This is a genomic window from Leyella stercorea (genome assembly GCF_021531655.1).
On sequence record NZ_JADYUF010000003.1, the window covers coordinates 1 to 57,671 of the forward strand.

Genomic DNA, 57,671 nt, shown 5'->3' on the forward strand with positions numbered 1-57,671 from the left:
CCCCAGTAGGGAGGGGAGTGGTATGAAAGGCTAATCAAAAAACCTAAAGCCCTACCCCGGCCCCTCCCCAGTAAGGAGGGGAGGGGTATGAAAGGCTAATCAAGAAAACTAAAGCCCTACCCCCAGCCCCTCCCCAGTAGGGAGGGGAGTGGTATGAAAGGCTAATCATGAGGATTCAATATAAAATAAAACGAGAATATAAAATTAAATAAAAACAAGCAAATAGAGCACATCTCTCCCCTCCCTACGGGGGAGGGGCTGGGGGTGGGGCTTCTTACTACATCATTATGAACAACAACATCAAATTCTCCTATCCTTCTTCAGAGAAGGTGTACATGAAGGGAGAAATCTACAAGGACCTGCGTGTAGGCATGCGCATGGTTCATCTGAAACCTACAGTGAAGATTGTAGGCGGCGAGCGCATTGAGACACCCAACGCTCCCGTCTACATTTACGACACAAGTGGTCCGTACAGCGACCCTAACATCGAGATCGACCTGAAGCGCGGACTGCCTCACTTGCGTCAGGCTTGGATCGACTCACGCAAGGAGGGCGATACACAGATGTCGCTTGCACGCCAGGGCGTGATAACGCAGGAGATGGAGTACGTAGCGATTCGTGAGAACATGAACTGCCGCGAACTTGGCATCGAGACCCGTATCACACCGGAGTTTGTACGCGACGAAGTGGCAGCAGGACGCGCCGTCATACCCGCAAACAAGAAGCATCCGGAGTCAGAACCGATGATTATCGGCACCAACTTCCTCGTGAAAATCAATACAAACATAGGCAACTCAGCCATCACTTCGGGCATTGACGAGGAGGTGGAGAAGGCCGTGTGGAGCTGCAAGTGGGGTGGCGACACTCTGATGGACCTCTCTACGGGCGACAACATACACGAGACACGCGAGTGGATTCTGCGCAACTGCCCCGTACCAGTAGGCACCGTGCCTATGTATCAGGCTTTTGAGAAGGTGAACGGCAAGGCCGAGGACCTGACATGGGAGGTATTCCGCGACACACTCATCGAGCAATGCGAGCAGGGCGTAGACTACTTCACCATCCACTGCGGCATCCGTCTGAAGAATATCAACCTCGCCGACACACGTCTGACGGGCATCGTGAGCCGTGGCGGCAGCATCATCTCTAAGTGGTGCAAGGTGCATCAGGAGGAGAGTTTCCTCTATGCTCACTTCGACGACATCTGCGACATCTGCGCCAAGTATGACGTTGCCATTTCGTTGGGCGACGGATTGCGCCCCGGTTCTACCTACGACGCCAACGACGCAGCACAGTTTGCCGAACTCGACACAATGGGCGAGCTTGTAGAACGTGCTTGGGCTAAGGGCGTGCAGGCATTCATCGAGGGTCCGGGACACGTGCCAATGCACAAGATAAAGGAGAATATGGAGCGCCAGATAGAGAAGTGCCACGGTGCACCCTTCTACACACTTGGCCCGCTCGTAACCGACATTGCTCCTGCCTACGACCACATCACATCTGCCATCGGTGCCGCTATGATAGGATGGTACGGCACAGCCATGCTCTGCTACGTAACTCCGAAGGAACACCTGGCACTGCCCAATAAGGACGATGTGCGCACTGGCGTAGTGACATACAAGATTGCTGCCCATGCAGCCGACCTTGCCAAGGGTCATCCGGGTGCCACAATACGCGACAACGCTCTGTCGAAGGCACGCTACGACTTCCGCTGGAAGGACCAGTTCAACCTCTCGCTCGACCCAGAGCGCGCCGAGGAGTACTATCGCACAACCAACAAGGTGGACGCCAACTACTGCACCATGTGCGGACCTAACTTCTGCGCAGCACGTATCAGCCACACACTTTGCGACGAAACCAAGTAATAAAATCAACAATTAACAATATAAAGCAATGATTGAAACACAAGTATCAAAAGGTATTATCACTACCTATTTTGACAAACTCCAGAACAACCTCGACCTCGACGTCGCTATCGTTGGCGGCGGTCCGTCAGGTATCGTAGCAGCCTACTATCTTGCCAAGGCAGGACTGAAAGTAGCACAGTTCGACCGCAAGCTGTCGCCTGGTGGCGGTATGTGGGGTGGTGCAATGATGTTCAACCAGATTGTTATTCAGGAAGAGGCAATGGACATCGTTAACGACTTCGAAATCAACTACCATCCGTTTGAAGACGGACTCTACACCATCGACTCTGTAGAGAGCACATCATCGCTGCTGTATCACGCAGTACACGCCGGTGCAACCATCTTCAACTGCTACTCTGTAGAGGACGTTGTGTTCAAGGAAAACAAGGTGAGCGGTGTTGTAGTAAACTGGACTCCGGTATTGCGCGAGGGTCTGCACGTCGATCCGCTTAACATCATGGCCAAGTGCGTTATCGACGGTACAGGTCACGACTCAGAGATGTGCAAGGTTGTAGCACGCAAGAACGGCATCCGTCTTGAGACAACAACAGGCGGCGTTATCGGCGAGCGTTCACTCGATGTAGAGGAAGGCGAGCGTCAGGTAGTAGAGGGCACACGCGAGATTTATCCGGGTCTGTACGTTTGCGGTATGGCATCTTCAGCCGTAGCCGGCACTCCACGTATGGGACCTATCTTCGGCGGTATGCTCATGTCAGGCAAGAAGGTTGCCGAACTGATTATCGAGAAACTTAATAAGTAGTTCTTTATATAGTTGAGAATTGAGAGGTGAAAGTTGAGAGTTATGATATGCTTTTCTATTTATGCATTATAAATAATGTTGATATATGTAATCATAACTCTAAACTTTCAACTCTCAACTATAAACTTATCATAACTCTCAACTTATCATAATTCTCAACTAATGAAAACCATCGCCATCACCCTATCCCATTTTTTCACAGACGAAGCCTCAGCCATCAACCGCCTGTTTGAGAACGGCATCGACTTGCTGCATCTTCGCAAGCCCGACTCGCAAGCTGAAGAATGCCGACAATTGCTTGAGGCAGTAAACAAGCGATGGCTGCAACGTATCGTCGTACACGATCATTTTGAATTGTGCAAGGAATTTCAGTTGCACGGCATCCACCTCAACCGCCGCAACGATACCGTTCCAGCCGACCATCATGGCAGTCTGTCGTGCTCATGCCACTCATTAGAGGAAGTAATAGAGCGCAAGCCTAAGATGGACTACGTATTCCTTAGTCCTATATACGACAGCATATCCAAGCAAGGCTACCATTCGGCATTCTGCGACGAGGTCCTGCGCCAAGCATCGGCACAAGGCATTATCGACCACAAAGTAGTGGCATTGGGAGGCGTCACACGCCAGCGTATTCCACAATTGGAGGAATACGGATTCGGAGGCGCAGCCATGTTGGGCGATATGTGGAAGGACCTGCCATAATAATTACAAAGAAAGGGTTGAGCATCTCGTTTTTTATTTGTACTTTTGCCATGTTATTTATCGACTAAAAAACATGGAACAAACAGGATTGAAGAAAGCATTCATACAACTACACTTGAGTGTAATGCTTGCAGGTTTTACAGGATTATTCGGCAAGCTCGTTACACTCAATGAGACAACTCTTACATGGTATAGACTCGTATTCACAACGATGATTCTGCTCGTATTTACGGGTCTGCCACGTGTTGAATTCAAGAAATTTCTGAAAATAGCCGGTTGCGGCACATTGCTCGGTTTGCATTGGATATTATTCTATGCGTCCATCAAAGCGAGTAATGTATCAATCGGTGTTGTGAGTTTTGCCAGCATCTGCTTCTTCACATCCATATTCGAGCCGATGATACTACGCAAGCGATTTTCGATTGTTGATATGCTATTGGCACTTATCACCATTGTAGGACTGGCTTGCATATTCTCGTTCGACACCCGCTACCGAACAGGTATCATCATCGGCGTACTATCGGCAGCCGTGTGCTCGCTATATGCCATAACCAACAAGACGGCTTGCCAGAACATCAAGTCGCGCACCGCACTATTGTATCTGATGGTGGGCGGACTGATAGGTGTGAGCATCATCATACCGTTCTATCTGATGATTTATCCTTCGTCACAACCCGTTATGGTAATACCCGAAGGCGATAACTTATGGTGGCTTCTGTGTCTTGCATTGTTCTGCACGGCAGGTCTGTATCTCCTGCAAATCATTGTGCTAAAGAAACTCTCGGCATTCACCGTCAACCTCACCTACAACCTTGAGCCATGCTACACCATTCTCATAGCTTTCGCTGCATTCGGTGAGGGTCGTGAGCTGAACGTTTCATTCTATGTAGGCATCACAATGGTGATACTGAGCGTGGTATTGCAGAATCTTATGGCTTCAAGACGAAAAGAGAATACGAAGAAATAACCTCAAAACGACTAATCACATTACAATAATATATGATAGTATACATTATTTTAGGCATAGCTGCTGTAGTCATGGCAGCGGTAGGATATCTGTTGGGAAGCAAGAGCCAGACCGAACAAATCAAGACGCTGACATCCGAACGCGACGTACAGAAAGCTTATGCCGACAACTATAAAGCATCGCTCGAAACCGAAACTGAGCGCAACAGACAGAAAGAAGCCGAACTGAAAGAATCGTTCGACCGACAACTGGCAGACTTCAAGGAGGCGTACGACAAGCAGCTTGCAGAGCTGAAGGACTATCACGACAAGCAACTTGCACAAACAAAGGACAATGCCGACAAGCAGATTGAGACGTTGAAACAGATGAACAAGGAGCAGGTTGACAATCAGCTCCAGCTCATTCGCGAGCAGATGCAGACCACGTCGGAGGAAATTCTGAAGCGCCGTCAGGAAGAACTGGGTGAGCGAAACAAGGAGCAGGTATCGAAGATTATTGACCCTCTGCAACAAAGTCTGAAGGATATGCAGGAGGCTTTCGACAAATCGAAGGAACAGCAGAGCGAAGCTCTAACCCGTCTTGACGAAACCATTAAGATTAATATGCAGAAGAGTGTGGCATTAGGCGAGACCGCCGACCGACTGACCCGTGCACTAACCGGCGAGGTGAAGGTGCAGGGCAACTTCGGCGAGTTGAAACTGAAGCAGCTGCTCGAAGACCTCGAACTGAAGGAGGGCGAACAGTTTGACACACAAGAGACCCTTAAAGACAAGGCAGGAAAGACGGCTAAGGGCGACGACGGAAAGGGACTGATACCCGACTTCATACTACACTTCCCCAACAATCGCCACGTCGTGGTTGACTCCAAAATGTCGCTGACCGACTACGAGCGATACATGAACGCCGATGACGGAACGCCAGAGAAGAGCGAATATCTGAAGTCGCACATCGCAAGCGTAAGAGCGCAGGTGAAGCGACTGGCAAAGAAGGAATACACCAAGTATCTGCCAAGCGGATACAACAAACTCAACTTCGCCATAATGTACGTGCCTATTGAGGGTGCGCTCAATCTCGCATTGCTCAACGACAGTACACTGTGGCGCGAGGCTTACGACGAAGGAGTGATGATACTTGGTCCGCAGACTATGTACATGAACCTGCGCGTGTTGGAAATGATGTGGACCCAAGTGCGACAGCTCAAAAACCAGCAAGCCATGATTGATGCCGCCAACACCGTTATCGATCGTGTGCAGGACTTCGGTATGCGATTTGGCGATGTTGAGACAAGCATGAACGACACCATAAAGAAAATCGCTAAACTGAAAATAACAACCGCCGACAGTGGCGCAAGCATCATCACTGCCGCCCGCAACCTGCTCAAGGCTGGTGCAAAAGAAAACAAGAAGAAGAAGTCGCTTGCCGAAATGGATGATTCAATGTTTATCGAAGCAGATGCATCAGCTGTTTTATAAATATTATATTCAAGTTTAGCAAGTTCAGAAGTTATAGAAGTTAAAGAAGTTATAGGAGTTATAGAAGTTATAGAATTTAAAGCCGTATGCCTTACAGCTGAATATTCAGCAAAAAGAGTAATGGCTATAGCTCGGCTTTGCCGCTTGCCTTAGCAAGAATTTCTAGCGACTGAAGGGAGCGCAGCTTCCTTCAGCTTTGTGAAAAACTTCTTTAACTTCTGAAATCTATGAACTTGCTAAAATTCAGTATTATATTATTTGGGAAAAACTTTATTTCTGTTTTTCTCCAGAAATATATTCTATTATTATTGTCCGGTAAACAATTAGCACCATTATATTGCTTTATTGTTCAGTATTTTATTGCAATATTTTCCAAATGGAACTTGCTATATACCATGCTGGCTGAGCCATATTATCAGTTTTACCAGACAGCAATAATTAAATGTATCTTACAGGTCATCATTAACATTTTGAAAGCGGAATAATGAATACGTTATCGTTGGCAGATGAATACGTTATCGTTGGCAGATGAATACGTTATCATTGGCAGATGAATACGTATTCGTATTAGGAGACAGATGAATTCAAATCATTCTTTACAACATCAAACACCATATCGCCATCAATATCAAAATATCCATGAGCTATATGATTACGAATACCAATAACATCCTTCCAAGGAAAATGTTAATGATTTTGCGAATTGACAAAGAAAACACATCAATTATTTTATTGCAATATCTATACAGTAGTTGAATAGTTCAACTCTTTGCTAAAAAAACTACTATAATCTGCCTATATGTGCGAGAAAATCTGTAAGTTTGCAACATAATATCAATTTATCGGAAAATGACTTATACTATTGAAAAAGTAACAACGCTCATAGGAGCCCATCGCTTCGGCAATGCCGACGCCAACATAGGGTTTCTGCTAACAGACAGCCGCTCGTTGTGCTTCGCCGAGGAGACATTGTTCTTCGCCCTGAAGTCGGGACGTGGTGACGGTCATAATTATATTTCCGACCTCTACAGACGCGGAGTGCGCAACTTCGTGGTGGAACATGTGCCATTGGACTATGCCACTACCTATGCCGACGCCAACTTCCTGCGTGTGGAGAACTCGCTTGTAGCATTGCAACGACTTGCCGAACGCCACCGCGACGAATACAACATTCCAATCGTAGGCATCACTGGTTCGAACGGCAAGACCATTGTTAAGGAATGGCTCTACCAACTCCTGTCACCCGAAATCAACGTGACACGCTCGCCACGCAGCTACAACTCGCAGATTGGAGTGCCTCTGTCGGTATGGCTCCTAAACGAGCAGAGCCAGGTGGGAATATTCGAGGCTGGTATCAGCGAACCGGGAGAGATGCTCGCACTGCGCGACATCATACAGCCTGATATAGCCGTACTGACATTCATCGGTGATGCACATCAGAAGAATTTCGAATCGCTTGAAGAGAAGTGTCGTGAGAAAATTCTGCTCTTCCACGATGCCAAGACCATTGTATACTGCAAGGACGACACTCTTGTTGACAACGTAGTGAAGAGCTTCGACTATCGTGGCGACAACCTCGCATGGTCAATGAAAGACCCCAAGGCTGCTCTTTTCGTAAAGAAAGTGGAGAAGAAGGACTTCACATCTACTATACATTATATATATAATGGTGAAGAAAGCGAATACGATCTGCCGTTCATCGATGAGGCTTCAGTGCGCAACTCTGTAACAACTGCTGTCGTGGCACTGCACCTCGGACTCTCGCGCGAGCTTCTGGCAGAGCGCATGAAGAATCTGGAACCGATAGCTATGCGCCTGGAGGTGAAAGAAGGACAGCACGGATGCACGCTCATCAACGACTCGTACAACTCTGACATCAACTCGCTCGACATTGCTCTCGACTTCATGAACCGCCGCCCCGACCATAAGGGACGCAAGCGCACACTCATTCTGAGCGACATATACCAGACGGGCGAACCGCTTGAGCAACTCTACAAGGAGGTGTCGAAACTCAGCGTGCAGCGTGGTGTGAACAAGATTATAGGTATCGGTCCGCAGATTATGGATTATGCCGACATTATAAAGGTGCCCGAAAAGTTCTTCTTCCATGACGTTACATCGTTCATCCACAGCACTGTGTTTGAGACATTGCGCGACGAGGTGATTCTGATTAAGGGCGCACGCCGCTTCGGATTTGACAATATCACCGAACTGCTTGTGCAGAAGGTACACGAGACTATTCTCGAAGTGAACCTCTCGAACGTTGTCAAGAACCTCAACTTCTACCGCTCGTTCATGAAACCCGAGACCAAACTCGTGTGCATGATAAAGGCAGATGCCTACGGAGCCGGTGCAGTGGAGATAGCCAAGACTCTGCAAGACCACCGCGTAGATTATCTGGCTGTGGCAGTGGCAGATGAGGGCGTGACACTGCGCAAGAACGGTATCACATCGAACATAATGATTATGAACCCCGAAATGTCGGCGTTCAAGACCATGTTCGACTACGATCTTGAACCAGAAGTGTACTCGTTCCGACTGCTTGACGCTCTTGTGCGCGAGGCTCAGAAGAACGGCATCAACAACTTCCCCGTACACATCAAGCTCGATACGGGTATGCACCGCCTCGGTTTCGACCCATTGAAAGATATGCCTGAGCTTATCGACCGTCTGCAACATCAGTCGGCTTTGATACCACGCTCTGTATTCTCACACTTCGTAGGCAGCGACAGCGACTCGTTTGACGAGTTCTCAGCCCATCAGTTTGAATTGTTCGAGAAGGGCAGCAAGCAACTCTGCGCCGCATTCCCGCACAAGATACTGCGCCACATAGACAATTCGGCAGGCATAGAGCACTTCCCCAAACGCCAGCTTGACATGTGCCGACTCGGACTTGGACTCTACGGCTACGACTCACGCGACAATTCGATGATCAACAACGTGACTACGCTGAAGACCACAATACTGCAGATACACGACATTCCTGCAAACGAAACAATCGGTTATAGCCGTCGTGGAACACTGACACGCGATTCACGCATTGCAGCAATACCTATTGGTTATGCCGACGGACTGAACCGCCACTTAGGCAATCGCCACTGCTACTGCCTCGTTAACGGCAAGAAGGCTGAATATGTAGGCAATATCTGCATGGATGTGGCAATGATAGACGTGACCGACATCGACTGCAAAGAAGGCGACCAGGTGATAATCTTCGGTGAAGAATTGCCCGTGACAGTATTGTCAGATACTATTGACACTATTCCATACGAAGTGCTGACCGGTATCAGCAACCGAGTCAAGAGAGTGTACTATCAGGACTAAAGTACTGAGCGTCGAAAACATAAAAATAAAAAACATCCAACAACAATACAACAACCGAAAGAACATTACGCAGTACAAACGTAAGCAGAACGACATTGTACTTGTTGTTAAATGAAAAGCGGTTGCATGCAGTCCCTTGCTGGGACTTCATGCAACCGCTTTCGCGTAAATATATATGAATTGAAAGTTTGTACTAATTGAAGTAGCAAATTACTTTGTAAGGAACATATTGTCGTTTACAACGAATGCCTGAGCAACTGAAACAACGCATGCCAATACTATCAAACTTATAATCATCATAATTCTGTTATCCTTTCTCTATTTTTTGTTGTTTATCACTGTGTTATCCTTCTCCCGTGTTTTTCTTAAATGTGTGTCTAGACGTTCTTCATGTGCAACTCTGCGAGAGAGTTACTTCATGGCGTTCATCTTGTTGTTTACAACTACTGCCTCAACTACGGCTGCGCAGCAAATTGCAAAGATAAATCCGAAAATCATCATAATACTAATCCTTTCTTTAATTTTGTTATCCTAATCCTTTTACCTATTATAGGCATAATGCCTATTGAAGTGAAGCCTTTTTGTAGCCCTTTCGTTTTTACATGTGCAAAGTTAATGCCTTTTGTGTTCGCGCACAAGCGTTTTAGCAATTAATTGCGCGCTTGTCTTATATTTATTGATGTGCGTCAACGGTTGTCGTAAATTTGCAATAAAATAGCAATTGTTTTGCCAAATTTGGCAGAAAACAGGCTCCAAAAACCATGACAGGCAGACAATAAAGATGTATTATAGCAACATAATATACGTATCATGGCAGCAGATTTAGAGCATTCAGATGGTCATTGTATTAAAGTTTTTAGTAATTTTGCCCTCTGTAAGCCCCCACAAATATAAATAACCAATAATAAACGACAAATAATGAAGGATGTACCTGTATTGCTGCTCACCGGTTATCTGGGCAGCGGAAAGACAACATTGGTAAACCGTATCCTCGCAAACGAGAAAGGAATCAAGTTTGCGGTTATCGTCAACGACATTGGCGAGGTGAATATTGATGCCGACCTGATACAGCAAGGCGGCGTTGTCAATCAGAACGATGACAGCCTTGTGGCTCTGCAGAACGGCTGCATCTGCTGCACGCTGAAGATGGACTTGGTAGAACAGCTCAACGACATTGTTGCCGAACAGCGTTTCGACTACATCGTCATCGAGGCAAGCGGAATATGCGAACCTGCACCTATAGCCCAGACCATCTGCTCAATACCTACATTAGGGCCGAAATACATCAAAAACGGTGTGCCACGCCTTGACAGTATAGTGACCGTAGTGGACGCTTTGCGTATGAAGGATGAGTTCGGTGGCGGCGACAATCTGCAGAAGCAGAACCTCGACGAAGACGATCTTGAGAACCTCGTAATACAGCAGATTGAGTTCTGCAACACCATATTGCTCAACAAGGCATCGGAGATTTCGCCCGAAGAGTACGCCCATCTTGTAGACATAGTGCGTGCATTGCAGCCCAAGGCGGAGATTATACCGTGCGATTACGGCAATGTAGACCTCGACTTGCTGCTCAACACCCATCGCTTCGACTTCGACGAAGTGGCTACATCGGCTGCATGGATTGACGAGATAGAGCACCATCACGGCGACGAACACATCGACGACGACGATGATGACGACGATGACGACCACGAACATCATCATCATGACCACGAGCACGGACATCATGACCACGAGCATGAGCATCATCACGACCACTGTCATTGTCATCACGGCCACGACCATGAGGGCGGTGAGGTTGAGGAATACGGCATCGGGACATTCGTTTATTATGCCCGCCGACCGATGGACATGAACTTCTTCGACAACTTCGTTTGCAAGCTGTGGCCCAAGAACGTGATACGCTGCAAGGGATTGTGCTGGTTTAAGAACGAGCCTGACATGTGCTACATCTTTGAGCAGGCTGGTCGACAGATGGGACTGAAGAATGCAGGACAATGGTATGCCACAATGCCTGAGGACGAACTGCTCCCGCTGCTTGAGCGCGAAGAGGGATTACGACGCGACTGGGACGAGAAGTATGGCGACCGTATGCAGAAACTGGTGTTCATAGGACAGAAGATGGACAAGAAAGCCATTTGCGATGCGCTCGACATGTGCCTCACCGACTAATTACACCTTATTATATATATACACAAAAGGGGTTCGGCAGAAATTTGCCGAACCCCTTTTGTGTATATAAAATTGCCGATTGACAACATTAAAGTTATCGATTAGCTCTATTAAAGTTGTCGTTGCACATTACTTTGTTGCCTTAGCCACCTGTGCCTTAGCCTTAGCCATAGCCTTGTCGAGCGCAGCCTGAGCCTTCTTCTGGGCAGCAGGAGTCTGAGCCTTCTTTACGTTGTCGTAGAGATTCCAGAGCTTGAACTTGGCAGTAGCGCTCTTCAGAGCCTTTGTGAAGGCAGCAGCCTCAGCCTCTGTCTGTGCTTCCTGCTCAGGAGTAGCATAAGCGTGCTTGTAGCCCTTCTGCTTGTTCCACAAACCACGTGTGAAGTCAGGGAATGTAACGGGAGCGCAGTCGTTGTCCATAGAGATAGCACCGAGCTCAGCGATGGCACACCACTCAGCCAAGTCATATACGTCCATATCGAGCGGCAAACCATTCTGCAGACAGTAGATGAGGCGAGCGCACATGATGAAGTCCATACCGCCGTGACCGCCAACTTCCTTGGCGAGCTTGCCGAACTTCTTCAAGATTGGGCTTTCGTACTTCTCCTCAAGAGCCTTGCGCTGTGCATCGGGCATGAAGCCGTGTGATGTGAGGTCGTCAACCTTAGGAGCGTTGCCGGTAGCGGCAAGCTGCTTAGCGTCGACAGCATATCCCTCAACAGGATACTTATTAGCGAAACCGCGGGTACCAGTGAGCTGATACAGACGGCTGTACGGCTGCGGATTCATCACGTCGTGCTGCAACTCGATAACCTTATGGTTAGCGGTGCGGATAAGAGTAGTAGTGTGGTCGCCGTTGCGGAAGTCGTTGCAGGGCTTGCCGGTCTTCTTCTCTACGAGCTCCTTGCCATGAACGCTCTTAGTATCCATAGCCACGAGAGTAGTCATGCGGTCGCCACGGTGAATGTCGAGAGCCTGAGCAACCGGGCCAAGGCCGTGAGTAGCGTAGATATCGCCACGGTTCTCGCGGTTGTACTTCAGACGCCAGCCGAGCTGTTCGGGATCAGATCCGTTTGGATTCTTCCAATAATAATCCCAGAAATCATCGAGATTGTGGATGTAAGCACCCTGAGCGCGCAGAATCTCGCCAAATACGCCAGCCTGAGCCATATTCAGAGTACGCATCTCGAACCAGTCGTAGCAGCAGTTTTCAAGAATCATACAGTTGAGCTGTTTCTGCTCAGCCAGGTCAACCAGTTCCCAGCACTCCTTGAGGTTCATTGCCGAAGGCACCTCATCTGCCACGTTCTTGCCGTTCTCGAGTGCACACTTAGCCACGATAGCATGATGCTCCCAGTCGGTAGCGATATAAACGAGGTCGATGTCGGGGCGCTTGCACAGCTCCTCATATCCCTTCTCGCCATAGTAAACGGCAGCCGGAGCCAATCCGTTCTTGCGCAGACGCTCGTTCTGCTTCTCTGCACGCTCCTTAACGAAGTCGCAAAGAGCAACTACTTCAACACCAGGGATAAGGCTGAAGTTCTCAACAGCACCAGGACCACGCATGCCAAGACCTACGAGACCGATGCGTACGGTCTTCATCTTAGGCAAAGCCAGACCCAGCACGTCTTTCTGTCCGGCAGGACGTTCGGGAGTTTCAATAACGATTTTACCCTTGTTCCAATGCCACTTGGTATTGGGCGAGAGCGACTGTGCATTTGCTGTCAGGCTTCCAAACGAGAGGAATGCAGCAAAAGCCAAACCAATAAATTTAAACTTTCTCATAAAATTGATGTTATTAGTAATATAGTTTTAGTAAGTTGCAAGTTATAAAAAGCAATGCAAAGGTACACCAAACTTTACAAAAAACGAAATAAAAGGAGTCCTTTTTCAATATTTTGCCGTACATTTGCACGTATGAACGAAACTTATCTAAATACAGACTTAAGCCAAAAGCGCATTGCGGTGCTGCTTTCGGGCGGTGTCGACAGCTCGGTAGTGGTTTACGAGCTGGCGCGCAGAGGCTTACACCCCGACTGTTTCTATATAAAAATAGGTCCGGAAGAGAAGGAGGAATGGGACTGCACGTCGGAGGAAGACCTCGAAATGGCTACTGCCGTAGCACGCCGTTACGGATGCCGGCTGGAAGTGGTCGACTGTCATCGCGAGTATTGGGACCAAGTGACGCGCTACACGATGGATAAGGTGCGCGCCGGATTGACACCCAACCCTGACGTGATGTGCAACCGGCTCATCAAGTTCGGAGCTTTCCATGAGAAGCGCGGACACGAATACGACCTCATTGCTACCGGTCATTACGCCCAGACCGAAGTGGACAGCGAGGGAAGGAAGTGGCTCGTAACGAGTCCCGACCCCGTCAAGGACCAGACTGATTTCCTTGCACAGATAGAGTCATGGCAGCTTCAGAAGGCGATATTCCCCATAGGCCATTACGAAAAGAACGAGGTGCGTGCCGTAGCCGAGCGCGAACATCTTATTAATGCCAAGCGCAAGGACTCGCAGGGCATCTGCTTCCTCGGTCAGATAAACTATAATGAATACATACGCCGATACTTGGGCGAGTGTCCAGGCGACGTTATCGAGATGGAAACGGGCAAATGCATAGGCGGACATCGCGGATTGTGGTTTCACACTATAGGCCAACGCAAGGGCTTGGGATTCGGTGGCGGACCGTGGTTTGTAATCAAAAAGGACGTAGAGCGCAACATTCTCTACGTGAGTCACGGCTACGACCCGCAGACTGCATACAAAAAAGATTTCCCCGTACACGACTTCCACTTCCTGACATGCGAAGTTCCGATGCACAGTGTGACGTTCAAGATACGCCATACGCCCGATTATCATCCTGCCACCATCGAACGATTGGACGACGGCCGACTGATGATTCACTCTGACGATGCCATTCATGGAGTGGCACCGGGACAGTTCTGCGTGGTGTATGACGAACATCACCACCGCTGCTACGGCTCGGGAGAGATTACGGTATAGACAGGTGAAGGTTTGAGAAGACAATAAAAGCAGGCAGAAAACCCAATAACACAATATAAGAATGTGGGCAAGACTCACTAGCAGTACGCCCCGAAGGGGTAGAAGCACATAGCCCAGGGCAGCGCCCTGGGTAAAAGTATCGCAAATAACAATGCGCCCTGTAAGGGCAAAAGCGTTAGTTATCAATGCTTTTGCCCTTACAGGGCGTTTTGCTTTTATCAATCCGTACACCCAGGGCGCCGCCCTGGGCTATGTGCTTATTGGGCTTTCAGCCCGTATAATTGACATTACTAACATTGGGACTACAAACGTCGCACAAGTCTGAAAATTTAATAAATCAGCGTACCCGATATACACCAGTAGCTATTGCTACCGCCTTCGGGTGCTCCCTGCGGAATCTTTACGCACAAGGTGTGCTTGCCCGCCTTCAGATTACCCACATATATATATTCTGGATTGGTCATTGTGCCTGGGCACCAGTTGGAGCGGCTCAGGTCGGACGAGCTTTGTCCGTTTGAGAAATTGCCCGAACATGGGTTCCAGTTGCGGTATGTGCCACAGTCGTCGCGCCAAGGAATGAAGCTTATTACTTTCTGTCCGTCGACGTAGATGGTGTTCACCTTCTGGTTGAACTCGTCGCCGCCGCCCCATCCGCCGTGTCCGGTGGTGAGATAGAACAGACGTGCGTCCTTGACATCCTCCTTCAGTTCGAAGCTGACATTGAGCGAGTCGTCGAGCATGAATATAGGATAAGGCTGACCAGCCTGTTCCATATAGTTGACCGTATTGAACAGAGGCAGAGTCTTGGGCATGTCGCGTTCGCCCTCAGGATAGTACTTAAGCTTAAGACTCAGACGATGGCCCTTGGCATCCCAGTTGCCTATGTAGGCACCAATCCACACTTCGCCCTTGAGCTGCTCAGCCACGCTCGTCACCTCAGCCTTGTACAGTACTGAGTCTGCCCATGTCTGTCCGGGCACCTTATTATGATTGTACTTGCGCACGCCGAAGCCCGTGAAGAATCGCATCAGCTCAAGCGGAACGTCATAACCAGTTGTTGACACCAGACCATGATAGTCGGTCTGACCGCTCTTGAACGACGGCACGCTGTTGAGATTGCGCAGAGCGTCGAGGAACGACTGCTCCTTGCCGGTAGGAATCATGAAGATTGAGCCGGTACGGTCGTAGGCATCGCCGTCAGAATACTGTACAGCCTCAATGAATACCGAACGATCCTTGATGTTGTCGGGCAACTTCACCTTCTTCAGTACTATTGTTCCACCAGCTGCTGCATAAACCTTGCCCTCCTCGAGTGTCTCGGGCAGCTTGGCGCCATTGAAACAGATGGTCTGCTGATCGAACACCGGAACGCTGATGACGCCACTCTGATTGATGGCATACGAGTAGTTGCTGTTGTCGAGATAGTGTCCCCATTCGGTTGGCAGGAGCGGCGACTTGTCCTTAAGTGCCTTTATGTCGACAGCCTCCTGCACAGAATCGCCGTTGCGCACTACGCGCAGCACGAGTCCGTCGGGCACGCCGCGCCACGTCTGCGGAGTTCCGCGAAGGGCTATGTCGTTGGTGTACCATACGTCGATGGTATTGGAGTTGACCACAGTGCGCACCACCTTGCAGTTGAGTCCGAGATACTTCTCGGTCTTGACATCGGTGAATCCCTCGCCATACTCAAACGGGGCGTTGGTGTAGACCACCTCGTTGTTGGGCATGACGGCACGACGATAGCTCAATCGACGGCTATAGTCGATGTAGGTATCCTGGCGCAATGTGTTGGCTTTCGGCTCGACAACCTTGCCCTCGGGCGACAAATTCTGAAGCTTGACATGGTCGCCGCAGACCGACATCATTACACCTCCGGGGCGTGGCTTGCCCTTGTACACAGAGCGATAGGTTACGGTTATGCCAGTAGCTTTCTTCAGTTTCTTGGCATAGTTTTGTGCCTGGGCTGTGGCGAGAAAGCACAGTCCGACAACAAGAGTAAATAAAGTTCTTTTCATATTCTTGATAATTTGTATTTAATGGTTAGTCAGGTTTTGCGAGCACAAAGTTAGTATAAAATTTTGGAATTCAACGGCAAGAAGCCTAAAACATAACCTCTGAAACGGCACTCAAAAACGTCGGCTTTTCAAAAGGAGTCCTTTTGCATTGCAAATGGAGTCCTTTTACACAGCAAAACGAGTCCTTTTGGAGTGCAAAAGGACTCGTTTTGCAACCCAAAAGGACTACATTTGAAATAACGCTGAAATCAGGCGCAAACTCCACGGCAATAGTTTTGCAATCTTGCCGTTTCTGATTACCTTTGCAAGCGGACTCTTACATCTGCAAATCGGCAGTAGGCACACGGCTCCACGCGAAGTCTCCGACAAGGTCTTTAGCCTCAACGGGGCTGTCGTCAGGCTGGAGTCCGGCTGCATGGGCAAGCATTCCGATAATCTGCCGCGCACTGTAATGCGCACGCAGCGACTCCATGTCCATACTGCGGTCGCGCTTTGACAGGCGCTGGCCGGCACTGTTGCACAGCAAAGGCAGATGGACGAATCGCGGAGGAACAAATCCCAGCTGCCGAGCCAGATATATCTGCTGTGGCGACGAGAGCAGAAGGTCGCGTCCACGCACAACCTCGTTGATGCCCATCAGCGCATCGTCCACTACGACTGCAAGCTGATAAGCCCACGCTCCGTCCTTGCGGCGCACGATGAAGTCGCCGCATTGTGTGGTGAGGTCGACGGTGTGCGTGCCGTAATGTCCGTCGCTGAACGTTACCAAGCCCTCGCCTTCGTCGGGTACCTTCATGCGAATGGCAGCCGGACCGGAATGAACACCAGGCGGCAGATTGCGGCATGTGCCCTTGTACACTACCCTACCGTCGCTCTCGTGCGGTGCCTGCGTGGCCATGATGTCGGCTCGTGTGCAATAGCAAGGATAGGTCAGCCCGCGCTCGCGCAGCTGCTGGAGACAGCGCTCGTATATCGCGCCACGCTCACTCTGCCAGTATGGACCCTCGTCCCAGTCGAGTCCGAGCCAGTGAAGGTCGTCCATTATCAGTTCGGCATACTCGCGGTGCGAGCGCTGAGGGTCGATATCCTCTATGCGCAACAGCCATGTGCCGCCCTGCGACTTAGCCGAAAGCCACGACAGCAGAGCGCTGAACACGTTGCCCAGGTGCATGCGTCCCGTTGGCGACGGAGCGAAACGGCCCTTCACCTTCGGCTGCAAAGCTTCTGTATAATCAGTATTTTCAATCATCCGACAAATCTGTTTAAATAATGTATGTGCCATATCAGGGTCTGACACGGAGTGCAAAATTACTGCATTTTCCGCTAACAGAGACCCTACAGTGGCAATAATTCAACAATAATGACACTCGAAGAATTCATCAACCAATGGCAATCGACCTCGCCGACGCTGCTCGTACACACAAGCGGATCGACCGGTAAGCCAAAACCAATGCTCGTAGAGAAACGCCGTATGGAAGCTTCGGCTCGCATCACGTGCCAGTTTCTCGGTCTCAAGCGGGGCGATACGGCTCTGCTATGCATGCCGCTCGACTATATTGCGGGCAAGATGATGGTGGTACGCGCCATCGTTTGGGGATTACGACTGATAGACATTCCGCCCTGCGGTCATCCGCTTGCGCAGATTGACACGCCGCCCGTATTCGCAGCCATGGTGCCTATGCAGGTGTTCAACAGCATGCAGGACGACGGCGAACGCCAGAAGCTGTGGCAAATCAGGCATCTCATCATTGGAGGCGGAGCCATAAGCGACGACATGGCAGCCCAACTGCGGCTTCATCCGGGCGCCGTGTGGAGCACATACGGCATGACCGAGACGCTGTCGCACATCGCCCTGCGACGCCTGAGCGGTGCGCAAGCCAGCCAGTGGTATGAGCCTTTCGACGGAGTAAGTGTGACGACCAATGCCGAGGGATGTCTGGTGATAGACGCTCCAGCCGTATGCGCACAGCCGCTGACCACCAACGACATTGCCGAAATAGCTTCCGACGGACGACGCTTCAGAATACGCGGACGCAAGGACAACGTGATTTGCAGCGGTGGCATAAAACTGCAGATAGAAGAGATGGAAGCCAAGCTGCGGCCATACGTCAATGTGCCGTTTCTCATCACCAAACGCGCCGACCCGAAATTCGGCGAGACGGTGGTGATGATAGCCCAAACCGACAACCTCGACGCACTCGAAACAATCTGCAAGGAAAGGCTCAACAAGTACGAGCAACCGCACGATTTCATAGCCGTAGACAGCATTCCAACCACCGAAACGGGCAAGCCAGCACGTGCCAAGGCTATGGAAATAGCCCAAACACGCTAATTATCCTATTATAAAATGCAAAAAACGAGCACCCTTTCAGAATTATTTAGTAAATTTGCACGTGTATTGTACCACAATACATGCCCGACATTACACCTTATTATATATAAGGTGCTGACGAATGCGTGTGTATGGCCAACCAAATAAAAGAAAAAAACAAAAAAATAGATATAATACGAATATGAACGTTTTAGAACTTAGTGAACAAGAGATTGTAAGAAGACAGAGCCTGCAGGAACTGCGCAACTTGGGCATCGACCCATATCCAGCAGCCGAGTTCCCAACCAACGCCTACTCAGAGGATATCAAGAACGAATTCAAGGACGAGGACGAAAAGCGCGAGGTAGTCATTGCCGGACGTATGATGAGCCGTCGTGTAATGGGTAAGGCAAGCTTCGTGGAGCTTCAGGACTCAAAGGGCCGCATTCAGGTGTACATCACACGCGACGATATCTGCCCCGACGAGGACAAGACTCTGTACACTACAGTGTTCAAGCGTTTGATGGACATAGGCGACTTCATCGGTATCAAGGGCTACGTGTTCCGTACACAGACCGGCGAAATATCAGTACACGCACAGTCGCTCACCCTGCTCTCGAAGAGCTTGAAGCCGCTGCCTATCGTAAAGTATAAGGACGGAGTGGCTTACGACAAGTTCGACGACCCCGAGCTGCGTTTCCGTCAGCGCTATGTTGACCTTATCGTAAACGACGGTGTTAAGGACACATTCCTCCAGCGTGCCACCGTAGTGCGCACACTGCGCAAGGTGCTCGACGAGGCTGGATACACCGAGGTTGAGACTCCGACACTGCAGTCAATCGCAGGCGGTGCTTCGGCTCGCCCGTTCATCACCCACTTCAACGCTCTCGACCAGGATATGTACATGCGTATCGCTACCGAGCTTTATCTGAAGCGTCTGATTGTAGGTGGTTTTGAGGGTGTGTACGAAATCGGCAAGAACTTCCGCAACGAGGGTATGGACCGCAACCACAACCCGGAGTTCACCTGCATGGAGCTGTACGTACAGTACAAGGACTACAACTGGATGATGTCGTTCACAGAGAAGCTTCTTGAGACCATCTGTATAGCCGTAAACGGCAAGCCAGAGCGCGAAATTGACGGCAACATCATATCATTCAAGGCACCTTATCGTCGTCTGCCTATCCTCGACGCTATCAAGGAGAAGACCGGATTCGACTGCAACGGCAAGACCGAAGAGGAAATCCGCGCATTCTGTCTGGAGAAGGGCATGGACGTAGACGAGACAATGGGCAAGGGCAAACTCATCGACGAACTCTTCGGCGAGTTCTGTGAGGGCACCTTCATACAGCCTACTTTCATCACCGACTACCCCGTTGAGATGTCGCCTCTGACAAAGATGCACCGCTCAAAGCCGGGCTTGACAGAGCGTTTCGAGCTTATGGTGAACGGCAAGGAGCTTGCCAACGCCTACTCTGAGCTTAACGACCCGATCGACCAGGAGGAGCGCTTCATCGACCAGATGAAGCTCGCCGACAAAGGCGACGACGAGGCTATGATCATCGACCAGGACTTCCTGCGCGCCCTTCAGTATGGTATGCCTCCTACATCGGGCATCGGCATCGGTATCGACCGCCTCGTGATGCTCATGACCGGCAAGACATTCATCCAGGAAGTACTCTTCTTCCCGCAGATGAAGCCCGAAAAGAAGATGCCACAGAGTACCATCAAGGAGTGGGCAGAGATTGGCGTTCCCGAGGACTGGGCTTACGTTCTGCGCAAAGCAGGCTTCAACCTCATCTCAGACATCCGCGAACAGAAGGCACAGGGCTTGCAGCAGAAGATTGGAGAAATCAATAAGAAGTACAAGCTAGGCTACGAACGCCCAAGCTTGGACGATATCCAAGCTTGGATTGACAAAAGCAATGTTTAATTATTAATGTTTAATGTTTAATTATGAGCGAAGCTGGTGATTTGCTCCAAACCAAAAGTATGGGATTGGCAATACGTATTGTCAATCCGTACAAATGGTTATTACAACCCAATGGACATTAAACATAAACAAAAGAACACAAGCAAAGAAACATTAAACATTAAACATTAATCATTAATCACTAAAGAGCGTGTACAATTGTGGAAAAATAGCTATTATTGGCGGCGGTAGCTGGGCTACTGCAATAGCCAAGATTGTGATAGGTCATACCCATCACATAGGTTGGTATATACGCCGTGACGACAGCATAGAGGAGTTCAAGCGCATCAGCCACAACCCGAATTATCTCACGAGTGTACACTTCAACACAGACGAGATATTCTTCTCGAGCGACATAAACCGCATCGTTGAGGCTTACGACACGCTTGTATTCGTGGTGCCGTCGCCATATCTGAAGAACCATCTCAAGAAACTCAAGACCCGACTGCGCGACAAATTCATCGTCACAGCCATCAAGGGACTCGTGCCCGACGACAACATTGCATGCTCCGAATTCTTCCACGAAGTGTACGATGTGCCCGACGAGAATCTCGCTTGCATCGGCGGACCGTCGCATGCAGAGGAGGTGGCACTCGAACGATTGTCGTACCTCACCGTGGGATGCGCCGACCAGGAGAAGGCGCAGGCCTTCTGCGAAGTGCTCGATTCTGAGTTTATCAAGACAAAGACCTCGTCCGACGTTATCGGCATCGAATACTCATCGGTGCTCAAGAACGTATATGCCATCGCATCAGGCATTTGCAGCGGACTGAAATATGGTGACAACTTCCAGGCGGTGCTCATATCGAACGCCGTTCAGGAAATGTCGCGATTCCTTACAGCCATAAATCCAATTGAACGCAGCGTATATGACTCGGTTTATCTGGGCGACTTGCTCGTGACCGGATACTCAAAGTTCTCGCGCAACCGCACCTTCGGAACAATGATAGGCAAAGGCTACAGCGTGAAGAGCGCACAGATAGAAATGGAAATGATAGCCGAGGGCTTCTTCGGAACCAAGTGTATGAAGGAGAAAAACCGACACTACCATGTGAATATGCCAATCCTCGATGCCGTATATAATATATTGTACGAGCGCATCAGCCCACAGATAGAAATAAAATTGCTCACCGACTCGTTCAGATAACGAATAGTAACAATTTGAATCTATGGGACAGAGAGACGAAAAAGACAAAATGAAAACACGCAAGGAAAAACTTGCGGGCTATTTCTATGATTTGTCTAAACTAATATTTACAGCTATGGTACTTGGAGGAATGTCTCCACTGTATACTGGAGACTTCAAGCCATATACCGTATACGTTGTTTTTGCAGGAATTATATTCACATATATTACTGCATTTTGTGCAAACCGAATTTTAAAGTATTGATAATATGGAAGGATTAGCTCTTATTTTCACTTTAGGCATAATAATTGTTGGTGGATTCCTGGCTTGGACCTACACCAAGAAAGGTGAGGAATGGCTGAAAAACCTCTAATATACAGGAAATTCAAATTATAAATAGTAAATATACAACAAAATGAAAAGTATCAGCTTAGACATTACAAAGGCTGCCCAATTCCTCTCTGAGGGCGCAGTCAAAGCTTATGAACCCCAAGTTATAGCCGCCCAGCAGGCATTGGAAAACGGCACCTGCCCTGGCAACGACTTCCTCGGATGGCTCCACCTTCCGACTTCAATCACACCTGAATTCATTGCCGAACTCCAGAGCGTTGCCAACACTCTTCGCGAGAAATGCGAGGTTGTTGTAGTTGCAGGCATTGGCGGTAGCTACCTTGGTGCTCGTGCCGTTATCGAGGCATTGAGCAACTCATTCGCTTGGCTCGTAGGCGACAAGAAGAATCCTACAGTCGTTTTCGCTGGTAACAATATCGGCGAGGATTATCTCGCTGAGCTCACTTCATATCTCAAGGACAAGAAGTTCGGTGTTATCAACATCTCTAAGTCAGGTACAACTACTGAGACTGCTCTCGCTTTCCGTCTTCTCAAGAAGCAGTGCGAAGACCAGCGCGGTAAGGAAGAGGCTAAGGATGTTATCGTTGCAATCACCGACGCTCATAAGGGTGCTGCACGTGCTGCCGCAACTAAGGAAGGCTACAAGACATTCGTCATTCCTGACAACGTAGGCGGTCGCTTCTCTGTGCTCACACCGGTTGGTTTGCTGCCTATCGCTGTTGCCGGATTCGACATCAAGGCTCTCGTTGGTGGTGCTGCCGATATGGAGAAGGCTACTGGCAAGGACGTTCCGTTCGACCAGAATCCTGCTGCTATCTACGCTGCTGTACGCAACGCTCTCTATGCAGAATCAGGCAAGAAGATTGAGATTCTTGTCAACTATCAGCCCAAACTCCACTACATGAGCGAGTGGTGGAAGCAGCTCTACGGTGAGTCAGAGGGTAAGGACGGCAAGGGTATCTTCCCTGCTTCTTGCGACTTCACTACCGATCTCCACTCTATGGGTCAGTGGATTCAGGAAGGCGAGCGCACTATCTTCGAGACAGTAATCAGCATCGAGACTCCTGAGCACACCTTATTCTTCCCGCACGACGAAGAGAATCTCGACGGACTCAACTTCCTTGAGGGCAAGCGTGTAGACGAGGTTAACAAGATGGCAGAGCTTGGCACACGTCTGGCTCACGTCGATGGCGGCGTACCTAACATCCGTCTCTCTGTACCGCAGCTCAACGAGTACTACCTCGGACAGATCATCTACTTCTTTGAGATTGCTTGCGGCATCAGCGGCAACATCCTCAGCGTTAACCCGTTCAACCAGCCTGGTGTTGAGGCATACAAGAAGAACATGTTCGCTCTGCTCAACAAGCCTGGCTATGAGGCTGAGAGCAAGGCTATTCAGGAGCGTCTTGCTGACGAGAAATAAGCACTATAATCTATAATGAAAAACGGACTGTGAAGAATGTAGCAGTCCGTTTTTTTTAGTGAAAAGGGAAAAGTGAAAAGGTAAAAATCCGATAGCTTTTAGGTAAAAATCCCTACCCTGCCCTTATTCAGCATAGGAAATAAGGCAAAAACAAAAGAACATAACCATTTAATATATGATTAAAGAAGCAATCCAACACTACAAACAGTCGCACGGCTATAGCCAGTTTTCGCCCCGCTGCGTGCTGTTCGACATGGACGGCGTGCTCTACAACTCTATGCCCAACCACGCTGTGGCATGGCACGAAGCAATGAAGCAGTTTGGCATTCATTTCACTGCCGACGACTCATACGCTACAGAGGGAGCTCGTGGAGTTGACACCATTCGCAAATATGTGCTCGAACAGCAAGGCAAAGAGATTTCGAGCGAAGAAGCCCAGCGCATGTACGACGTGAAGACGGAGATATTCCATCATATGCCAATAGCTGAGATATTCCCCGGAGTTATCGACATCATGCAAAAGATAAAGTCGGCAGGAATGACTATAGGTGTAGTGACGGGTAGCGGTCAGCGTCCGCTCATCAAGCGTCTGCTCAACGACTTCGACGGATTTCTTACCGAAGACCACATCGTTACGGCCTACGACGTAGAGCGCGGCAAACCAAATCCCGACCCATACCTAATGGGACTGCGCAAGACAGGCAACAACAATCCGTGGCAAGGCATCGTAGTTGAGAATGCACCATTGGGCGTGCGTGCCGGTTCGGCAGCCAACTGCTTCACCATCGGTATTAATAGCGGACCCCTACCCGACTCTGCCCTCGCAGACAATGGCGCCAACATAGTATTGCAACAGATGACAGAACTGTGCAGCATATGGGACGAACTATTACAAAACATCGACTGATACACAACATCATTTTGCTAATAACACCCTCTAAATTAACATTTTGCGAGTGCAAAATGTTAATTTTTTATCCATACAACAAGGATGATATACAATATTTTTAGTAACTTTGCACCCCGAAAATTCTAAGGTCGTACCTATTAAATATGGCACGACCACTATATAGAGTGCTTGTCAAACCTCTTAAAAAACAAGAAATGCAAACAAACAAGAAACAGGTGAGCGTGCTGTTTATGCTTTTCAGCGTGCTCTTTTGCGTTTGTCTGATTACGGCAAACGTGCTCGAGACAAAGCAACTTTCAATGGGACTGTTCAGTATAACCGGCGGACTGATTGTGTTCCCAATCTCTTACATCATCAACGACTGCGTATGCGAAGTGTGGGGATACGGCAAGGCACGCCTGCTTATATGGCTCGGCTTCGCCATGAACTTCATCTTTGTGGCGTTCGGTGCGCTGTGCGACGCTCTGCCCGCAGCCCCTTACTGGCACAACGACGAGGGCTTTCACGCCATATTCGGACTGGCTCCACGCATAGCCATGGCGTCTTTCCTGGCTTTCCTCGTTGGTTCGTTTGTCAACGCATACGTCATGAGCCGCATGAAGATACAGTCGGGCGGACGCAACTTCTCCGCACGTGCCATCATGAGTACGGTCTACGGTGAGGCAGCCGACTCCATCATCTTCTTCCCACTGGCGCTTGGTGGCGTGGTGCCATTGAAAGAACTGCCCATACTAATCATCTCGCAAGTGATACTGAAGACTCTGTACGAGATACTGGTATTGCCCGTAACCATTCGTGTGGTTAAGGCTGCAAAGCGTCATGAGGGCGAAGATGCATACGACAACGGCATCAACTACAGCATCTGGAAAGTGTTCAGCCTGTAGCAGACGTTTCATCTCACAATACTATATATAACTCATCCGACATTCCGGGTAATTCAAACCATTGCGTTGTATTCCCAGAATGTCGGATGAGTTTTTTATTCTCATTAGTGTTAATTAACGTTTATGGGGGGGTAAAAGAAATATTATGTATATTTTTGCAAACGAAAATTATACCATCAAACGATTTATTGACATTAAATTATTTCTATCATAAACTAATCAAAACAACCAAAGTATGCCAAAGAATCTAAAAGTAGGTATGCTTGTTTGCGCCTCACTGTTGGCGGCAAATGCAGCATACGCTGACAATTCTGCTACACAGGAAAGTTTGCGCATTGAGCAGCATACCAGCAAAATCAAAGGAACTATTGTCGACAGTAAGACCGGTGAGCCAATCATCGGTGCCAGCGTCAAGGTGAAGGGCACAAAACTCGCCACAATCACCGACATTGACGGCAACTTCGAACTGAACGCTCCCGAAGGAGCTCAACTACAGGTGTCGTATGTAGGCTACAAGAACGAGGAGTTTGAGGCTCGCAACGGCATGAAGATTGAAATCCATGAAGACTCAGAGTCGCTGGAAGAAATCGTAGTTGTGGGCTACGGCACACAGAAGAAGGAGAGCCTCACCGGTGCTATGGCAAATATCAAGGCCGATAAACTGAAAGACGTTACTTCTGCTACAGTTGAGAATATGCTCAACGGTAAGGTTTCGGGCGTATATGTAGCACCGGGTTCAGGACGTCCTGGTTCAACAGGTGCTATCGTAATCCGTGGTCAGACTTCTATCAACGGTGCAACAGCTCCATTGTGGGTTGTTGACGGTGTAATCGTGGGCAACTCTGCCGGCGACCTCAACCCTGACGATATCGAATCAATGACAGTACTCAAGGACGCTGCCTCTACCGCTATCTACGGTTCGGAGGGTGCCAACGGTGTTGTTGTTGTCACCACAAAGCAGGCTCGTCACGAGAAGATGGCCATCACACTTTCTGCCAAGGCAGGTGCAAGCACACTCAGCCGTGGCAATATGGAGATGATGGACGGTGCCGAGTTCTACGACTACTACAAGTCGTTCCAGAATGTAGAGGCTGTGAACTTCCCACGCTGGAACGAAGACTTGCGCAACTCTAACTTCGACTGGTTCAAACTTGCCAAGAAGACTGGTTCTACTCAAGACTATAACGTGACTCTTAATGGCGGTAACGAGAAGATGCAGTCGATGTTCACCATGGGCTACTTCAAGGAAGAAGGTGCTGTGAAGGGCTACGACCTCAGCCGCTACAGCACACGTATCAAGGTGGTATACAAGCCTTACGAGTGGCTTACCATCAAGCCTAACCTCAGCGGATCGCGTACTACAGATACCGACCGTCAGTACAGTGTAGGCGCTATGTACTCTATGTTGCCATGGGATAATCCGTTTGATGAGAATGGTAATCCTGTACCAAACCAATACGAGGGATGGGTTAACTCTAAGGGTTCAAACTATCTCTATGACCTCTCGAAAGGCAACTACGGCTCAAGCTGCTCATACGACCTTGCAGGTGGATTCGACTTTGACATAAAGATTATGCCATGGCTCACATTCTCATCTGTAAACAACTACAGCTACTACAACAGCCAGTCGCATGGCTATACCGACCCGAAGTCGGTAGGTGGCGAAGGTGTTGACGGACGTATCACAGAATATAACTACAACACAACACGTCGCTATACCAACCAGTTGCTGCGCTTCCAGAAGTCATGGGGCAAGCACAACGTAAACGGTCTGTTGGCTTACGAATTCAACGACTGGGAAATGAAGTTTACCGACGTTTACGCTACTGGTTTTCTTTCAGGTTTTGAGGACTTCACAACAACATCAAAGCCCGAAAAGGCCAACGGCTATCGTCAGGCATGGGCTAAGCAGTCGTACTTCACACAGTGGCGCTACAACTACGACAACCGCTACTTCGGTGAGGTTTCTCTGCGTCGTGATGGTCGCTCTAACTTCGGTTCGAACAACCGCTACGGAAACTTCTTCTCATTCAGTGGTGCATGGAACATGAACAACGAGAGCTGGTTTAAGGCTCAATGGGTAGACATGCTCAAGCTGCGTGCATCATTTGGTTCGGTAGGTAACGTGCCCACATCACTCTATCCGTCGTATTCGCTCTACTCTGTAGGCGCTTCATACAACGAACAGTCGGGCGCACTCATCTCGCAGATTGGCAACAAGGACCTCACATGGGAGAAGACATTCACAACGGGTGTCGGCGTAGATGCTGCTTTCTTCCAGAATCGCCTTACAGCCACTCTCGACTTCTACGTTAAGAACACAAGCAACATTCTCTATCAGGTGCCTGTAACTGGTCTTGTAGGTGTGACATCTATCTGGAAGAACATCGGCAAGATGCGCAACACAGGTGTTGAGCTTACCATCGGTGGCGACATCATCCGCACAAAGGACCTCACATGGAACGTTACAGCTAACATCTCACACAACAGCAACGAACTGCGCGACCTCTACAAGCAGCGCGATGCCAATGGCAACTATGTTGTTAAGCCAGTGATTGTCAGCGACGGTACAACCATTGCTGGTACAGCACAGCGCATTCTTGAGATTGGCGAGCCAGTAGATACATATTACATGAAGGAATGGGCTGGTGTTAATCCTGAAGACGGAAAGCCACAGTGGTACACTAACGATGCCGACGGCAACAAGGTGGTTACCGACAGCTACTCTAAGGCTTCTTACTACAAGTGTGGCAAGTCGTCGCCCGACGTTTACGGCAGCTTCAGCACATCGGTATTCTATAAGAACTTCGATCTTCAAGCCAACTTCGGCTACTCGCTCGGTGGACAGATCTATAGCTACTTCCGTCAGGAGTACGACTCGGACGGTGCATACGCAGGCGACCGCAACCAGATGAAACTACAGAAAGGTTGGTCACGCTGGCAGAAGCCTGGCGACAAGGCTACCCATCCGCGCGCAATGTACAACAACCAGGACAAGGGCAACCTCGCCTCTTCACGTTATCTCGAAAGCTCAGACTATCTGAAGCTTCGCTCGCTGACACTGGGCTACAACTTCAATCTCAAGAAGTATGGCATCCAGACACTGCGCCTCTCTGTATCAGGCGAAAACCTCTTCTGCATCACCGACTACTCGGGTGTTGATCCTGAGCTTCCTGCCGACAGCAACGACAAGGGCGTGCTCAGCGTTACAAGCACTGGCGGTGTATCAGTATACCCAGCCGTACGCAAGTTTATGTTCGGTGTTAACTTAACTTTCTAAAAACCAGACTACAATGAAAATGAAAAAAAGTATATTGGCTCTCATGCTCGGAGCGACATTATTCGGTTCGTGCGACATAGAGCGTTTTCCGACCTACAACATGTCGGACGAACAGATAAAGAACGACCCGGCAGGCAATCTCGACGCATTGCTCAACGGTATGTACGCGCAGCTCAAGTCGTGGTCGGACCCAATGCACCGTTGCGGTGAATACGCTGGCGACAACATGGTGATTCGTGGCTCGTCAACCGATGCCTTCTTCGAATTCATCAGCTACTCGCGTACACCTAACAACTATCGTCTGCAGAGCTTCTGGGACTCTGGCTACAAGGCCATTGCACAGGCTTCAAACATTATACAGATGGTGTCTGAAGGTCAAGGAGCAGAAGTAGACAACGCTCTCGGCGAGTGCTACTATGTACGTGGTATGATGTACTTCTACCTCTGCCGTGCCTACGGCCGTCCATACTACCAGGCTCCATCTAAAAACCTCGGTGTGCCTCTCGTAAACGGTACACCCGACAACATTCTAGACCTTCAGCTCAGCGACCGTGCTACTGTAGAGAACACTTACAAGCAGGCTATTGACGACCTTAAGAAGGCAGAGCAGCTGCTCTCTGTAAACCGTGGTCCGGCTTACGCTTCTAAGGCTGCCGCACAGGCTATGCTCTCACGCGTTTACCTCTATATGAGCGGTACATATGAGAATCCTAACCGTGAGTATGCTCAGCTTGCTAAGGAATATTCTGATAAGGTTATAGGCAACTCCGACTACGAATTGCTTCCACGTGAGGACTTCATGCTTTACAACACTCTGCGTCCTGAGGACAACAAGGAGTCTATCTTCGTTGTTAAGCGTGTAGCTTCAGAGTTCTCTGGATGGGACCACTACTATGGTATCGGCGGTATGTACTCTAACATCGGCGGTATGGGCTGGGGCGAGATGTACGCCAGCCAGAAGTATATCGACCTGCTCAATGAGACCGGACGTAACGATTGGCGTCCTGCATCTAAGAAGATTGTAGACGCTCGAGCCAACTTCATCGAGCCTACTTACACTGCCGACAACAAAGAGGTATTCCGTTTCATATATGTAGGAAGCGACAACAACAAGCATTATGCTCAGTTTGACACAAAGCACACTGGCAACAAGATTACTTGTGTTGACAAAGAAGGCACGTCATACGACCTTACTGTGGTTGACGCTACAGCACAGTACTATACCATCAACTACGGTGGCAAGACCTATCAGGGTATGCTCGACAACTACATCACAGTAAACCGTGAGTATCCACAGTTCTACATCGTGAAGTGCTCGCGCGAGGGCGAGGACTCTCAACTCCACTCTCCTGTCATCAGCCGTTTGGGCGAGATCTATCTCAACCGTGCTGAGGCTCTTGCCAAGCTTGGCAACTATGCCGATGCCGAGAAAGACCTCAACAAGATTCGCGGACGTGCCATCGTGGGCGGCGAATATCCAGAAGGCACACTGAACGCTGAAAATGCATTCACCCTAATTGACAAGGAGCGCCAGCTTGAGTTGGCTTATCAAGCAGAGCGCAGCTACGACGTATTCCGCAACGGTCATGCTTTGACACGCGACTATCCAGGTCCTCACAACCAGCATGAGGTGGTTAAGGCTTCTGACTACCGTGTGACATACTACATCCCACAGAACGCTATCAACGCTTATCCGGGCACACTCACTCAGAATCCAACTGACGACAGTGGCGTAATCATGCAGTAAAGCAAACACGTAATGGAAACAAAAGTTGTTTGCTGAAACGACAAAAAACAACATAAATCAAGGCTGAAACTTCTCACGAGGTTTCAGCCTTTTTTTGTATATACTTGAACAAAAAAAGTAATACGTATTCATTGGCAAACGAAGACGTATTCATCGGCAAACGAAGACGTATTCATTTTTGAGGTAAATTGACAATAAAAATTCGTAAGGCAAGATATTCGTCAATATCCATAAATTTCTGTAACTTTGCACCAAACAAAATCAATTATAGATATGGCAGCAAACAATGAAAACCGACGCGACGAGGGTCTGCAGGCTCTCGGCGCAAAAACCAAATATCGTGACGACTACGCACCCGAAGTTCTCGAATCGTTCGTCAACAAGCATCAGGGTAATGACTATTGGGTAAGATTCAACTGCCCCGAATTCACATCATTGTGTCCCATCACCGGACAGCCCGACTTTGCAGAGATACGCATCAGCTATGTGCCCGACGTACGAATGGTAGAGAGCAAGAGCTTGAAGCTTTATCTGTTCAGCTTCCGCAACCACGGCGACTTCCACGAGGACTGTGTCAACATCATCATGAAAGACCTCATAAAGCTGATGGACCCGAAATACATCGAAGTGACTGGCATTTTCACTCCGCGCGGAGGCATCAGCATCTGGCCGTACGCCAACTATGGCAAGCCCGGAACAAAATGGGAGAAACTGGCAGAAGAGCGTTTTGCCAAGCACGACATTTAAGAAAACAACGACTTAAAACACACAAATGGAAAATAAGAAGACATACACTTACGACGAAGCCTACAAGGCTTCACTCGAATACTTTGCCGGTGACGAACTGGCTGCGCGCGTATGGGTGAGCAAGTATGCCATGAAGGACAGCTTCGGCAACATCTACGAGCAATCGCCCGAAGACATGCACTGGCGACTGGCACGCGAAATAGCACGCATCGAAAACAAATATCCCAACCCGATGAGCGAGCGTGAGGTGTTCGACCTGCTCGACCACTTCCGCTACATCATTCCTGCCGGCAGTCCGATGACTGGCATCGGCAACGACCACCAGATTGCTTCGCTCAGCAACTGCTTCGTTATCGGCATCGAAGGCGACGGTGACTCATACGGAGCCATTATGCGTCTGGATGAAGAGCAGGTGCAGCTGATGAAGCGCCGTGGCGGAGTAGGCCACGACCTCTCGCAGATCCGTCCCAAAGGTTCGCCCGTTGCCAATTCGGCTCTTACCTCTACCGGACTCGTGCCGTTTATGGAACGCTACAGCAACTCTACACGCGAAGTGGCACAGGACGGCCGTCGTGGTGCGCTGATGTTGTCTGTCAGCATCAAGCACCCGGACAGTGAGGCTTTCATCGATGCCAAGATGACCGAGGGAAAGGTTACCGGTGCCAACGTGAGCGTTAAGATTGACGACCAGTTCATGCAGGCTGCAGTTGACGACAAGCCCTACACACAGCAGTTCCCGATAGATTCAGACAATCCTATCGTGAAGAAGGACATCTCAGCCAAGCAGCTTTGGGAGAAGATTGTACACAATGCTTGGAAGAGTGCCGAGCCGGGAGTACTGTTCTGGGACACCATTCTGCGCGAAAGTATTCCCGACTGCTATACCGACCTCGGATTCCAAACCGTCAGCACCAACCCATGTGGCGAGATACCTCTCTGTCCTTACGACTCGTGCCGACTGCTTGCCATCAACCTCTACGCATACATCAAGAATCCGTTTACACCCGAGGCAAGCTTCGACTTCGACCTCTTCAAGGAGCACGTGGCTAAGGCACAGCGCATCATGGACGACATTGTCGACCTTGAACTTGAGAAGATCGACCTCATCATGGACAAGATTAGCCACGACCCGCAATGCGACGACATCAAGCATGCCGAGTATCATCTGTGGGAGAAGATAAAGGACAAGAGTTCGAAGGGACGCCGCACCGGTGTGGGCATAACAGCCGAAGGCGACATGCTTGCAGCCATGGGACTGCGCTACGGCACCGAAGAGGCAACAGCATTCAGCGTCGACGTACACCGCACACTGGCTCTTACAGCCTATGCATCGTCTGTACAGATGGCTAAAGAGCGAGGAGCGTTCGCCATATTCGACGCCGAACGCGAGAAGAACAATCCCTTCCTGCTGCGCATAAAGGATGCCGACCCTCAGCTCTACAGCGACATAATGACTTACGGACGTCGCAACATTGCGTGTCTCACCATAGCTCCTACGGGCACAACATCGCTCATGACACAGACCACAAGCGGTATCGAACCGGTATTCATGCCCGTATACAAGCGTCGCCGCAAGGTAAATCCCAACGATGCCGACGTACACGTAGACTTCGTAGACGAAGTGGGCGACTCGTTTGAGGAATACATCGTCTACCACAAGAAGTTCCTCGAATGGATGCGCATCAACGGCATCGACACCGAGAAGCGCTACACCCAGGAAGAGATTGACGAGATCGTGGCACGCTCACCTTATTATAAAGCCACAGCCAACGATGTCGACTGGCTTATGAAGGTGCGCATGCAGGGAGCCATACAGAAATGGGTGGACCACTCTATCAGCGTAACTGTCAACCTGCCAAACAACGTCGACGAAGCTCTGGTCAACCGTCTGTACGTAGAGGCATGGCGCTCGGGATGCAAGGGATGCACCATCTATCGCGACGGCTCACGTTCGGGCGTTATGATAGCAGTAAGCAAGAAGGACAAGAAGAAGAAGAGTGCCGCACAACCTGCCAACGACAAGGTGACAGTTCTTGCCAACGTGCTTGCCGTAACGGAGACACGTCCGCGCGAACTGGAGTGCGACGTGGTGCGATTCCAGAACAACCGCGAGAAGTGGGTGGCATTTGTCGGACTGCTCGACGGCTATCCTTACGAGATATTCACGGGTCTGCAGGACGACGAGGAGGGTATAGCTCTGCCCAAGACCGTCACCAAGGGACGCATCATCAAGCAGGTCAACGCAGACGGAACCAAGCGTTACGACTTCCAATTTGAAAACAAGCGTGGTTACAAGACCACCGTCGAGGGACTCTCAGAGAAGTTCAACCCCGAATACTGGAACTACGCCAAGCTCATCTCGGGCGTATTGCGCTATCGTATGCCTATCGACCACGTGATAAAACTTGTAGCATCGCTGCAGCTCAACGACCAGAGCATCAACACATGGAAGAACGGTGTGGAGCGAGCCTTGAAGAAATACATAGCCGACGGCACCGCTGCCAAGGGTCAGGTTTGTCCCGTATGCGGACAGGAAACGCTCGTTTATCAGGAGGGTTGCCTCATCTGCAAGAACTGCGGAGCCTCGCGCTGCGGATAACACAAAAAGGGACTGCTTGCAAAAGTAGTCCTTTTGCACTCCAAATGTAGTCCTTTTGCACTCCAAATGTAGTCCTTTTGCACTCCAAAAGGGGTCCTTTTACAACGCAAAAGGGGTCCTTTTACAATGCAAAGAGGGTCCTTTTACAATGCAAAGAGGGTGTGTCAAAAGTTTAAGCAGCACGCCCCGAAAGGGCAGAAGCACATAGCCCAGGGTAACACCCTGAGTGATAATTCCCAAACAACCAAACGCCCTGCAAGGGCAAAAGCGTTAATAATCAATGCTTTTGCCCTCACAGGGCGTTTGGGTTACTATCTATCCGTACACCCAGGGCAGATGCCCTGGGCTATGAGCTTATTGGGCTTTCAGCCCGTATAATAGACTTTTGACACACCATCTTTTTTATCACTCTATTTCAATTCACTCAAAACGAAGGCTATTGTATATGAAAACACTTACAAATTCCTTTATCCACATTAATAATATACGCCTGCACGCACGCCACGGAGTGCTGCCGCAGGAGCAGCTCACGGGCAACGACTATATAATAAATGTACGCGTAGGCTATGACATTTCGCGCGCAATGCAAACCGACGACGTAGCCGACACGCTCAACTACGCCGAGGTTTACAACATCATAAAGGAGGAGATGAGCACTCCATCAAAGCTCATAGAGCACGTGGCAGGACGCATAGCCGACCGACTGCTCGACCACTATGCCGACATCAACTCCATAATGCTGCGCATCACCAAATGCAATCCGCCAATGGGTGCCGACTGCGATGGCGCTGGCGTAGAAATCAACGTAACTCGCCCTAAATAGGACTTCTATTGTAATCAGAATTATCTTTACATATATAGGAGGAGAGTGAAAATACAATAACAACCGATTTAGGTGTCTTCGGTGGATAATGCCACTGCATAGTGTATAGACCCTTTATTGCAATATACACCGTTGTGTGGATATAATGGCCAATTGCCCAAATATGGCGATAGTGGTGCTAAATCTCATAAAAAAACATAGATTTAGCACCACTATCGCCACTTTTGGGTAATCTTAGGTGTCTTCGGTGAATAATGCCGCTGCATAGTGTATAGACCCTTTATTGCAAATACCCGAACTAAAGTAACGGGTGAACCGCTTCTTAATGTTGCGTATTTAGAAGTTCTGGCTTTCCCGCTTTAGTCGGAACTCTCGCAGCACATCACAACGCCGTGTGTAGTCGTCAATAGCGTTGGGATAGGCCTTGGCAAACATGTCAAGGTCGCTCAAAGCCATATATTGTGCCGACTTAGGATGCATCACCAGCAGCTCCTTATAGCCGTTGCTGGTATCGTACTCGACAGTTGCCCACGGCTCTACAGGCATGAAAGCCAGAGCATACAGAGAACGGTAGCGCAACCGAACGTCGTCCGACTGCTTGGCAACATTCAGATACTTCACCGTCTCGGCAGCAAAGTCCTTCTCCCACGAGCGTGCCGAATCCATTACGCTGTGATAGTAATGCGTCAGATACCAGCAGTCGCCATAGCACGAAGCCTGATAATAGCGCACGGCAAGGTCGTAAGCCATCTGCTGCTTGGCGCTGCCTTCACGTGCAAGACTGTATCGGCTTAGGCGGTCGGTCATGTCAATACAGAAGTCGAGCTTTGCGTTGCGGGTCACCTTCGCAGGCTCATAAGCCTCCTCCACCCTCTGCTTGCCAAACCAACGGGGCGTGTCGTAGTGGCGTTGCGAACTGTAAATGCTAATCATCTGAGTGGAAAGCAGCGACATACCGACCTTCTTCAGATAAGGAATGGCATCGGCAAAGCGCCCTTCAGCAATTAGTTTTGTGCCGATGAGATCGTTGAAGTAGTCGGCATCGTGGTAGGTGTTCTGCGTGCAGTAGGTCTCGAAAGCGTTGGTATGGGGCGTTGACAGATACTGATAATAGTCGGCAAGGCGGTCGGCTTTAAGACTGTCCATCTTGCTGAAATACTCGTTCCACGGACCATACGACACATTATTATTATATTTGCCTTCAGCATTCATCATGGCACACAGCGCCAGAGCCGTGTTGTCCATGCCCACCTTGCGGAATAGCGGTTCCAATCCACGATGCACCACGCGGTCCTTTACGTCGGCATAGTGATTGTCATAACCGCTTTCGGTGCCACCCTCTTCCTTTATCTTGGCATCAAGCCAATGGAATTCGGCAAGCAGATAGTCGGTATATTCGGCAGTCGGCTTGTTTGTACGGGTAGACACGAGCAGACGTATGGCACGTGCATTGTCGCGCATGCGTTCCGTTCCGTCAGCCTCAACAGCCTTGTCGGCTTCGGCTATGGCACGTTGGCTGTTGCCTATCAGATAGTCGACCATACTTGCAGCAGCCAGCCACAGGCTTGGCGACTTCACCTTGGCATTGGCAGCGGCATCGACGGCAAACTGCACGAACGCCATCGCCTCCTTGCGGTACACCTGTTTGGCATCAATAGTCTTAAACCATTCGGCATCATCAAATCCTGCCGCCTTCTGGTCTAGCGTCTCCTGCACATTGTTGACAAAGTCCTGTACAAGGAAATGCAGCGTTGTGGCGTTTGGATTTTGTGCGAATATGGTACGTATGCCTGCCAGGTTGCGGAAGTTGCGCATCACGGTCTTGATTGACTGCACGTCGCCCTGCTCGGCATAAATGTTGCAGGCACGTGTGCGCTGACCGCTCTTGAGCAAAGCCCGTGCATAGATGTTGCGCATGGTATTGCGCCACGGACTCTCGGCAAGGCGCGAAGCCGTAGAGTTCCATAATGCAATATTGGCATTGTTGTAGCCCAACATCATATTGGCACGCATTTGCAGCAGCACATACTGCGGTCGGAGCGCCGTGCCACGATAAGCCTTTGCAGCAGCCAGCACATTCTGAAATGACTTCTGCCGTTGTGCCATCTGCTGCTTCGTGGGATAGTTCCATGCATCTGCAGTATACGCCTCGCACGTCTTGAAGTAGCGGTTGAACAGCGTGAGATAAGCTATCATAGCCGTGTCGTTCTTCTTTCGGGCGGTGGACATAATCTCGTCACGGTTCCACTTGTAGAATCCTATGCCACAGGGACCGTCGTTGCCTGTGTAAGTCTGCCAATAACGGTCGATGTCATAGAGAAATGCGGGTCCGTCGGTGAGTGCGTTGTGGCGATAGACCGAGAACATATAACGGTTGTGCGTAGGTCCTTCGGAGACGCAAGCCGTTGAGTTGGTGAACGGCAGGGCTGCAATCAAACTACATATTAAGAATCTTTTCATAATCTTTGCGTTTAAATCGGTTGATGTTATTGTTGTTGAGATCAAAAAGTATTATCTCGTTGTTGGCATCAGGTCGGCGACTACCTATTACATTAACGGCTTCGATGATGTCGGCAGCCGACGGTTGGCGTACAGCGATAGAGTCGCTTGGCAGTATGGGATATTCGCCATCGTGATGGATGAAGCCCACAAACCTGCCTCCACGAAACAGTATGCGCCATGCGAATATGGGGTAAGCCGTGCTGAGCTTCAGCTTGTAGTCCTTCAGACGGGGCAGGTATGGGGCGGCATCGTGCATGTCGAGTATCGGCTTATGACATTCTATATCTGTTGCATCGCCCGTATTGTACATCATCAGCACGCCTCGATCGGCAGGCGGAGGTGTCTGCGCAAGCTGATGCAGACGTATGGTTGACGAGAGTTTCAGGTGTCGGTTGTGGCACTCGCCGAGCATAGCCTGCATGAATTCGGCATACAGCAGACGTGTCGAGCGGGTCCAGTCGCAGTCAATCTGTATCTCCCTTACGTTATGCACGTCGTTGGTCTCGTTCATCTGCACCACACGCTTGACGATGAGCGCAGCCAATTGTTGGCGGTCTTGCCTTAGACATTCGGGCATGACGAATACCGTAGGCACAACGTCGATGCCCTGTGGCACACATGTAGCAAACTTCAACGTAGCATTAGGAACCGCCCTGCCACTCGCATCCGTCACCACATCAAAATAGCGTATGTACATTCGCGAGATGTCGTAACGACGAATGAATGCCGACTTTGTATAGTCAATATTCAGCGTTGTGCTCCAATAATATACCGAACGCACCGTTGTAGACATCGGTTTCGGCTTGCTGCACGACAACGTCAATCCCATCGACAACAGGAAACATACAACAGCCGAGCTTAACTTGATTGTCATTTTTTACGTTTGTCTATTTTACTTTATTATATTGCGAATTTACGCAAAATCAAAGACAAAGCAAAATATACTTACATGTTTTTGTCGGTTTCACGCAGTTATTAACGATTAATTCGCTAACTTTGCACCTAAAATTGTTGCAGTTCAGACATTTGGACCAACCAACCGCACCACATTTATGGCAAAGAAATTATTGCTCTTCATATTTCTCATTATATCGTTAGTATCGTCAGCAGCCGATGCCAACCGCAAATTCACGCTTTGCATCGACCCAGGACATGGAGGTAAGGACACAGGTGCACCCGGAAGCAAATCGGTAGAAAAGAACATCAACCTCAGCGTGGCGCTCGCATTCGGACGCTATGTGGAGCGCAACTGTCCCGACGTGACGGTTGTATATACGCGCAAGACCGACGTGTTCATACCATTGTACGAGCGCGCCGAAATAGCCAATCGAAAGAAAGCCGACCTGTTCATATCGGTACACACCAACGCATTGAAGGGCAACCACAGCATGCGAGGATTCGAAACATACACCTTGGGCGACGGACGCTCGCACGCTAAAAAGGAAAACCTTGAGGTGGCAAAACGCGAGAACTCCGTAATCCTGCTTGAGAAAGACTATCAGCAGCACTACGTTGGATTCGATCCCAACTCGCCCGAGAGCAACATCATGTTCGAATTCATCCAGGACAAGAACCTGACACGAAGCATAGAGTTTGCCAAGATGCTGCAAACGCACGTGTGCCGCGCAGCCAACCGACCCAACAAGGGCGTGCATCAGCAGAACCTTGCCGTGCTTCGACTCACATCTATGCCAGCCTGTCTGATTGAGTTGGGCTACATCTCAACCCCCGAAGAGGAGCGCATGCTCAACGACAAGGCGCAGGTGGACAATATGGCACGTGGCATATACAACGCCTTCGTACAATACAAGAACAAGTACGACACACGCATGACGGTGCCTTACAAGACAATATCCGACTCCATATCCGAAACTCCCGAACCGGTACAGACCACCGGGACGGACAATACGGATATGCAGGCAAGCACCGACAACCCCAATAAGGACAACGCTGACAACACAGCCAATCCCGAACGAAACCCGAAACCATCCCGAACAAACAATGCCGAGAAAAAGCCCGCAAAAACGCAGACTGTAGCCCGACCAACCGGAAGAATTGACAAGACACAGCCAGTATTCAAGGTGCAGATAATAGCTGCACAACGACAGCTGAAAGCAGGCGACCATAACTTCCGCGGACTTGAGGGATGCGAGTTCTATCAGGAGAACGGAATGGTGAAGTATACCTACGGAGCCTCAAACAACTACAACGAGATATACCGCTTGCGCAAGGCTATACTCGACAAGTTCCCCGGAGCATTCATCATAGCATTCAAGAACGGAGACAAGATGGATGTGAACCAGGCAATACGCGAATTCAAACAAAACAGAAACAAATAAACAATCAACAGAATATTATGAAAGGATTTACGAAAGAAGTGAAAATAGCACTCGTCGCTATCGTGGGAGTTATTATACTGTTCTTCGGAATGAATTTTCTGAAAGGGCTCAACATCTTCTCGTCAACCGACGACTACTACATAGAATTCAAAGACATAAGCGGACTGTCAACATCAAGCCCCATCTACGCTGACGGATTCAAAGTGGGTACAGTCAAGGATGTCATCTACGACTATGCGGGCGACAAACCTACTCGTGTGCTTGTAGGACTCGACAAGGCCATGCGTATTCCTGCTGGCTCTACAGCCGAAATCGAGAGCGACTTTATGGGCAACATCAAGGTCAACCTGCTGCTCGCCAACAATCCACGCGAACGTGTCATGCCTGGAAGCACTATCAAGGGCTACGTCAACGGCGGCGCTCTTGGCAAAGCAGCCGACATGATTCCGAATATAGAGAAAATGCTGCCAAAGCTCGACAGCATTCTCGGCAGCCTCAACACTCTGCTTGCCGACCCAGCCCTCGCACAGTCGCTGCACAACGTACAGACCATCACGGGCAATCTCACCACTTCTACCGCCGAACTCAACAAACTCATGGCTTCGCTCAACAAGGGCGTTCCGGTAATGATGGCCAAGGCAGACGGAGTGCTCGACAATACCCACAAGCTGACATCCAACCTCGCCGCTATCGACATACAGAATACAATGCGTCAGGTAGACCAGACTATTAATAATGTACAGGAACTCACCGCCAAGCTCAACAGCAACAACGGTACACTCGGATTGCTCATGAACGACCCCTCGCTCTACAACAATCTCAATTCAACCATGTGTAGCGCCGACTCGCTCCTGACCAACCTCAGACAGCACCCGAAGCGCTATGTACACTTCTCTCTGTTCGGAAAGAAGGACAAGTAAGCAATATAGATTCTGTATAAATAACGACAAGATAATGTTTCACGGCTTCAGACTCGCTCTGAAGCCGATTGTTTCAATATCTTAGCAAGATTGTAAACAATGTTTCACCAACAAGGCTTAAAAATCGCATAAACTACGTAACTATCAGAAAATCAACATTTTCACGCCAAAGACATGTTTATACGTCCCGTAATTTATTAAAAAAGCTAACTGTCGGTAAATAAAGCTGTTAACAAACTTTGGTTAAACAATAAAATGCAGAGTATTTGCTCACATCAAAAAAAATAAGTAATTTTGCAGACGGAATTTTAAGAATCAACTGTCGAAAGACATTTAAACATACGTACCACAGCCAATGAATTTAAGTCCTGACAAGCTTTGGGACAAGTGTCTCGCCCTTATACACGAGAACACTACCGAGCAACAATACAACGCATGGTTCAAAAGCATTGTCTTCGAATCCTTCAATGAGGAGTCGAAGACCGTGTTGATACGCGTACCGAGCCCGTTCGTGTACGAGTATCTGGAGGAGAACTATGTCGACTTGTTGCGCAAAGTGCTTACACGTATGTTTGGAGAAAACGTTCAGCTTTCTTATCGTATCGTGACCGACAGCGAGAACAAGAAGACGCAGGTGGTGGAAGGCGACGAGCCTACCAACGAGAATATGCGACCCAAGACACGCACCAATGCCAACGAGTCGCCCAACTTTCTCGATGCATCACCATTGCAGGAGATTGACTCGCAGCTGAACCCTCACCTCACCTTCCGCAACTATATCGAAGGCAACAGCAACAAGTTGCCACGCGCCATAGGTCAGACCATAGCCGAGCATCCGCAGAACATGCAGTTCAACCCGTTCTTCGTATTCGGTCCTTCGGGATGTGGCAAGACCCACCTTATTAATGCTATAGGCGTCGAAGCCAAGCGCATCTATCCAGAAAAGCGTGTGCTCTACATCAGCGCCCGATTGTTTGAGGTGCAGTACACCAATGCCGTGCTGCGCAACACTATCAACGACTTCATCAACTTCTATCAGACCATCGACGTTCTGATTGTTGACGACATACAGGAGTGGGAAGACAAGAAGGGTACACAGAACACCTTCTTCCACATCTTCAACCACCTCTTCCGCACAGGCAAGCGCATCATCCTTGCCAGCGACCGTCCACCGGTAGAACTGAAGGGAATGAACGAGCGACTCATCACACGATTCTCATGCGGACTCATCGCCGAGCTTGAGAAGCCTAACGTGCAGTTGTGTGTTGACATTCTGCAAAGCAAGATACGCCACGACGGCCTGAACATTCCTGAGGATGTGGTGAAGTTCATCGCTTCGACAGCCAACGGAAGCGTGCGCGACCTGCAAGGCGTAATCAATTCGCTCATGGCTTACAGCGTAGTGTACAACTGCAACGTTGACATGCAGCTCGCCCAGCGCGTAATCAAGCGCTCGGTCAAGGTAGAGGACAATCCGCTTACAGTAGACGACATCATCGAAAGCGTTTGCCAGCACTACAACGTTACACCAGCCAACATCAACAGCCGCAGCCGAAAGAAGGATTACGTTATGGCACGCCAGGTGTCAATATATCTGGCACAGAAATACACCAAGATGCCGGCAAGCCGAATCGGACGACTCGTTGGAGGACGCGACCACTCTACTGTGATATACAGTTGCAATCAGGTGGAGCAACGCATCAAGATAGACAAGAAATTCTCAAGTGAGATAACGAGTATAGAGAACTCGTTCAAACTGAAAAACTGACAACACTTGCCACTCATCCAATAGATACTGGCGGCAAGTAGTTGTCGGTTTTTTTTGTTTTGAGAGTGTCAGAAGTCTACACTCTCACTTCTTTTCGGCTGCAAACCTCTCTTCTTTGAAGTACTTCATTATAGGCTTCATAAACGGTGTGAGGTGTACATCTTGCGGCACATTATGATAGTCAAGACGTGTAATGCTTTGCGACACATACAACCGATGCTTGGCACGCGACAAGGCTACGTAAAACTTGCGTGCGTCCTCAGCCAATTGGCGGGGATTGTTACGACTGTAATAATTGGGCATACGACCGTCGACGGCATCAAATATTATTACATTGTCAAACTCCAGTCCCTTCGCCTTGTGTATTGTCGTGACGAAAATGCGCTCCTTCATATTGTCGCTACCACACAAGTCGGCCTCCTTCAACGTGCTTATCTCCATTGTATGATTGCAAAGCTGTTCGTACAACGAGGGTTCGCTACTTACGTCTATCATGTCGCCCGAAAGATAAGATTCCACAAAACGCAATCCGTCTATCTCCTGTATCATTCCCTCAGAAAGCAGATAGTCGTAGAAGCGTATTAGTTCCATTACCAAAGCAGGCTTGACTTCATCCGATTGGATATACATTCTGCCAAGTGCCGAAACGTACATTTGCTTATAGTTACGGCGCAATGTCTCCACACGCTGGCGCACACGGCTGTCGTTAAGGAAATCATGCTGCTGCTCAACCCTGTCTTCCGAGAGCTTGTAGCAATGCACCACAACACTACGTGTAGCATTGACATCATCGTCGGCAAGATGCGAGTTAGAACCCTCAAGGTGCAACACCTCAAGCAAATATTTCAGTTTGTGCTCCTTCAGTTCGGGATGCAGCAGACGCACGAGTCGCAAGGAGTCGAGATACTCCGTGTGCGAATGATGCAGATTAAGGTCGGGCGTATAACGACGCAGATTGAAGTCAAGTATGTTATAGTCGTAGTCGGCATTATGTCCAAGCAAAGTGCAACCCTCGGCATAAGCCATAAACTGACGCAACGCCTCCTCGTGCGTCAGCAATTCATGGTGCTTGCGTTCCTCAACAATAGGATTCACAATGTCGCCAAGCATGGCAGGAATCTCCTTGTCGGTTTCGACATATACCGTAAACTCCGACCCTTTCACCACCTCGCCGTTCTTCATCTTCACGGCAGCTATCTGCAGGATGTCGTCTTCAAACACATTCAGTCCTGTAGTCTCGGTATCGAAAACCACGATTGTGTCGTTAGCATAGCTCTCAGTAAAACGCATGAGATACGTCGACTCGTCGTCGCGCAGCAGGTCGGAGGGCAATATGGCGCGGTCGAAGAGGTCACGCACAAACTTACGTGCCGCCGCATTGCTCTCATATACACGCACACCCTTCATCAGTCGCGCCCACGACATAAAGCTGAATTCATTGTTCAGCACGCCCAGATGAGCCAACAGCAACTTCACGTCGGGTTGCGAGAACAGGTCGGTACCCGAAACCTTAAAGTGTCCTATGCCACAACGAGTCAGCTCCTGACTAATATCCTCCGCATCACGATTGGCATTTACAACAAAAGCTGTTGTAGATTGCGGAAACGTGCGGTTCAGCGTGTCGGCAAACTGCACACAATCGCGCACCTCCTGAGCATAATCCTCGCTGCAAAGAATCTTCAGTTCGTTGCCCATAAGCACGTCGTCGCTACTCTTGCCGGCATCGGGCAAGAGCGCACGATCTATACGAAGCACCTCAGCGGCATAAGTATTGAATATGTCGAGCAGATAGCGAGGCGAACGATGGTTTACCGACAGATGATGCAACTGGCATGCAGGCTTCGACTTAATGGCTGAAAGCGTATCGAGCTTGGCTCCCATAAACGAGAATATAGCCTGCTGCTCGTCGCCGAGAAACATCACCGTACGGAATGGACGCGCCGTAAGCATCTTGATTATAGCCATCTGCAATGGGTTGATATCCTGCACCTCGTCCACCTGTATCCACGGATAGCGCTTATACAGCTTCTGCTCCTTGTCGGCAGCAAGGGCATCATACGTCATCATAAGCAAATCATGGAAGTCAAGCAGTCGGTTGGCACGCTTATACTGACGGTATTGTTGCGCAAGCGACATCTTCTGCAAGAGCTTGAATATAGCCTGACGGTCGCCATAGTCGCACGTGTCCGACTGGGTAAGGTCGCGATACTGCTCCACATTATTATATATATCAGTCATGGCAGCCGCGTCAAACGGCTTGCCCATAACGCTACAGATACGCCGCATAGCAGCAATGTCCGTAGGACTGATGCAGTCGGGATGCACACGCAACTCCTTAGGATGCCCGTGACTAATCTGGTGCATCATGCTCTCCAGGTGGAATATCTCACTATACGAGCGTCGACGATTGTAGTTGGAAAGCACCATATACTCGTCCTCACCAAGATAGCGCGCAAGGATAGACACAGCATCATCCTCGTCGATAACACTCGACTCGGCAGGCACGAGTCCCTCTGCAAACAAAAACTTCGAGCAGAACCTATGCACATTGCCCACGAACACATCCCTCACATCATCATCCGTGATGTTCTGCGCGATGCGTTCAATCATGCCGCGTGCAGCACGATTGGTAAATGTAAGACACAACATATCCTTATACGCCACACCCTCCAAGTCGTGGGCATAACGTATGCGTTCGGTCAATATCTGGGTCTTGCCACACCCCGGAGGTGCAAGTACAAGATGAAATCCACCCTGGGCCTCAATCACCTCCTGCTGACAAGGGTCGGGAGTAAATCTGCTAACAGTTTGCGTATTTTCTGATGCCATAAACAGCTGCTATAAAAGTAATTTGAATAAAGGCGATTGTTACACCAACCGCTTTAACTATGTTAACGCTAAAAATCGCTTGATATTGCCAAGAACAATAAAAGAACTTGCGCTGACACAAACAAAGGATATAGCCATTTTAAGTATATAAGATACTCACTATAGCATATATTCGCATCAGACATCATTAAGCAGTCTATAATCTTTGCCACATCAAATACTTTTTATATATTTGTGGTGTATTAATTAAATCGTCTGCTATTATGGAATTCTTTTTTATTTGGATCTTAGTTGTTGTTCTGGTCGCCTGCGCTAATGGTAGAGGCAAATAGTTTCGTGTATTTTATATAACAATATAAAGGTGCTACTTTTGGTTTCACAACCATTAGTAGCATTTTTATTATGGCAACAACTCAACAATTCGAAAGGATATTTACAAAGTAAAAAACTTTCTCTATCATAAATGAGTAAATTATATGTGACAAAAAACAACAGGCGTTATGAGCGCAAACGTGACAAGATTACAATAAGCTTGACGCACGCTCCCAGTACCGTTTTCAGTACCACCCAACTGGTACTGGAGTTTCATATAGGTGGTACTGGAGTTTCACTTATGTGGTACTGGAGTGTTACTTATGTTGTACTGGCAAAGAACTTGTATGATTGCCTTTGAATTTCACATATCTTTCAATACAATCTTCAATCATTCTTATATAATATGAAGAGTCATGGTCTGATTGATCGTCAATTGCGATATTAAATCCTTCGCCATACTTTTTGTAGTATAGATCGAATAACTTATTCCAATTATTATCATACATATCAACGTATCCCCATGTTTGCCAAGCAAAGTGGTATTTTTCGTCTTTGTATTTATATGTGAAATGCTTCACATAGCGGTTTCCATCATACTTGTCAACAGAATGGCGAAACTTGTTATTGTCGAGAAATTCTATCAATTGGGCGAAAACGTATTTGTCTTTGTTCATCGTGCAGTATTATAGATAACTGCAAAAGTACAAATTCAAATCGTCGTGCCCTTGAAACCTTTTGCAAAAGACTGTATTTCAATCAATTCAAAGAGCGATTAGTCCACTTTAACGGGACAGTAGTGTTTATGCATAATAAAAGGTTTAGGAAGCATTCGTAAGAGTGTCAGCAAACCTTTAAACTGAACTCAGGCAGACAAGCCACCAAAATCGACACCTATTGTGAGGATATATAAATTTGACAATATGTATGACCCGCAATCTTATTTCTACAGATTAGAATGCGAAATAATGATTTCTTCTCTTCCTAACAATTTGATAAAGAGTGAGCTTGCAAATCTAAGATAACAATACAAGGCTTGCTTAGAGACGACAAACAAAACACAATAAAATCAACACACTTTGCTTGGCACTCTCTATAAAAAGACTTATTTTGCAATATAATAACCCAAACAATATCATTATGATTACTTACTGTATTTTGTCTGCGATATTCTTCGTACTATACATTTTGTTTCAAGGCTTGCAGTTGGTAGGCGAAAAGTTGAACGATATAACGAGAACCTATGAGAGCAAGAAACCTGAGGATGAAAATTCTTTTGCTCAAAGATGCAAGCGCCAAATTGAATACGAGAAAACACTTGTTCCTGACTCTGAAGAATTGCGTAAGGTACGCGAAGACTTTGAAAAAGCATATTTAGAAGAGCGTGAGAGTGTTCGATTAAAAATGTGCGAAGGAATCGAAAAATGGGATAAAGCAATAGCTTATTCTCCTGAATATTATGCTGGCAGGGAACAATATAAGAATAATAGTGATTTATTCATGTCCATGGAAAGAGATTTTGTCGAATATACAAAACGCAGACCTTAATTTTGCATGTGTACCTAACGAAACGAGAGTTCATGCCATTTGAAATGAAGGATCGTACCAATTGATACAAGTGTGGATATCAATAGAGATGAGGTTATGTGTCTGAGCTGAGTTGGGGCTCATATAATATTGTTGTGTTTTTAACTGGAATGAAGGGGTGAACCCGGAGCTGACTTCCGACATGCATCTCATTTTATCGTTTCAGAAGAAGAGGTCGTCTCTAAAATGAAATTGGCTTTGTCTTTATCCAACCATTACCGGAAATGATATGGCAAAAGGATCTGTTTTTTCGAATCTTCCTACATTTCGAGTGATACGACAGTCATGCAATGTGTATAGTCTCAGTTAGAATTATTCTTCATTCCTAAAGCCATACACATTGCGTTCCGTCACTTTTATTATTATACATCTCTATATTTCCTATATATATGACAATCACCCCATACAAGTATTCCTCTTTTATATGCAAGTTAATGCAAAACTCCGAATGTGTCACTTCTGAGCGATGACAGAATTTACAATCTGATCAAGTTGCTCAAACACTTCCTTTTTCCCAAGATACAGATCTTTGTCGTACATTTCCTTATTTGCACTGAAGGTATAGACTTCGTTATCGCCTTCGATTCGGCAGACGTCGTCGTTGTCTTTCCAACGGAAGCGGATACCCTTGTATGTGAAGTCTGCGTCATTACACCATAAGAAAGATGTTTCAGGAACTTTGATGTCCTAGGATACTGTGATGGTGAAATCGCTCAGGACTTCGTCTCTGAGTTTAGCATTGAGAAATACGCCTGTTGAACTTGGAAAGATGGCCGTATGATAATGGTATCCAGAACGGATCCATGAATATGGAATCTTATCCATGACGAAATCAAGCAGTTTGGTATGCGCCAATGAATAAATAATTTGTTCATAATCAGTCCCATTAGGAAAGGCAACCTGTTCGGGTTCTGGCTCACCCATCAGAAAGGAATGCATGGCGCTATAGAGATCATCGTTTCTGAAGAGATATCTCCACGAATTTATCTCGTTGTTGAAAACCCTACGGCTCCACCAAAGAGTGTTTGCAAAGTCATCGCCCGTCATATAACAGAAGAGCTTCTTCATTAGTGTGGCATCTTTAGGCCTGGTGTTGAAGTTGGCCTCAACAAAAGTCCATTTGTTATTGAAAGACTGCCAGTCTTCCACATTCTTGCCGTTTCTGTAAAGACAACGGATGCTGCCTGAGAAGAAGATGTTGTCTTCGCATTTTTTGATGGTTTGCTCTGTTTCTTCTCCGAGCTTGTTATCAAGGATGGCCTTTGCCTTGACACATTCTTCTTTCACTTGGGCATTCTTCTGTTTGTCTTGGCTCAAGTCATGAAGGATGCTGTAGATATCATGATTATTATGTTTACTACCCTCAGCAAGACGCTTGATTCTCCGAATACGAGTTACCATTGCAGAAATCGTAGAAATTTCAGTGTCGTCAATAATATTCCACACGACACGCATCCATCTAGCGAACGATTCCTTATCAAACTCACCTGTTTCCAAATAGGTACAGACCGCATAGAACACAACCCTGTTGACTTGATCGATTGGAGCTATAGTGTATTTACCATCATCTCCTTTTTTGTAAGTAGGAATAAATTCAAAATTGTCGTCTTAATGACGTTCTGGGAAAAAATCATTGAGTTTTCTGTCTCCAACAGAAGAATAATTGTCAAGTATTTTTCTGATGCTTACAAAAATTGAAAGAGGTATTTCTCCACTTGGCAGATAGCAGTATTTGTCAAAAGAGTTGTATTCGATCTTCTCATCATGGGCATTATTGCCTTCTTTTGGACCATAAAGATAGTTGAAGTGCTCGTTCACACCCTTTTCCAAGCTGTTTCCCGAAAAACGGAAAGAGGACTCATCATCATCAGGATTGGACGGTTTATCCGAACTCGTTTCCGGTTCCAGGATAAGACTGTTCAAAAAAACTCTGTTAAAGAAAGCATAGTAAGGAGCATCGATCTTGAATTCTATAACAGTATCTTTGTCAGCCTTGTTCTCTTCATTTTTCCAAAATTCCACATTCTGCCTCCAAAAGATCTGCGCCCATGTTGTATCGAGCATGATAGGATAACCCGACTGCACATCACATAGTTCTTGCCAATCGGTTTCCTTATGAGATGCGAGATATCCGATAAGGTCGGCCTTGAAATTCTCAAAATCGCTCAATGCTTTTCCACGGGCATTCATTTTAATATAGAGGTCATCTGAGAGATTCAAAGAAGATAGATTGAGGTTATAGAAATATACTGGGCAGTCGTTGGTCAGAATCTGCCACGACTGGGTGGCATCGTCACTGCCGAATACAGGTTCAATGCCGTCATTGTTGCCGGGTGTGCCGCTGAGCATCCGCAACATGGCCTGTATTGTAGGATCCTGATTCCATTCTGAGAAAAACCAGTTCTGTTTCTTGATATATTCTGTAATGTTTACTATGTCTTGTGGGAAAATCTTGTCACATAAGGAGGCACAAAAGTCGGCGGAGGATGTTCGGGTCTGATATGTGAACTTCCTCAACTTCTTACGCTCCTAAAAATGCTTTTCGTCAGCCAGAATCCCTGCTTTAAAAGCAACGAACCAATGTAAGAGCCACAGGGTGGTGAGGCGTTGCTGACCATCTAAAGGTTGCAGAGTCTTGTTGGATTCTGTACCATAGACAAAATCCAACTTCAGATCATTCTTTCTGCGCACAAGTGCATCGTATAAATCTCCAAGAAAAGCACGTCGCAATTCGTTTTTCCCCTTTCGTCCCTGTGCATAGTCACGCTGGATTTTAGGAATTTCTATATTGTATTTGTCAAGCATTTCCCATAATGTGAGCTTCTGGGCTTGACTGGTTCGTTTATTTGTCATCTTCCAGAAAATCATTTAGTAAGACAAGGATATTATCCAGATATGCCTTTGCATCCTCTGGTCCCCATGAGAGCAGGTCGTTAGGCTCCGTATTATAGTATTTCATGAATGCATTCTTGGTACATGGAGGGATAAAGGCAATAGCGGCATACTTTTTTCTGAGTTCTTCCAATTCTGTAGACTCTTTTTCTTGCAGGATTCCTTTAGACAGAAGATAAGACATCTGCTTCTCTTCTTCGGGTCTAGGCGATACCTCCAGTGTTTCCGGATCAACTTGATATCTGACACCTCGATCCTTGCCGATGATTACTCTACGCTTGGCAGGGAAGATAGAGTTGCCATATCCCCTGTTTGTACTGCTATCAAGAAGAACATAGTTCCAAATTTTGTTCTTATCGTTGAGAGGATCCTTCCATGTTGTGTTGGATTTAAGAAAACCAATGATCTTTGTTCTCAATTTGTCGAAGTCCTCTTGTTTGATTTCATTTTTCTTTTTCTTTAGGAATTCTGTTGCCGCCGACAGGATTTCTTTTTTCTCCTTTTCCTCATTCGGCAAACCAATCATCGAATATTTAATCCATTCTTTCTGATCTTTGACATTTTCCAATGGATTCTCTGTGCTGGAGTCGATATGCTCAATATCCCAACTCTCTTTCTTGTAAAGATGGAATGGAAATTTATAGAACACTCCTTGTGAATATTGACCACCGTTCTTGAGCTCATTGTTCTGAGCGATGACAGTCTGGATGTTATGAAGGAGGAGAATGTCGCGGCATTTGGATTTTGGACCAAATCCATTTTCTGTCTCATAGACAGTATCTTCCAATCCAAGTTCTGAATTATAGCATTTATTCAGATGTTCCTTGATGGCTGCCTTCAGGTAATCAGTGAAGGCAAATCTGTCTTTGCTTTCTTCCCAGTCCTTGAAAAGCTCGGGCAGGTTCTTGATTCTGCAGTCGAGGACATAGCCTACATAATGGTATAGAGCTACATCATCATACCACTCTTTGAGGATTCTGAAAAGGTTTATGGTCAATTTCCAACATTCTTCCACTTTTTCTAATTCTGTACCCTTATCTTTCCTTTTGAAGAATTTATTAAAGTATCTGAATGCCTGATTGTCGTCATTGCAGCATTTATCCTTGCCGATATTCAACCTGTCCTGCTGATAAATGATGTCGAAGATGAAATCTATTCTTGTAGGACGTTCGTAGCCGATTGGATGGACAAACAGCCAAAATTCATCGTTCTGAAGGGTGTATTCAATGGCGTCCCATTGACTGGCAATTTTCCCCTGTTGTGTTAGCAGCGTTTCTTTGTCAGTATCTTTGAAATTGCTCTTGTTCAGGAACAAGGCCCTGATGAGTTCGGCATTTGTAAGTGATATCTTGCCCACATTCAGGCGCGTAAAAACTTTGATGGCATCTTCACCTTCCGACTTATACCAGATGAAACAAACTTTATTTAATAAAGTATCATGGAACGCTGTCCGAAGATTCTTATGGTTACCATCTTCAAACCATGTACTGATTGCCTTGAAGGCTTCATAGAAGTGGTGGAAATCTATGGAGTCATAGCGGTGATCCTTATATTCATTTGTATTGATATTCCTTAGGAAATCACTAGCTGAAACGCCTCTGCATGATTCCGTTCGTGTCTCATATTCCAATGTATAGGGATTATCAGCATCAAGATACTTGAGTATGAGAAAGATGGTGGTCAATCTCTGCTGGCCATCTATCACTTCCCATTTCGCATTTGTCTGAAGGATCTTTTTTGCTTCTTCAAAGAAGTCATTGTTTTCCACGACAGAAATGTCACATATGCTCTTAACGACCGATTCCTTGATTTTCTGGTTGATTTTTTCTTTGACGACAAGAGGCTGTAGGCAGTAGAAATCGGTTTCTTCTGCTATTGAGTTGCTTTGAAAATCATGAATGTCATCTAACAAATCGGTCACTTCTTGAGGTGTCCATCGATATCCTCGTTGATAGGATGGAATCCAGAACGACTGTTTCAGTAAGTCGGAAATAGGTTTTATCTCAAGATTGTTCATAATCTAATTAAAAATAACATAACAAACAATGATTGCTAAGGACAAAGTTAGAGTTTTTTTTTGTTTTGCAGTTTGTTTTGCAATATTTATGATATAAATAGAAGAATGTTTTATTATTTGATCCGTTAAAAACGCAACAATATTTGATCCTCCACAATATTATTTGATCCCTTAACTTTGTCGCAGATTTATCGCAGTATAAAACGAAAAAACGACATAACTCGTTGTTTTTACAACTTGTTATGTCGTTATTAGTTGCGGAGGCAGGACTCGAACATGCGACCTCCAGGTTATGAGCCTGGCGAGCTACCAACTGCTCCACTCCGCGATATTAACCATATTGTTTGCAATCCCAATTTCTTAGCGATTAGCATTGTTCTGAATTGCGAGTGCAAAGGTAGTGCTTTTTATTTACACCTCCAAATTTTTATGCAACTTTTTTCGATTTTATTTGATTTTTCTTAGTTTCAATACGTTTTTTGATATTATTTCGCTATAAAATCCCATCCACTTTGTTGTTAACATAAATGGATGGGACTTATAATTCAGTATAATACTATGAACTACTTCTTTTTCTTCAATGTGAAGTTGATTGACTCTGTAAAAACATTTCACGATGTGACAATATCAAACAACAAAGTAATATAATGATACTTGGCAAAGTATATACATAATAAATGGGCAAAGTATATTATAATAATATGGCAAAGTATATTATAATAAATGGGCAAGTAGCATTATATGTCTTTTTCCATATAATATCATTGGCACTGTATATATATATAATAAGGTATAAAAAACGACCGCACTATAGAGTTTTACCTCTATGGGCGGTCGTTTTTATTTATTCATAAAGCGTTTGTGGCTTTATTACTTCTTTTTCTCTGTTGCAGCCTTCTCAGCAGGTGCCTGCTTGTATGCCTTGTTGAGTCCGGCGATAACCTCATTGGTTATGTCGTGAGCCTTGTCGGCATAGAGGATGTTGTCGCCAGCCTTGCTGAGGATGAGGGTGTACTTCTTGTCCTTGTTGTAAAGGGCGAGATAGTGCTGTATAGAGTCGCGGAGAGCGTTGTTGTACTTCTCTGTCTCGGTCTGGAACTCACCGCTCAGACGCTGGTTGAGAGTCTGAAGGTCATTGCTCTGCTTCTGAAGCGACATCTGGATAGACTGTGCCTGCTCGCGTGTGTAGGCATTCTGCTGCACCTTCTGCTGGAAGTTGGCAGCGGCAGCCTCAAGAGCCTGCTGCTTCTGTGCGAGGGTGTTCTGGATATTCTGGCCCTTCTTCTGAAGGATGAGCGAGTAGTCCTTGCAGAACTTGTACTGCGACATGATACTGTCTACCTCTACATATGCAATCTTAGTTGCAGTAGTTGCAGTCTGGGCTGCAGGTTCCTTATCGTCTACCTGCGACTTTGACTTGTCGCAAGATGTCATTGCCACAGCAGCAAAAGCAGCGATAGCAAGTGTGCGGAAAATGTTTTTCTTGTTCATTTGTATTTATTATTTAATTATTTCACACCTGACGCATCCGCTTAATAGGCACCATTGCGCTTGCGTGCCTCGCGGTCCTGATCCATAACGCAGTGAATTCCAAGCTTGCGCAGACCGGGATTGTCGTGAACATGTTGCGACGAAAACTTGCCGTTGCGTTTCAGCAGAAGCTTAATGGATAGCAAAGCAAACGCTATAGCAATAATTAACAGGCTTAAAAGCAGAAGTTTAATCATTTTTACTAACTTTGTATCGAAATGGGAAACCCATAGCGACAGATTTATTTACATGCAAAGGTAATGCAAATCGGTCGCATGACAAAATAAATTATTGAAAATTCAGATTATTATTGTTACAACATAAAGAAATTAAGAAAAAATGAGTAATTGCGAATTGAAACCGGCTCGCGTATTCGAGCAGTTTGCAGAAATCAACAAAATTCCTCGCCCCTCTAAGCATGAGGAGCAGATGATTGAGTATCTGAAAGAGTTTGGCCGTAAGCGCAATCTCGAAACCGAGATTGACGAGACCGGCAACGTTATCATCCGCAAGCCCGCTACCAAGGGACACGAGAACGCTCCGATGATTAGTTTGCAAAGCCATATGGATATGGTGTGCGACAAGCTCGTCGACGTTGACATCGACTTCTTCAAAGACCCTATCCAGACCTACATCGACGGCGAATGGCTCAGAGCCAAGGGTACTACTCTTGGTGCTGACGACGGTATCGGTTGCGCCATCGAGCTGGCTGTTCTCGACAGCGACGACATTGAGCACGGTCCTATCGAGTGCGTTTTCACACGCGACGAGGAGACAAGCCTTGGCGGTGCTTTGGGTATGAAGCCGGGATTCATGAAGGGCGATATGCTCATCAACCTCGACTCTGAGGACGAGGGTCAGATATTCATTTCATGTGCTGGCGGCAAGACCACTTCGGTGAAGTTCACATTCGAGCGCGAGCAGGCTCCTGAGGGTTACTTCTTCATGAAGGCTTCTATCAAGGGCTTGAAGGGCGGACACTCTGGCGACGACATCAACAAGAAGCGCGCCAACGCTATCAAGATTCTCGACCGTTTCCTCTATATGGAGCAGGACAAGATGGACGTGCGTCTGGCTCAGTTCAACTCGGGCAAGCTGCACAACGCCATTCCTCGCGATGGTGTCATCGTATTTGCCGTTCCCGCAGCCGAAAAGGAGACTGTACGTGTTGACTGGAACGTGTTCACAGCCAACGTTGAGGACGAGTATCACGTTACTGACACTGCCATGGAGTTCCATCTCGAGAGCACTGATGCCGAGCCGGTTATCGCAAAGGACGCAAGCCGTCGAGTTATCCTCGCATTGCAGGCTGCCGACAACGGCGTGTTCGCCATGTGCCAGGACGAGGCTTTGGCAGACATGGTTGAGACTTCTAACAACATTGCAAGCGTTGTCTCTTCAGAGAACGAAATCAATATCATCACCTCACAGCGCTCTAACGTAATGAGCAATCTCGAGAATGAGTCGAACACAATCAAGGCTGTATTCGAGCTGGCTGGTGCTGAGGTTAAGCAGAGCGACGGCTATCCTGCATGGAAGATGAATCCTAACAGCAAGCTGACAAAGGTGGCTGTTGAGTCATACAAGAAGCTGTTCGGCAAGGAGCCTATCGTACGCGGTATCCACGCCGGACTGGAGTGCGGTCTGTTCTCAGAGCGCTATCCTAACCTCGACATGGTTTCGTTCGGTCCTACCCTGCGCGATGTTCACACTCCGGAGGAGCGTCTGCACATCCCGACCGTACAGATGGTTTGGGACCACTTGCTCGACATCATGAAGCATGTATAATGCTCAAGCAAACACTTGAGGCTATATAAAACAAAAAACGAGGATGTTCCGTTTACTTAGGAAACATCCTCGTTTTTTTTGTTATTTTCTATTCGAGAGAAAATCGATCTCTTATTTTGAATTATCCCGATTACTTGTTCGGGACAATCTCAAACACTTCTACAGCTCCCTCAAGCTGGCACTTCACTGCGTTGGCATCGACATTCACCTTAGCCATATTGCCCTCAACCGGTGTGCTTGCAACGAGCTTGCCCTTCTTGTTGTACTGCTTGAGCACAACGCTACCAGCCTTAGGCAGATTGACGAGCATGGTGTAGCTCTTTGTTCCTTTCTCTACGCCGAATGTCAGACTACCTTCGCTCTTGAACGAAGAGCAGGGATTCTCGTCGAAGCAATACATAGCGCCGAACATATCAGCCGACTCCACCTTGAATGCAAGATTCTCAGGATTGACAGGGTTTACCACAAACTCACGAACAGCACACCAGCTCTTCTTGTCCGACTGCAACTTGCGCATGCGCACATAACGAGCTTCTACGGGATTGCCCTTCCAGTTGATGATGTATGTCTTCTGCAATTCGCCGGTGAGCGGAGTCCATGTCTTGCCGTCAGCCGAAGCCTCAACAATCACGTTGTCGAAGTAGTCGACATCGTCAACCGAGTTGCGTCCCTGCAGAATACGCACCTCACGTACGGGGCGGACAGCTCCAAGGTCCAGACCAATCCAGTCGCCAGTATTCTGGCTTGCACCCGAGTGATAGAATGTAGTAGAGTCGTTGTCAAGCATCAGCTTGTTCTGTGTGGTGCTGAGCGAATTGTATGTACCCATACCCTTATAGAACGCAGGAGTCTTGCCAGCCACCTTCTTGAAGAACTCGACAGCCATATCGTCCATACCATTCTCGTAGAACGGCTGCAGCTTCATGGTTCCCGACTTGTGTGCCTGATAAGCAGCCATGTCGGCAGTAGACATGCGGTTGTTGATATATCCGTTCCAGAAAGCCTCATACTTGCCGTCCTTGAAATCGCGCATCAGCGTAAGCGTGTTCTTGCCACGAGTACCGAGCTTCTTAAACTCAATAAGCCACGGGCGCAGTTCCTTCATGAGCAGCGCATTCTTGCAGTCACGCTCCATGATGGCAGGCACCTTCTCCACACGGTCGAACTCAGCATACAGATTGTCGTAATCCTTCTTGTTATAGTCGGCAAGACGGAAAGTCTTGGTCTCCCACGACTCTATACGACGATAGCCAGTCTCGGTATCGCACGAATGTATGGCGAATGTGCGGTAAGCATCGTGTGCCTCGGGAGTCACGTCAACAAGCGAACGCTCCCAGTTGTCAATGGCGTTGTATGCCGAAACATTCCAGTTATAGTCGGCGACACCGTAGAGAGCGAGCTTCGAAGCCTCGCCGTGCTCCATAGGATTGCTCAGCACACCGCATGTCTGTTCGGCTGTAAGGTCGGTTTCGAGTCCGTATACCGGACCCTGCATGATGATATGACGGGCATAGTCAGTAACGGGGAAGTTCCACCAATAGTAAGCCGGGCGCTTAATGCGCGAGTCTACAAAGTCGAGAGTCTCCTTTGTCAGGTCAGAGCAAACCACAGCACCTGTCCAGAACACGTTGATTGACGGGTCGAGACGCTTGCCGTAGATAGCGAGCTGTCCGTTCTCCTTCGGACTTGCCCACAACTGTGAGTAGTCGGTAGGACAAACCACGAGCGGAGCAACGTCGCCCTTTGTCTTCACAAACTCCTTGGTGAGGCGGTTGAGCAGGTCTACCTGCTTGTTCGAGTCGGTTCCTTCGCCCTCAATGTCATCAAAGTGTATGGCAAACGAACGCACGCCAAGGTCGTACATATGATTGAACTTGTTGACGAGATTCTGATAGTCTTCCTCATTCCACTTGATGTCCTTGCCCGGATGTATGGCCCATACGAAGTCTACACGGTTGCGACGGCAAGCCTCAACGAGTTCGTGAATATTGCGAGCCTGGTCGTCGGGATAAGGCAGGCGCCAGTTGGGTGAGCTGTGATAAGGGTCGTCCTTCGGACCGTATACATACTCATTGAGCTTGTTGCGTCCGTAGTAGTCGATGAGCGAGAGGCGCACCTGATGCGACCACGGTTCGCCATAGAATCCCTCTACTACACCACGCAATGGCAGGTCGGGATAGTCGTTGCAAGTGAGGTAAGGCAGATGCATCTTGCCCTTCGCAGCCGGAGAAGCCAGAATCTGCTTCATGGTCTGGATGGCATAGAAGGCACCACGCTCGTCATAGCCCACGATGTTTATGCCCTTGCCATTGACGGTGAGGAGATAAGCTCCTGACACCAATTTCTTCAAGCCTGCTTTCTTTGCCTGCTTCTCGCCGAAGTCGATGGTAAGGCGAAAGCCCTTCTTGTACTGCTTCAGGAAAGCCAGGTCGTCAGCGAAGCGCTTCTGCTTGTCCTGAATGTTCAGTCCGTTTTCAAAAGAGATCCAGTTCTGGCGGTTGATGTCTAAGTTGTGCGGTGTGGGGTTTACGACGATGCCCTGATGGTCGAGCTTCTTGCCCGGTACAACGTTGACATCCTGTTTCTCGCCACGCTGCGAACTGAGGTCGAAGCCGTCGTCCTGCGCCTGCATGCCACTGAAAGCCGCAGCGAGCAGTGCGGTCAGTAAGATTTTGTTTC

40 protein-coding genes, 1 tRNA gene and 1 pseudogene (1 of these 42 running past the window's edge) are annotated in these 57,671 nt (G+C 48.0%); 26 read left to right on the forward strand and 16 right to left on the reverse strand.

The features are described 5' to 3' along the window. Nucleotides 1-287: 287 nt before the first annotated feature. From thiC to rmuC, 5 genes are all read left to right on the forward strand, one after another. On the forward strand, nucleotides 288-1,865 hold the full coding sequence (thiC, locus tag I6E49_RS01405; protein WP_235400050.1) for a phosphomethylpyrimidine synthase ThiC: 1,578 nt from the start codon (nucleotides 288-290) through the stop codon (nucleotides 1,863-1,865). A gap of 28 nt (nucleotides 1,866-1,893) precedes the next feature. Continuing rightward, the gene (locus tag I6E49_RS01410) at nucleotides 1,894-2,667 is read left to right on the forward strand and encodes a sulfide-dependent adenosine diphosphate thiazole synthase (RefSeq protein ID WP_235400051.1); all 774 of its coding nucleotides are present in this window, start codon (nucleotides 1,894-1,896) and stop codon (nucleotides 2,665-2,667) included. 162 nt (nucleotides 2,668-2,829) lie between these two features. Beyond that, nucleotides 2,830-3,372, forward strand: a complete 543-nt coding sequence (locus I6E49_RS01415) for a thiamine phosphate synthase (protein WP_235400052.1) — start codon at nucleotides 2,830-2,832, stop codon at nucleotides 3,370-3,372. A gap of 73 nt (nucleotides 3,373-3,445) precedes the next feature. Then, on the forward strand, nucleotides 3,446-4,339 hold the full coding sequence (locus I6E49_RS01420; protein ID WP_235400053.1) for a DMT family transporter: 894 nt from the start codon (nucleotides 3,446-3,448) through the stop codon (nucleotides 4,337-4,339). 32 nt (nucleotides 4,340-4,371) lie between these two features. Then, nucleotides 4,372-5,811: a DNA recombination protein RmuC gene (rmuC, locus tag I6E49_RS01425; protein ID WP_235400054.1), complete on the forward strand. Its 1,440-nt coding sequence runs from the start codon at nucleotides 4,372-4,374 to the stop codon at nucleotides 5,809-5,811. Between the two features lie 567 nt (nucleotides 5,812-6,378). Here rmuC and I6E49_RS14385 read toward each other — a convergent pair. Next, a pseudogene (locus I6E49_RS14385) lies at nucleotides 6,379-6,480 on the reverse strand (HepT-like ribonuclease domain-containing protein); the annotation flags it as partial. A gap of 180 nt (nucleotides 6,481-6,660) precedes the next feature. Between I6E49_RS14385 and I6E49_RS01430 the strand changes: the two are divergent. Together I6E49_RS01430 and I6E49_RS01435 are read left to right on the forward strand one after the other, a co-directional pair. After that, on the forward strand, nucleotides 6,661-9,135 hold the full coding sequence (locus I6E49_RS01430) for a bifunctional UDP-N-acetylmuramoyl-tripeptide:D-alanyl-D-alanine ligase/alanine racemase (RefSeq protein WP_235400055.1): 2,475 nt from the start codon (nucleotides 6,661-6,663) through the stop codon (nucleotides 9,133-9,135). Between the two features lie 918 nt (nucleotides 9,136-10,053). After that, nucleotides 10,054-11,310 carry a GTP-binding protein gene (locus tag I6E49_RS01435; protein WP_235394224.1) on the forward strand — a complete coding sequence of 419 codons (1,257 nt, stop codon included), beginning with the start codon at nucleotides 10,054-10,056 and terminating at the stop codon, nucleotides 11,308-11,310. 129 nt (nucleotides 11,311-11,439) lie between these two features. Here I6E49_RS01435 and I6E49_RS01440 read toward each other — a convergent pair whose 3' ends face one another. After that, nucleotides 11,440-13,095 carry a Gfo/Idh/MocA family protein gene (locus tag I6E49_RS01440; RefSeq protein ID WP_235400056.1) on the reverse strand — a complete coding sequence of 552 codons (1,656 nt, stop codon included), beginning with the start codon at nucleotides 13,093-13,095 and terminating at the stop codon, nucleotides 11,440-11,442. A 132-nt stretch (nucleotides 13,096-13,227) separates the two neighbouring features. On the opposite strand from I6E49_RS01440, the gene mnmA reads away from it, so the two are divergent. Both mnmA and I6E49_RS01450 read left to right on the forward strand, forming a co-directional pair. Continuing rightward, nucleotides 13,228-14,319, forward strand: a complete 1,092-nt coding sequence (gene mnmA / locus I6E49_RS01445; protein WP_235400057.1) for a tRNA 2-thiouridine(34) synthase MnmA — start codon at nucleotides 13,228-13,230, stop codon at nucleotides 14,317-14,319. A 151-nt stretch (nucleotides 14,320-14,470) separates the two neighbouring features. After that, complete coding sequence (locus I6E49_RS01450) at nucleotides 14,471-14,644, forward strand: hypothetical protein (RefSeq protein ID WP_235400058.1); 174 nt, start codon at nucleotides 14,471-14,473, stop codon at nucleotides 14,642-14,644. A 4-nt stretch (nucleotides 14,645-14,648) separates the two neighbouring features. Here I6E49_RS01450 and I6E49_RS01455 read toward each other — a convergent pair whose 3' ends face one another. Both I6E49_RS01455 and gluQRS read right to left on the reverse strand, forming a co-directional pair. Then, entirely contained in the window at nucleotides 14,649-16,334 is a 1,686-nt protein-coding gene (locus I6E49_RS01455) for a PNGase F N-terminal domain-containing protein (protein WP_235400059.1), read from the reverse strand. A 316-nt stretch (nucleotides 16,335-16,650) separates the two neighbouring features. Continuing rightward, the gene (gene gluQRS, locus I6E49_RS01460; RefSeq protein ID WP_235400060.1) at nucleotides 16,651-17,583 is read right to left on the reverse strand and encodes a tRNA glutamyl-Q(34) synthetase GluQRS; all 933 of its coding nucleotides are present in this window, start codon (nucleotides 17,581-17,583) and stop codon (nucleotides 16,651-16,653) included. Between the two features lie 111 nt (nucleotides 17,584-17,694). Here gluQRS and I6E49_RS01465 point away from each other — a divergent pair, with 111 nt between their 5' ends. From I6E49_RS01465 to folB, 12 genes are all read left to right on the forward strand, one after another. After that, a complete protein-coding gene (locus I6E49_RS01465; protein ID WP_235400061.1) occupies nucleotides 17,695-18,666 on the forward strand; it encodes an AMP-binding protein in 972 nt (323 codons plus the stop codon). A 181-nt stretch (nucleotides 18,667-18,847) separates the two neighbouring features. Further along, nucleotides 18,848-20,578, forward strand: a complete 1,731-nt coding sequence (lysS, locus tag I6E49_RS01470; protein ID WP_235400062.1) for a lysine--tRNA ligase — start codon at nucleotides 18,848-18,850, stop codon at nucleotides 20,576-20,578. A 190-nt stretch (nucleotides 20,579-20,768) separates the two neighbouring features. Further along, on the forward strand, nucleotides 20,769-21,764 hold the full coding sequence (locus I6E49_RS01475) for an NAD(P)H-dependent glycerol-3-phosphate dehydrogenase (RefSeq protein ID WP_235400063.1): 996 nt from the start codon (nucleotides 20,769-20,771) through the stop codon (nucleotides 21,762-21,764). A 22-nt stretch (nucleotides 21,765-21,786) separates the two neighbouring features. After that, nucleotides 21,787-22,008, forward strand: coding sequence for a hypothetical protein (locus tag I6E49_RS01480; RefSeq protein WP_235400064.1), 222 nt, complete (start codon nucleotides 21,787-21,789; stop codon nucleotides 22,006-22,008). A 151-nt stretch (nucleotides 22,009-22,159) separates the two neighbouring features. Next, entirely contained in the window at nucleotides 22,160-23,518 is a 1,359-nt protein-coding gene (locus I6E49_RS01485) for a glucose-6-phosphate isomerase (protein WP_235400065.1), read from the forward strand. Between the two features lie 175 nt (nucleotides 23,519-23,693). Then, nucleotides 23,694-24,425, forward strand: a complete 732-nt coding sequence (locus I6E49_RS01490; protein WP_235400066.1) for an HAD family hydrolase — start codon at nucleotides 23,694-23,696, stop codon at nucleotides 24,423-24,425. 197 nt (nucleotides 24,426-24,622) lie between these two features. After that, on the forward strand, nucleotides 24,623-25,312 hold the full coding sequence (locus tag I6E49_RS01495; protein WP_235393536.1) for a queuosine precursor transporter: 690 nt from the start codon (nucleotides 24,623-24,625) through the stop codon (nucleotides 25,310-25,312). Nucleotides 25,313-25,571: 259 nt separating this feature from the next. Beyond that, the gene (locus I6E49_RS01500; protein WP_441006953.1) at nucleotides 25,572-28,592 is read left to right on the forward strand and encodes a SusC/RagA family TonB-linked outer membrane protein; all 3,021 of its coding nucleotides are present in this window, start codon (nucleotides 25,572-25,574) and stop codon (nucleotides 28,590-28,592) included. Nucleotides 28,593-28,611: 19 nt separating this feature from the next. Beyond that, nucleotides 28,612-30,339, forward strand: a complete 1,728-nt coding sequence (locus I6E49_RS01505) for a RagB/SusD family nutrient uptake outer membrane protein (protein WP_235400068.1) — start codon at nucleotides 28,612-28,614, stop codon at nucleotides 30,337-30,339. Between the two features lie 273 nt (nucleotides 30,340-30,612). Beyond that, complete coding sequence (gene queF / locus I6E49_RS01510) at nucleotides 30,613-31,086, forward strand: preQ(1) synthase (protein WP_235400069.1); 474 nt, start codon at nucleotides 30,613-30,615, stop codon at nucleotides 31,084-31,086. A gap of 25 nt (nucleotides 31,087-31,111) precedes the next feature. Then, nucleotides 31,112-33,685 (forward strand): adenosylcobalamin-dependent ribonucleoside-diphosphate reductase, encoded by a 2,574-nt coding sequence (locus I6E49_RS01515; RefSeq protein ID WP_235400070.1) that lies wholly within the window; start codon nucleotides 31,112-31,114, stop codon nucleotides 33,683-33,685. Between the two features lie 445 nt (nucleotides 33,686-34,130). After that, entirely contained in the window at nucleotides 34,131-34,508 is a 378-nt protein-coding gene (folB, locus tag I6E49_RS01520; RefSeq protein WP_235400071.1) for a dihydroneopterin aldolase, read from the forward strand. A 336-nt stretch (nucleotides 34,509-34,844) separates the two neighbouring features. Here folB and I6E49_RS01525 read toward each other — a convergent pair whose 3' ends face one another. Together I6E49_RS01525 and I6E49_RS01530 are read right to left on the reverse strand one after the other, a co-directional pair. Continuing rightward, the gene (locus I6E49_RS01525; protein WP_235400072.1) at nucleotides 34,845-36,968 is read right to left on the reverse strand and encodes a hypothetical protein; all 2,124 of its coding nucleotides are present in this window, start codon (nucleotides 36,966-36,968) and stop codon (nucleotides 34,845-34,847) included. Then, complete coding sequence (locus I6E49_RS01530) at nucleotides 36,946-37,884, reverse strand: hypothetical protein (RefSeq protein WP_235400073.1); 939 nt, start codon at nucleotides 37,882-37,884, stop codon at nucleotides 36,946-36,948. Before I6E49_RS01530 ends, I6E49_RS01525 begins: the two co-directional genes overlap by 23 nt. A 178-nt stretch (nucleotides 37,885-38,062) precedes the next feature. On the opposite strand from I6E49_RS01530, the gene I6E49_RS01535 reads away from it, so the two are divergent. The 3 genes from I6E49_RS01535 to dnaA all read left to right on the forward strand — a co-directional run bounded on the left by I6E49_RS01535 (nucleotide 38,063) and on the right by dnaA (nucleotide 42,037). Further along, nucleotides 38,063-39,349, forward strand: coding sequence for an N-acetylmuramoyl-L-alanine amidase family protein (locus I6E49_RS01535; protein ID WP_235400074.1), 1,287 nt, complete (start codon nucleotides 38,063-38,065; stop codon nucleotides 39,347-39,349). A 17-nt stretch (nucleotides 39,350-39,366) separates the two neighbouring features. Next, entirely contained in the window at nucleotides 39,367-40,269 is a 903-nt protein-coding gene (locus I6E49_RS01540) for an MlaD family protein (RefSeq protein ID WP_235400075.1), read from the forward strand. 355 nt (nucleotides 40,270-40,624) lie between these two features. Next, entirely contained in the window at nucleotides 40,625-42,037 is a 1,413-nt protein-coding gene (dnaA, locus tag I6E49_RS01545; protein WP_235400076.1) for a chromosomal replication initiator protein DnaA, read from the forward strand. 84 nt (nucleotides 42,038-42,121) lie between these two features. On the opposite strand, the gene I6E49_RS01550 is transcribed toward dnaA, so the two are convergent. Beyond that, on the reverse strand, nucleotides 42,122-44,866 hold the full coding sequence (locus I6E49_RS01550) for a 3'-5' exonuclease (protein ID WP_235400077.1): 2,745 nt from the start codon (nucleotides 44,864-44,866) through the stop codon (nucleotides 42,122-42,124). 629 nt (nucleotides 44,867-45,495) lie between these two features. Beyond that, complete coding sequence (locus I6E49_RS14725; protein WP_235400078.1) at nucleotides 45,496-45,855, reverse strand: DUF4372 domain-containing protein; 360 nt, start codon at nucleotides 45,853-45,855, stop codon at nucleotides 45,496-45,498. Between the two features lie 406 nt (nucleotides 45,856-46,261). On the opposite strand from I6E49_RS14725, the gene I6E49_RS01560 reads away from it, so the two are divergent. After that, on the forward strand, nucleotides 46,262-46,726 hold the full coding sequence (locus I6E49_RS01560) for a hypothetical protein (protein ID WP_235400079.1): 465 nt from the start codon (nucleotides 46,262-46,264) through the stop codon (nucleotides 46,724-46,726). Between the two features lie 726 nt (nucleotides 46,727-47,452). Here I6E49_RS01560 and I6E49_RS01565 read toward each other — a convergent pair. The 7 genes from I6E49_RS01565 to I6E49_RS01595 form a co-directional block, all read right to left on the reverse strand. Further along, nucleotides 47,453-48,262 (reverse strand): hypothetical protein, encoded by an 810-nt coding sequence (locus tag I6E49_RS01565; RefSeq protein WP_235400080.1) that lies wholly within the window; start codon nucleotides 48,260-48,262, stop codon nucleotides 47,453-47,455. 111 nt (nucleotides 48,263-48,373) lie between these two features. Next, complete coding sequence (locus I6E49_RS01570) at nucleotides 48,374-49,282, reverse strand: hypothetical protein (RefSeq protein WP_235400081.1); 909 nt, start codon at nucleotides 49,280-49,282, stop codon at nucleotides 48,374-48,376. A 12-nt stretch (nucleotides 49,283-49,294) separates the two neighbouring features. Further along, entirely contained in the window at nucleotides 49,295-49,618 is a 324-nt protein-coding gene (locus tag I6E49_RS01575; protein ID WP_235400082.1) for a DUF262 domain-containing protein, read from the reverse strand. Beyond that, a complete protein-coding gene (locus tag I6E49_RS01580) occupies nucleotides 49,608-51,674 on the reverse strand; it encodes a DUF262 domain-containing protein (protein ID WP_235400083.1) in 2,067 nt (688 codons plus the stop codon). The genes I6E49_RS01575 and I6E49_RS01580 overlap by 11 nt, the downstream gene beginning before the upstream one ends. A gap of 255 nt (nucleotides 51,675-51,929) precedes the next feature. After that, nucleotides 51,930-52,002 (reverse strand) — tRNA-Met (locus I6E49_RS01585). Nucleotides 52,003-52,544: 542 nt separating this feature from the next. After that, nucleotides 52,545-53,165 carry an OmpH family outer membrane protein gene (locus I6E49_RS01590; protein WP_235400084.1) on the reverse strand — a complete coding sequence of 207 codons (621 nt, stop codon included), beginning with the start codon at nucleotides 53,163-53,165 and terminating at the stop codon, nucleotides 52,545-52,547. 41 nt (nucleotides 53,166-53,206) lie between these two features. Then, nucleotides 53,207-53,401, reverse strand: a complete 195-nt coding sequence (locus I6E49_RS01595; RefSeq protein ID WP_235392991.1) for a hypothetical protein — start codon at nucleotides 53,399-53,401, stop codon at nucleotides 53,207-53,209. A gap of 142 nt (nucleotides 53,402-53,543) precedes the next feature. Between I6E49_RS01595 and I6E49_RS01600 the strand changes: the two genes are divergently transcribed. Beyond that, nucleotides 53,544-54,992, forward strand: coding sequence for an aminoacyl-histidine dipeptidase (locus I6E49_RS01600; protein ID WP_235400085.1), 1,449 nt, complete (start codon nucleotides 53,544-53,546; stop codon nucleotides 54,990-54,992). 130 nt (nucleotides 54,993-55,122) lie between these two features. Here the strand turns inward: I6E49_RS01600 and I6E49_RS01605 are convergent, their stop codons facing one another. Beyond that, nucleotides 55,123-57,671, reverse strand: the 3' portion of a protein-coding gene (locus I6E49_RS01605; protein ID WP_235400086.1) for a beta-N-acetylglucosaminidase domain-containing protein. 7 nt of this gene lie beyond the right edge of the window; 2,549 of the gene's 2,556 nt are visible here — the last part of the coding sequence; its start codon lies beyond the right edge, outside the window — the gene reads right to left on this strand; its stop codon occupies nucleotides 55,123-55,125.

Bases quoted from the DNA above. Each gene is read 5' to 3' on its own strand.
- I6E49_RS01525 (WP_235400072.1), bottom strand. From the start codon at position 36,968: ATGAAAAGATTCTTAATATGTAGTTTGATTGCAGCCCTGCCGTTCACC.
- I6E49_RS01495 (WP_235393536.1), top strand. From the start codon at position 24,623: ATGCAAACAAACAAGAAACAGGTGAGCGTGCTGTTTATGCTTTTCAGC.
- I6E49_RS14725 (WP_235400078.1), bottom strand. From the start codon at position 45,855: ATGAACAAAGACAAATACGTTTTCGCCCAATTGATAGAATTTCTCGAC.
- I6E49_RS01575 (WP_235400082.1), bottom strand. From the start codon at position 49,618: ATGACAAATAAACGAACCAGTCAAGCCCAGAAGCTCACATTATGGGAA.
- I6E49_RS01430 (WP_235400055.1), top strand. From the start codon at position 6,661: ATGACTTATACTATTGAAAAAGTAACAACGCTCATAGGAGCCCATCGC.
- I6E49_RS01505 (WP_235400068.1), top strand. From the start codon at position 28,612: ATGAAAAAAAGTATATTGGCTCTCATGCTCGGAGCGACATTATTCGGT.
- I6E49_RS01455 (WP_235400059.1), bottom strand. From the start codon at position 16,334: ATGAAAAGAACTTTATTTACTCTTGTTGTCGGACTGTGCTTTCTCGCC.
- I6E49_RS01500 (WP_441006953.1), top strand. From the start codon at position 25,572: ATGCTTGTTTGCGCCTCACTGTTGGCGGCAAATGCAGCATACGCTGAC.
- I6E49_RS01530 (WP_235400073.1), bottom strand. From the start codon at position 37,884: ATGACAATCAAGTTAAGCTCGGCTGTTGTATGTTTCCTGTTGTCGATG.
- gluQRS (WP_235400060.1), bottom strand. From the start codon at position 17,583: ATGATTGAAAATACTGATTATACAGAAGCTTTGCAGCCGAAGGTGAAG.
- mnmA (WP_235400057.1), top strand. From the start codon at position 13,228: ATGAACGAAACTTATCTAAATACAGACTTAAGCCAAAAGCGCATTGCG.
- I6E49_RS01550 (WP_235400077.1), bottom strand. From the start codon at position 44,866: ATGGCATCAGAAAATACGCAAACTGTTAGCAGATTTACTCCCGACCCT.
- lysS (WP_235400062.1), top strand. From the start codon at position 18,848: ATGAACGTTTTAGAACTTAGTGAACAAGAGATTGTAAGAAGACAGAGC.
- I6E49_RS01590 (WP_235400084.1), bottom strand. From the start codon at position 53,165: ATGAACAAGAAAAACATTTTCCGCACACTTGCTATCGCTGCTTTTGCT.
- dnaA (WP_235400076.1), top strand. From the start codon at position 40,625: ATGAATTTAAGTCCTGACAAGCTTTGGGACAAGTGTCTCGCCCTTATA.
- I6E49_RS01480 (WP_235400064.1), top strand. From the start codon at position 21,787: ATGGGACAGAGAGACGAAAAAGACAAAATGAAAACACGCAAGGAAAAA.
- I6E49_RS01535 (WP_235400074.1), top strand. From the start codon at position 38,063: ATGGCAAAGAAATTATTGCTCTTCATATTTCTCATTATATCGTTAGTA.
- I6E49_RS01420 (WP_235400053.1), top strand. From the start codon at position 3,446: ATGGAACAAACAGGATTGAAGAAAGCATTCATACAACTACACTTGAGT.
- I6E49_RS01485 (WP_235400065.1), top strand. From the start codon at position 22,160: ATGAAAAGTATCAGCTTAGACATTACAAAGGCTGCCCAATTCCTCTCT.
- I6E49_RS01595 (WP_235392991.1), bottom strand. From the start codon at position 53,401: ATGATTAAACTTCTGCTTTTAAGCCTGTTAATTATTGCTATAGCGTTT.
- I6E49_RS01515 (WP_235400070.1), top strand. From the start codon at position 31,112: ATGGAAAATAAGAAGACATACACTTACGACGAAGCCTACAAGGCTTCA.
- I6E49_RS01435 (WP_235394224.1), top strand. From the start codon at position 10,054: ATGAAGGATGTACCTGTATTGCTGCTCACCGGTTATCTGGGCAGCGGA.
- folB (WP_235400071.1), top strand. From the start codon at position 34,131: ATGAAAACACTTACAAATTCCTTTATCCACATTAATAATATACGCCTG.
- I6E49_RS01580 (WP_235400083.1), bottom strand. From the start codon at position 51,674: ATGAACAATCTTGAGATAAAACCTATTTCCGACTTACTGAAACAGTCG.
- rmuC (WP_235400054.1), top strand. From the start codon at position 4,372: ATGATAGTATACATTATTTTAGGCATAGCTGCTGTAGTCATGGCAGCG.
- I6E49_RS01440 (WP_235400056.1), bottom strand. From the start codon at position 13,095: ATGAGAAAGTTTAAATTTATTGGTTTGGCTTTTGCTGCATTCCTCTCG.
- I6E49_RS01465 (WP_235400061.1), top strand. From the start codon at position 17,695: ATGACACTCGAAGAATTCATCAACCAATGGCAATCGACCTCGCCGACG.
- I6E49_RS01600 (WP_235400085.1), top strand. From the start codon at position 53,544: ATGAGTAATTGCGAATTGAAACCGGCTCGCGTATTCGAGCAGTTTGCA.
- I6E49_RS01450 (WP_235400058.1), top strand. From the start codon at position 14,471: ATGCGCCCTGTAAGGGCAAAAGCGTTAGTTATCAATGCTTTTGCCCTT.
- I6E49_RS01410 (WP_235400051.1), top strand. From the start codon at position 1,894: ATGATTGAAACACAAGTATCAAAAGGTATTATCACTACCTATTTTGAC.
- queF (WP_235400069.1), top strand. From the start codon at position 30,613: ATGGCAGCAAACAATGAAAACCGACGCGACGAGGGTCTGCAGGCTCTC.
- I6E49_RS01540 (WP_235400075.1), top strand. From the start codon at position 39,367: ATGAAAGGATTTACGAAAGAAGTGAAAATAGCACTCGTCGCTATCGTG.
- I6E49_RS01490 (WP_235400066.1), top strand. From the start codon at position 23,694: ATGATTAAAGAAGCAATCCAACACTACAAACAGTCGCACGGCTATAGC.
- I6E49_RS01415 (WP_235400052.1), top strand. From the start codon at position 2,830: ATGAAAACCATCGCCATCACCCTATCCCATTTTTTCACAGACGAAGCC.
- thiC (WP_235400050.1), top strand. From the start codon at position 288: ATGAACAACAACATCAAATTCTCCTATCCTTCTTCAGAGAAGGTGTAC.